The following is a 57,671-nucleotide window of genomic DNA, read 5'->3' on the forward strand; positions in this document are numbered from 1 at the left end:
TACTTCCATGTATTCAGCAGTAACACAGCATCGCCAACAAGCCAAGTTCAAGCTTATTACAGCTGGTAAGGATGAAAAAGTCGTCGGTTTACATGGAATTGGCTACGGTGTGGACGAAATGATTCAAGGCTTCGCCGTTGCCATCAAGATGGGGGCAACCAAGTCTGACTTTGATGCCACTGTTGCTATTCATCCTACTGGATCTGAAGAGTTTGTAACAATGCGCTAATACACGATAAACAGCTAAAGAGGTTGGAATCTCCAACCTCTTTTTGTCTTTTCTGACTAAAGATCTAATCCTTTCATAACCTTACTTTTTACATCTGATTAACAGAATAGTTAACGAGCATAAACCTTTTGATTTAAACATAATCTTACTCTACCAATCGTAATAATCTAATAAACTATCTATACTTAACCTTTATAACATACAATTCATAAATAGAAATTAAATGTTTAACCACTCTCTTGACTTTTTTCATTACTATCTACTTCTTTTACTTCGTAGAAATAAGCTTCGTTTTCTCACATTGCCCTCTTTTCGTTAGTATGCCCTCTCCTTGGGTCTATGCAAATTCACAAGAATCTGCTATTATAGAAAAAACTAACAAAAGAAAGAAAAATCAATGAGCAAAACAAAGAAGTTGATAGCTGCACTTAGTATTGTTTTCTTTAATATTTTTGGACTAATTGCTTTTATTTTTCTTTTTATCAAAAGCAAAAAGAAAAACTAATCAATTAAGTGTCTAGTCCGATAAAAATCGCTTGACTTTTTTATGACTTCAATTTAAAATAGTTACCACAAAACATAAAAGAGGTTTACTATTATGAATCATAAAAAAGTGTTTCTATTTATTCTTCCAGCAATTGGAGCAGCCATTTTGGCAGTGCTTTCTCAACTAAGCTTTGCTTTTGGGACAGTACCTGTTACACTACAAACTTTTGCTATCGGTCTGATCGCAACTATATTTAAACCTCGCGAGGCTTTTTTGGCAACTGTCCTCTATTTGCTTCTTGGCGCCATCGGGCTCCCTGTCTTTGCAGGTGGTCATGGAGGATTGCAAGCATTATTAGGACCAACAGGCGGTTATCTCCTAGCTAGTCCAATTTTTGCACTTATTACCTCCGCACTCACTAGCAAAAATAGCTCCTTCTTGACCACTCTAGTAGCTAATATTCTAGGAGATGTTGTTTTATTTGCCGGAGGGGTACTTGGCTTGCACTTCTTAGGAGGCTTTGAGTTTACAAAAGCTATTACAATCGGTGTGCTTCCTTTCATCCTAGCGGATTTATTAAAAATGCTTTTAGTCGCATTTGTTAGCCAACCTATTTTTTATGGTCTGAAATTCCATTATTATTTTAGAGATAAACAAAAAACGGATAGCAACTATCCGTTTTTAAATGCATCTACAAGAATTTGAAATTCTTCATTGGAAAGGGTGATTCCTTTTCCCATTTTGCTATGATCTGGGCTCCAAGTACGAATGTCGTATTTGGCTGGTGCACCATTAAAGCTGACACGATTTAGTTCTTTCGTCCAGCCTTTATCATTTTCAGACAAGACTAGAAGTTTTTCTTCGATTTCAAATGTAAATTCTGCCATCATTGACTCCTTTTAAATTTAGAAACGTAATTACTCTACGCTTCTATATTTATCTATTCGTAAAAAATTTAGAATTTTACGATAAAATGTTATATAATAGTATTGTATCAAGTTATGGAGAATTTAGCCATGAAAAGATTTCTAAAAATGCTAGCCGATCGAACAAATGAATTTTTAACAGATAAAAAAAATGAACAAATAAGCGAAACTGATACGAGTATTTTATCCATGCTTGAGCTAGCTATTCAAAAAAAATCTGGAATCCATGTTATTTTTCAAAATAAAAGCTTTACTGGAGATATTGTTAAATATGATAAAAATCGCCAGCAGCTAATAGTTAAAAACTTTAACAAGAGCATGTCCATTATTATTAGAATTCCTGAAATCCAAAGAGTACGACTTGTTCCGAAGACTGTACAAGAAGCCCAAAAAATTAATCAAAAGATAAGGTAAAATTCGATAACACAAATGAGAGTGGGACAGAAATCGGTAATTCATTAGAATTCGATTTCGTCGTCCCACCTCCGCACAGTTGAGTAGGGCTGTAAAAGCTGATGAAATCAGCGTAGTAGAGCCCACTCAACCACTGCGTCTTGCTCGACAATCCAAAGACAATTGAGAGGCTAGGACTTTTGTCCCAGCCTCATTTTCTATTTTGTCCTGCACTTCAAAAAAGTAAAAATCTAATATTTGAAGTGTTTTTCTGTACAATCAGCTGATCCAAGTAGACATCAAATGTATAAACTAAACAAGAAAAACAATTTTCGAAAAATCAATAAAATAAAGAACTATTTTCACTATGCTAAATACTGTTCAGCTTTTACAGACTACGAGTTACCTCATCATACCCAAAACGAGTGTCGCGAGGGTATTTTGTTGGTATACCATAGCCGATATTTACCACAAGAATCGGATGTTCATCAGTACCAGAGAAAAATTCTTCATATAAGCCATCAAAATCAGCTCCTAAAGGCCCTACATCTAGACCCAGAGCTCGCGTCGCAATCATAAAGTAGCCAGCCTGTAGATTAGCATTTTGCTGAGCAGCTGAAAGGACGCGATTTTCAGTCGTATAATAGCCTTTTATGGATTCTGTCGCACGAGGATTAAAGACATCTGCTCGCTCCATCCATAATCTATCATATGAAAGTATGGCATTGATTGGAGCTTGGAGCGCCTTTTCACGATTAGATTCAATGAGATGTTTTACAAGACGTTCGCGCGCTTCAATACTTTTTATCCAAGTGATGCGTAAAGGTTGACTATTAAAGGCTGTGGGGCCAAGGTAAGTGAGCTCTTGAATCTGCCGAAGTTGATCATCAGAAACAGATCGATCCTCAAATTTACGCATAGTCCGAGGTTCACGAAAGAGAGCTGTAATCTGACTATCAGTCAAACGCGGCATCTTTCCCTTAAGCGACTGTTCATTTTCTGTTGGACTAAATACCATAATGCCTCCTAATTGAATATTAGCTTTAATGATCCACCACGGTTTACACTAGGTTAAGCCCTTACTGTTACACTGGTTCCATCTTCTTTGTACAGGTTAATAAGCCCTTCTTTTCTACTACGTACCATATCTCCTGGGCAAACTGGTGTTGGCATAGAAATTGTCAAGAGTTCCATTGGTTTTGGTGCACGATCTATCTTATTACCTTCAATATCACGAAGATCACGAATAACCGTCTCAAAATGTCGGAAACCCGGACCATAAAACTCTACTTGATCTCCTTCATTAATAACGTTGCGCTGACGGATAGTAGCTATTTGATTTTCTGCGTCATAGTCAACAACTTCAGCTACGAACTTGTATTCGGGAATTTTTCGGCGGGCACCAAATAACTGTTCATTTTCTGTAGGTGTATTATAGTAGAATCCTGTTGCTAATTCACGTTGGGCTACTTTCCACATTTCATCAATCAAGTCCTGCTTAATAGCTTCAAACTTTTCTGGACTTTCTAGATACGCATCCACAGCAGCTTTATAACAGTTTGACACTGTTGAGACATAGTGTATAGACTTCATCCGGCCTTCGATTTTAAGACTGTCCACACCATTTTCAATCATATCAGGTATGTGGTCAATCATAGACATATCAACCGCTGACATAGAAAATTCTTCTGGGATTTCACCCTTCAAGCTCTTTCTTTCTTGGCCAAACGGCATATCATAAAGGTCGTATTTCCAACGGCAAGACTGCGAGCAACCACCACGGTTCGCATCACGCATACTCATATGGTTTGAAAGTGTACAGCGTCCTGAGTAGGAAATACACATTGCTCCATGAACAAAGGCTTCGATCTCAACATCCGTTCTTTTTCGGATCTCAGCCAATTCTTCCATAGACACTTCGCGTGCTAAAACGACACGGGTTAGGCCTAATTCTTTCCAAAATTCTAAGGTTTCGTAGTTGGTAGCACTAGCTTGGGTAGATAAATGGATTTCTAATCCTGGTGCTTCTGATGCTGCAATAGCAATTAGAGCTGGGTCTGATACAATTACAGCTGCAATTCCAATATCACGGAGCTTGCGGAAAAATTCTCCTGCACCAATTTCGTTACCTTCGTGCATCACCATATTAGCCGCAACATAAACTTTTGCGCCATATTTTGCTGCAAACTGGACTCCTTCTTCCATTTGCTCATAAGTAAAGTTTCCAGCTCGGCTACGAAGCCCGTAAGCTTGACCACCAATAAAGACAGCATCTGCTCCATAACGAACAGCTACTTTAAGTTTTTCCAAAGTACCAGCAGGCGCTAAGACCTCTGGACGTTTCAATGTTTTTGTCATCATTTCTCCTATTTGCAAGATAAGATAGATAATAAGTAATATATAATCCTTTCTATTTTATAGCAAATTTCCAGGAAAAGCAAGGTTTCTCAAATGTTTTTCACAATTCTAATTTTATACTTTATTTTCAGAATTTTTAACCGATAATTGTTAAAAAAGAAGTCAGAAAAATTTCGAACTTCTTTTTAGTATAAAATACTATTTAACCATATCTGGGTCGTATTCGTAAAAACCAGTATCCAAGAAACGATTTTTAGGATGGTAGCGATGCACAGCCTCATCTAAAAGAAATGCTTGGTCATGAGTAAATTTACCAGCTAATATTAAATCACGCGCTTGGATAAATAATTTAGCAATCTCTACAAAATTATGTCCTGGAGTGTAAATTCCTTCTAGCTTCCAGTGAGTAAAGCCATGTTCTACCAACTCTAGCAATTTAGTCATCAAATCCAAGTCATTATTAGCAAAAATATGCGTCCCGTGATTATCCTCAAAGATAGAGTAATGACTAGTCGGATCAGCTGGCTCTGCTAGGAACAAATCACGCTCCCTTGTCTTTTCGTCATCAATATGCGTGAAATTATAGTAATTTTGCAACAAGGGCCGCTTTGAGTGGTGGATAACACTGGCTCCATATACTAGCACTTCGGCTGGAATTTCTAGAATATCTTGCATTGCAAAGAGCTCAGCTGATGGAACTTCTCTAGCTAAAACCGCCTCTGATGCTCCAGCTTTCTGCCCCCAGAAATTGATTTGGCGGCTACTTGTTACCATAGTAGAAGCATCATAAATCGTTTTGAATGGATACTTGTCTCGATTTACCACATAAAAAACACCTGCGTCACCAACTGTGATATAGTCTGTTTTAATCTCAGCTAGGAAATCAAGAAAAGGTTTAATGTTATCCATCATATCTTGGTGCATCAAAGCGTTGACTGCGACAACAATTTCTCTGCCTGCTTCATGGACTAAATCCGCAATCTGTCTAAGCTCATCATAAGAGAAAGTATGTGGCAATCGAAGGCCGTAATGCTTTTCACCAACATAAATCCGATCAACTCCTGCTTCTAGAAGTTCTTTTACTTGTTCAATGCTTTCAGCTGTTGCTGTAATGATTATCTTTTCCATAGGTTTATTATATCATGTCCTCTTCTTTTTAATCTAGTCAAATCAATACAATATTTGACAAATCAATCGCTTTAAGGATTTAAGCATTTCTTCAACAAAGACAATATTAGACAATATTTATCATTTTTTCTCTCATTTTGGGTTATTTTATGGTGCATGTAAATCGATTTTTTCTAACTTATCAATTGTTTCTAATTCCATATTTTGAGTAACATGAGTATAAATAGATAAAGTCATTTTTTCATTTGAATGGCCTACTCTATCCATAATAGCTCTTAAAGGTACACCTAACTCGGACAACAAAGAAATATGCGAATGACGAAAAACATGACTAGTCAATCTAAAATTCTCACCCTTATCAATTTTTGACCTTTCAAAAGTTCTTCTCAAAAAGCAATTAAAAGTAATCAAAGGAATAGGATATTTCTGACGAAATATGAACACCAAACCATCAAGCTCAGCTTCAAGCTGATTATACTCAGATAAAATCTCTATCACTCTATCCGAAACTCTTATTGTACGGACTGAACTAACTGTTTTAGGAGAACTTAAATAATAATTCTTTGAACCAGCCTCTGTTATTAAAGTATGCTGAATAGATATTTCTTTATTTTTTATATTTACATTTTCCCATTTTAGCCCTAATGCCTCACCAACACGAAGCCCAGTCAAATACAAAAATTCTGCTAACAATATAAATCTTTTATCTTCCTTACTATTCTCTAAGTAAGATAAATACTCCCTCATTTCCTCTTTTGATAAATAATGTTCTTTTTTGCGCTGTATGATTTGTACACTATTTTTAACTTTAGGCAAAACAACTCTTTCCATTGGATTATCTTTAATATAACCAACTTTATGGCAATAAGTAAAGAACAAATCCAAAACTGTTTTAAATAATCTACGATAACCATCAGACCAATCATTTGCTAACAAATATTTTTGCAATAGTGTATTAGGTATTTTACTAACTTTTTTTGTTCCAAATTCCTGCAAAAAAGAATCAAATATTACTTTTTGTCTAACATATGTATTTCTTTTTAACTCTGCCTCTCGAATAACCAACCATTCATTAGCTATTTCAGAAACCAACAAATCTTGTGAAACACCAAAAATTGTATCTGTCTTTTCCTCTATTTTAGCTTCTAAAATCTTTCTTGCCTCAGCTTGTGCAGCTCTTGTTTTAGAAGTTAATGTACATGATACTTGTTTCCATTTGCCCTCACTTTCATCATAATATTTTTCATAATAGCGAACTTTCTTGTCCCCTACAACTTTAAAAAACATATAGCCTCCTATTTCTAGCAGGTATATTTCTAGTCAATACCTACAATTATATCACTTATATTTATTTTTCTCTTTATATAACAAAAACAAGTAGAATCCCCTCACATTAATCATGACCTTTCCACCTGTCCCTATCGAAATATCCCTAAACTTCCTAATAGTTTTAGCTTCCTTTAAACGCCGTTCAATCGTTTTAATAGAAATAGCTGAAAACCACTCTTCTTTTAATTGCTCCTTTGAAACAAATTTATCAGGATAATTATTATATAATGCAACAATTTCCATTTTTTCTCCTTTTCACTTACGATGTTATTTAAATCAAAAAAGCCACGACTTCTATCGTGACAACTCTTTCTCTACTTGCATGATGACATATTCTAAATCTTCTCGCAACTTTGGAATATCTTCTATAGCTGTTTCAATTATAATTTTAGCTTTCATGCTCCCATAATCATGATAAGCCCTATTTCTAAAACCTTTAATAGTCTGAAACGGAATTATATCTGAGAATTTCTCCTGCGTTTCTTCGGACAACTTACCACTTCCTAATTGTTCGCCTATTTGACCAATAACCATAGCTAAAGAATTAACTGACATTTCATCCGTTATAGGAATATTATAATGATGAATTTTCCTCAACGTATTTTCAACTTCCTCTATATAGTACATCATCTGTTTAAGATAGGAGTAGTCTCTCTGTAATCGCTCTATTCTCATAAATCACTATCCTCTCTTTCAAAAATTGCACACGTAATTGTTGAGTAATATAGGATTTCCCCGTTAATATTTCTTCAACAGTTAACACATCTACAGGAATATTAAACAACGCTTTTATTTCTTCTTCCATTTCAAAATACATCAATCCTGAAACAATGCTTCCTGTTAAATCTATAGCTAAATCAATATCGCTCATTTCGTCAGCCGTTCCACGTGCATAAGAACCAAAAAGATAAACTTTAGAAATTTGATATTTATATGCAATGACACTCAGTTTAGATTGTATGTCTGAAATTGTATAAATCATTATTCATAGCCTCCTGTCAATTTTAAGCCTACTTCTCCTTTCATTATAACACAAAATAAAGCAAGTAGGGACTTAGTAAAGACACCACTTGCTATTAAATATGTTCAATTTTTCTTTACATTGTAGCGACTCAATCCATAAAAACCTACCCTAACTGAAGCAAGAGCTTGTTAATATTTTTTAGACTTGAATTGAAGTATGCCCGCACCACCTAAACCAAATACACCCAACACTGTTAAAAGGATGCTTGCTGCTTCTCCCGTTGACGGAAGAACTTTGAGTTCCCCTTTATTATCTTTTAAAGCTATCGTACCATCTTTCTGACGAACTGCTCCGATTTCTTCAGGTTTTTCAGTCACGATTGAGCCATCGGGCTGTTTAACAAGCACGTTACTATCTTTAGTGCCAACTACAGTATTTCCCTTATGATCAACAATAGGTTGATTAATCAAGTCATTTTCTGTCACATTAGGAGCAGTTGGTTTATCTGGGTTTACGGGAACATCTGGATTAGCTGGTTGACTAGGTTTGGTGTCAGACTTCTTGTCTTCTTCCTTGCTTGGCTTTGTATCTTCTTTAGACTTTTCTGCTTCGCTTGGTTTGGTTGGCTGACTTGAGTCACTTGGTTTTGGCTCTTCCTTTGGTTTAGATGATTCGCTTGGTTGAGCTGGCTTCTCATCTTCCAAACCTGTTTTATCCTCAGTAGAAGGTTTAGTTGGTTCACTTGGTTTTACATTTTCAGCTGAATTAGATGATTCACTCGGCTTACTGGTTTCTACAATATCTGCACCTGTATCTAAACCAACAGTATTCTCATTCGCAAAAGCTAGATTCGCTCCTGCTAATACAAACGTAGAAACTGCTAACATAGTTATAATTTGTTTTTTATTCATTTTCTATACCTCTTTAAATTTAAAATAATATTACTTGTTACAACACAATAAAATTAACTATTTCAACAGGAGCTCGTATTTTCATTTTTAGCCCCTATTCTTTTTCAAGCTCTTTTAAATTTTCGATTTTGCGATTAACAACCTCAAAACTAAATTGCTTATGAACTTGATAAGCATTCGTAACAACAGGACTTGTCTCAGAATAAACGACATCTGCTAAATACTTATCTTCTTTTTTATAGACATCTAAGCTATCTATTTTTCTTTCGACTAAAACAGCACTGGAACTTGTATTCAACTCTTTTTTGGTCTGAAAATTATCTAACTGTTGCTTAAACGTCTCTAAATCTGCTAAAATCGTTGTTTCTTGCTGTGTTTTCTCACTTAACAAAGACAACAATTTACTTTTTCTACGTTCAATATCAGTCAAATCAAACTTTTGATTCATATATGCAGACATAAATTCTTCAGCTATTAATTGACTATCTTCAGAATTAGAAGAAGTACTTGTTTCACTTGTAGTGGATTTATCGATTTTCATTACTCTATCTTTTTCTTTAGATTCTTGTAAGCTCTTAGAGTTCTCTCCTACACAAGAAGCTAAAGAAAAGCTTGCAAATACCAAAAGCGATAAACACATAATTTTCTTATACATTTTATTTTCCTTTCCGCACAATACTTGATAGCATGCTATCAGAAATCGTAATTTCATGATATTGAACTGTTGATGGATTCTGGTCATAAATCATAACTCTATTTTTAGATAAAACCTGACCTACAACAGCTGTATGACCATATGTCGCATCTACTTTATAGCCAATACCAGCCGAGTAATCTGCACCACGTTTCCAGTTGATAATATCTCCAGACTTAACTTGAGAAGCTTTAGGATTAATAATCGCTGTCCACCCGAAAGAAGCCCAATCATAGTCAGTACCAATATCCGCTGCTGCAATCTTCCCTGATCCTCGCAACATCGGTCCTCCTAATTGCTGAGCATAAAATGCTGGAACCATATAGCATTGACCACCCCACAAAGAAGTATTCAAGGTAGCATCCAAAATCGCTAACTTACCTCCACCTGGCCGTGCAGAAGAACCATAGCCTCTAGGTGGTTTAGGAGTTCCACCATGCTCATCAATATATTTATCTAGCGCTTCCATCACTTTAGCACGAGCCTTACCAGTACCTGAAGTATCAGTATAGTAGACACCTGCTCCAGCTGGTAACGTCCCATTCTTATATTCCTCAGCACGTTTATCCAGTATCTGCAAAGTCGAATTACCTAAACGCTCAATTTGATGCTCTCTAAAATCCTTAAAAGCCCTTTCTGGTGGCCAATTTCTTCCCTGATTCGGATCATTATCCACACAACCATAGCCCCAGATATTGGCTTCTGGATAATCCTTTGCTACTCCAGCCGTACCATAAGAGCTTTCCATTTGAGCAAAAGCAACTAAGACACGTACATCAATACCACTTTGAGCTTGCGCCTTCAAAAAGGCTTCTCCACTTGCTCGACCAACAGGCTCATATCCCTGGCTCTTGATAAAACCATCAATCTGCTTAGCTGTAATACCGTAGCGTTGTGCTAAAAAATGATGAGTGTAAGCATCCTTTCCACTCCAATGCTCCACATACACCACACCATTCACATTAGATTCCGCAGAAGCACTACCAGAAGAGGCTGCCATAGCTAATACCAAAATAAGAATGACTGGAATGAATAAAATAACTGCACATCCAATTCCTATTTTTTTCATACTTCACCTCTCAATTCTGCCAATTTCTTCTTGATAGATTCCTCTCTTTGCATATTAGCTCGTAAACGTTGCTCTTTTCTTCTAGAGCTGTTAAAGCCTCGAACAAAAGCATTTGAACCTTGTCCCTCAAAATATGACTGCTCATTCCGATATACTTCTAATTGTTCCTGTAAACGATCTGCCCTTTTCTCTTGTCGCTTAGTAAGCGGACGAGGTTTCTTTTCTACTATTGATTCTGATTCAAAAGAAGGTTCTTGCTTATACTGAATCTGCTCACCCTCATGAGGCAATTCCTCTTGAATAGGCAAATTCTGATCGAATCTCACCTCTTCTTGAATTGGTGAATACTGTTCAAATTGTACTTCTCCTTCCTGAATCAAAGGCGAGTCAATAGATAAATCATTTTCGTGATAAGGGTCTAACATTAAAGAATCAGCCTCAAAATCTATTTGCGGTTCTTCATAAGAAGAAGGTTCAAACGACTGATAAGTAGGCTTTAAATTCGTTCCACTATCGAAATTTTGCAATTCTTCATTTTTCTTAAATTCTGGAGATTCAAAGTCATAATCAAGGCTTTCTTGATTTTCAAATGATGGCTTCTCTGTCATCACGTCTTGTTTAAAGTTATCTGGTAAATCTTGTGTCACGGCATCTTCTTTCACTAATTCATCTTCCATCGAAAATGTGACATCTTTCATCATAGCCATATCTTTCACGCTATCTACCGCATCATCCCGATAGTCACGTATACCATTTACAAGACCGCCCGAAAGTAAACCTGCTGAATAAAGAGTAAAATCTCCCATACGCTGTGCCATCTCAAAAGCATTTTGACGCATTTCTTCAGACGGCATATTAAATCGATTACCAAAAGTATCAATCGCCATACTAGCTTGATGACCAAAAATCAAATTGATCAATGTAGCTTTAAATTTCCACAAACCAACATAGACCATACAAGACACTGCTACACTTAATAACAAGCTAAAACCTTCAGAAAAACTCTCTAAAAAAGCCATCTTAGATAAAATTGCAACGGCTGGTTCTGCTATAACAATCGAAATCATTCGCTCAATCAAAAATACTGCTAACAACAGAGCCGAAATAGAGGATGGCAAAACAGAGCCTATCATGATCGTTTTAACCAAACCAAAAATCACATGTTGAAAATTTGGCACGAATGATAATAACAAGGCTAACGGCACTAAGAACATCAAGCCTAAAACAACTACTTGAGCTAATAGACTAAGAAGTTGCACAAATAGAATTGGTAAAGCCAAAATAAAGGCCTTGATTATCATAAACAAAATATAAAAGATTCTAGCGGGCACATAATCTAAAACAGCTGAGTTCCAGCGATTTCTTTCTTCTCCAGAATCAGCATTATGTCCATACCATTCTAATTTGTCTGTCCTCACTTTCGACTTAGATGGCTTAAAAGAATCTCCTTCTTTCTTACCTAAAATTTCCGAATCATCATAAGTTTCTAACTTCCCAGACTGACTATTCTTAAATTGACCATCGACTCGACCTGTATTTACAAAGAGATAAGCTCGATAGGAAGTATCTGCCACGTAAGTCTTTGAAAAGTCCTGATCAACCGAAATACTTTGACCATTGACTTCTACTTTGACACTTGAAATCAGCGAAACCGTCTCCTTGGAAAAATCCCGAATACCTTTCAAAACGTAAACACCGCCACCAGTAGACCCCACAACTCCAAAATAAGCAAAAGCAATCGTTACAACTGCTAAGAAATGAAAAAGCTTTTGAGCAAAACGACCAGGTTGCGCTAAATATTGGTAAAGCAAGTAAAGTAGCGAAAGAGTGATTAAAAAGTAAACTACTGAAAATCCGTCTTTACCAGACATGAAGTTAGTCCACATACTTTTTGTAGCTTTATAAACAGAAGATTCATAAGTCCCAACCAAATCAATCGACTCTAAAAGCTGCATTAAGATAGAAAAGAATCCAACAATCATATTCAAAATGAAAAATGGAATGTTGACAAAAATATCATTGATAACAGCATAAATACCATGATCTAAACTACCTGTCGGCTCCATATATGATTTCAAAGAGAAGATATCAACGCCAGAAATTTTACTATACATTTCTTGTAAACTTTTCATATCTCTCCCTCCTATGAAGCGTATTTGTTTTCTAAATTACTTGAAACAGTTGATTTCATTGGTTTAAGTAGAGTATCAATATCTGTATGAACCGTATGAACGCTAATCATATTTAAATTACCATAGACATCTTTATAGAGACACTGACCCGAAATCATATTAGAAAGCCATTCCATATTACCTTCATTAACTTCTAAACCAACATGTCGAAGGATTTCTTCTCGTTCCACTTCGTTATTAAAAGCGAATAAAGTTCCAAAGCCCGTTGCGTCATCTTCACTTTTAGCATCATTTACGGACTGTGTAATCAGTCCTAAGATATTGCTATAGTGACGACCAATACGCTTCATATTCTCGATGATAGCTCGACCCTCAACACTTTCCATCAAGATCCAAGCCTCATCAAACAATTCAATCGTATCTTCATACTGATCTCGCTCCCCAAAACGGGTGCAAAAAGCTCCTAAAGCAAACATAAGAGCAATCGAATTTCTTTGATGATCACTCATCTTGATTTCTTGCTTGTCTTGACTAGATTTTGGCAAAGCCAGGTCTGAAACCTCTAAAATCGTTACACGTTTATCATACGAAAGACCTTGAACATCCCCATCTGAAAATGCAAGCTCTAAAATAGAGTTCTTAATTACCGAAGCTAAATAGCGTCCCAAAGAAGCAATCTCTTTTTCTTCACTATTGACCATAATTTCAATAATCTGATTAAAACCGACAACCTCACCATTCAATCTACGATTGACAACTAAATCAACTGTTTCTCCAATTGCAGTCTCTTGATCTAAAGTCACATCTTTATCATTCAGCAAATAGCTAAGGATATTCTTAGCTGTACTAATAGCATCATTCTTAGCCAAAATCACAATCGGATCTAGTACACCTTTGTTAGATTCATCTGTACTATCCAACGTCACAAAATTAAATTGCTCAATTTGTTTCTTTCGTTTTGGATAACGCTTGGCAAATTCTGGATCATTAATCTTTGCTTCATAGTGCTTGCGAATTGCTCTTTTCGGATCAATATAAAGCAATTTAGTATTTTCCATCGATGTCAATAGAAATATCAACTGACCCAAATAAGATTTCCCTTCACCCGTCGCACCCGTAATGATAAAATGAGGATTCTTTGTCTGTTTGCCCTCAATCTCTTCTTTGTTTCCCACAGTCGCATTAAACAATACGATATTTCGAGACCCTCTAACCGCCTCACCAATCGAATCCCAACGTGTAAATTTATTATCAACACGACCAATATAATGACCAATCCTATTCCCTGAAAAAGTAGTGGTAAACGGCATGAGTTCCGCAAAACCTTTGCCAATCACTAAGTGATTCCACTTCCTGGTCGTGTTATCTAAATCCCTTCCATATAGTAGAGATTGAAAAAGATAAGGAGTATCTTGACTTGCTTCATGAACTTCTACTTTCATATCTCCAAACGTATTCAGAATCATTTGTCTTCGTTGTCTCAACTGAGTTAGACTAGACCCTGCAACTATAAAATACGAACCAAACTCAATCAAATCTTGATTACCACCTACCTGCTTCATCAAATCCTTCAAAGACTGATTCCCAAGAATAATTTCGTTCTGTTGCGTCGTATTGGTTGAATGAGCTTCTTTCATAATATTCAAGTAACGAATATTCGAACGTCCCATCGTACCTTTTATCGAATTACTATCAATAAATTCACACTTAATATTTAATCCCACAGGAAAGTTAAAGCGTTGAGCAATTTCACCCAAATGAAAACTATTGATAATTGTAGGAGTTTTTCCAACTGGTAAGATAGACAAAAAAGAAGAGCCATACGGACTCTCCAATTTCAAAAAACCACCCGCTAAACTACGAATCAATGTATCTGTCACATTGTATTTTGATCGATTAGCAATTACTTCTTCCTTAAAATGAGGAATATAGCGCAAAAATTGCATACGTTGATAATAAAACATAGCTTCATCTGTCAAGCGTTTCCCTCGAAAACTTCTCAACGATTGATAAATCGAAGCCTCTTGTTCTTCATAGGTTTGATACCAATTATCTTTTAAAGCTATTTCATATCCAAAACCATGTGCAACAGACTTTGATACGCTATCTAGCTTATCTAAAACCAACTGCTGCAAACTTCTATTTGCTCCATTCTTACTCAATCTGACACCAATCAACCAATCATATTGATAAGGTATCTCCATCTCATCAGTCAACTTCTCAACAGTCTCATTCAAAGAATCCAGACCAATTTCTAAACTATCTTCTGCTAAAGCCTCGCTAAAATCTCTCATCTTTTCCTCAAGCAAAAAATCTTTCGGAATCAATGCCAATTCAAAATTCTTATTTAAAGATAATTTTTTAATTAATTTCTCCACATTCTGCTTATGTTTAGACTTTGTGTTATCATCCGTTATCGTAATTGGAATAGCTGGAATACGATAAAAAGCCATTACATAACCATCCTTGCGCAACATCAAATTTTCATAAGTTGCTGCAACAGGATATTCTAAAATATTAGCCATCTTTCCCTCTCTTTTTTTTTATTTTTATGGAGCGTTTTACGCTCTATATCATAATAGGCTTTGACACCTATTACAATTTAGTTGGTTCAAAGACCAATTCTTCAAAAGTATCTATCCTAGACTCCTGATAAATAGCTTTTTTATTCAAAACAAAAGCAAAGAAATAACGTATATAATCCGATAGAAATACATTCATTTTTTCCCTTGTGGCTCATACTCAGAATAGAATTTTGCTAACCGTGTTGGTAGATACCAATACAATGTTAAAGAAATTGAACTAATCCGATACAGAAAAGCCATAACTGAAGAAAAAACGGTCATCATCAAGATAAATGTGATAATTCCCACTACAAAATAAGAAAGCTGAATAGGAACTGAAAAACTCCAGATTGTTTTTTCTCCATGCTTTGTTTTGACCCTTATCTCTTGAATCCAGTAAGGAGCATTTAACCCTCTGGCATAATCATAGATAAAATCATTCATGACTATCACCCATTATTAAAGCCAAAGAAACCTAGTACTTTCCATACAACTTCCGTCACAACTCCTTGCTTACCTGTCGCAAAAGCAACAATCAATGTATAGAGAACAAGAATACCTAAAATCTCCATCCATTTACTATCCCGCCACTTTTTCATCAATAGCACAATTCCCATAAATGAAACAACTGTGACAAGGTCACTTCCCATAAATTCTTTTAAACCACTAAACATTTTTTTCCTCCATTAATTCTTATAATATTGATAAAATTCATCTACATACCAACCACTACTTTGTTTTGACAAATACAAGGTAAAGCGCTCAGTATGCACTGCCCCTGTTGAAATATTTTCAAAATCAACTGACACTTGTACAGCAGTCTTACCCTCTGTCTTGTAAAATACGGCTGAACTATCATTTACTGTCTGAACTTTATACTTTCCACCCATAAAAGCTGGTTTCTTCATCAACAATGTCAAATCTTTTTCTTCGCTCAAAGCATACTTTTCAAAGAAAATTGGTAAAAAATCTTTGAGCGATTTAACTGTCTTTTCATCTAATTTTTCTATATCGTTACTATTCAATATTTCAAAAGCTTTAGATTTTCCAAGCAAATCATCTTCCTTCACAAAATAAGGCGTACTGACAATCGCAAGCAAACCATCATTCATTTTAAAAGGTATAGCTAAAACCGATATTTCTGTTACCTTATTTTCTCCTTCTCCAGATTCATATTGCACCTTAACTTTCGCAACTTTATAATCGACATATTCTTCTATTGCAATCAATCCTTGGCTTAACAAAGTTCGTGGTGCTTTCAACTCATCACGATAAGAATTAGTATTAAACGAATAATAATTTTCCAAATCTTTCAATCTAGTAGCTGAACCTTCTGAAGTATAATTGATATACGTACGAATAAAACCAGCCATATATTGTCTAACCTTAGAAACATCTAATGTCTGCTGTTTATTTGGAATATCAACAATTGTACTATCCAACTTTTTGACTTGAGCCTTCAGGCTATCTACTTGTGTTGACATACCAATAGATCTTAAAAGACCAAATAAACCAACCGAAAAGAATACTATCAATAGGCCATAAGCAACAACATTAACCGTGCTAGATTTCACCTGTTTTACTTTCGGTAGTTTCTTTACTTCTTTTTTTCTCGAAAAGCGAGATAAATAACTTTTGATACTTTTAATAATCTTCACCTATTCAATCCTTTCTTTTAAATTTGTCTATTACAATAGACATTTCAAAAATTGGCTGTTCTAATAGACATAATCAACGTCTACATAAAAGCCCCGTGATGTATTCAGCACCACCCCCTTATCAATATAAACTTGTACAAAAGTAACCCAATTAGTAACTTGGTAGAAAAAATCAATAACTAAATCCATTTCCCTACCTCTCATTAACCTTTTCATCAGTTCTTTTTCATCTTTCGTAGAAAAAATATAATGTGATTTCATAATTTCAAGTACTGATTTATGTCTCTCAAGCAAATGCCTGACAACAAAATCATCACCATCATATAGTTCTAATATGACCTTCTTTAAAAGATAAGCTTCTTCCAAAGAAAGAATCGTATCAATTTCCCAATCAGAAAAGCCACAAATAAAAAAGGATTCATCGTTGAACCCTCTTTCACTCATTCGTTGTCTAATCTGATCTTCAGAAAATTTCATCAAATCCAGTTCACATAACAATCTGGATTGACCGTCTTCATACACTCGTATATTTGCAAGCATCTTACTGTGTTCCTACTTCCTTTCATCAATAATCCTCTACTTGCCTATTTAACTGCTCCAGATCCTCTACTGTAAAATAACCAAAGCCAATAAAAGCTGAACCCTGATATTCCACAACTTCAATCTGTTCTTCATACGATCCCTGCAGACCTATTCTAGTTAGTTGACCAAAATAAAGAGGAAGACCAAACCAAGCCTTCCTTCCATTTTCTGGATTTCTAATTAAAACTTTTGAACTACCCATATACTTACTTACCATTTCTTTTCTTCTAAAATATAAAAAACACTTATCACAAAAATGACAAGTGCCTTTTATTGGTTTTCAAACTCTGACAACTCATTTTGGATTCTTTTTAAGATACTCTGAATCTCTTCAGTTTCTCTATATCCTTCAAAATTCGCTAATTGTTGCTCAAACCTATTAATAGCATTATACAACTTAGGTAACTCAGTGTTATCTTTTAACTGCGCCAATTCTTGATTTTTCAATTTTAAATCAGCTAATTCTGAACTCAACTGTGCATTTTGTAAAACAACTTCTTTCATCATATCCATTGTTTCCAAAATCTCTTTAGCACGAGTACTATTTTGATACAATTTCTCACGAGCCATTTTTTCAAACTTCATTTCATCAGAAATATACTCTGTATCTTTCTTGATGGATTGATGTTCATTAGACAACCCACGATGTTCCTTAGATAATGAATCATGCTCTTTCGATAGTGCATCATATTCTTTCGATAATGCGTCATGCTCCTTAGATAATGCGTCATGCTCTTTCGATAACAACTTAAATTCTGATAATAGAATACTATTATCTCTAGACAACTTTACCAAAGTTCTAAGAACCGTTGCAGCAACAGTTACTATTCCCCCCAAAGTAACCCAATCCATAATAGAATATTCTCCTAACATTTTTCTCCTTTCTATATTATCATAAATTCTACTGATTCACTATCAACGATTTCCTAAAATTTCATTATGTAAGGCAATCATGTTTGCGAGACTGGGGCGATAACCATATTTCTTCAGACAATCATAATAGCTCCAGTCAATAATCTCATAGTCACCTGCAGACCATTTTATTCCTAACACCCTCAACGGTTCAGCCTTAAAGGAAGATGTCGGAACTTTAAGACGACTATTCCCGACAGGTAAACGCTGTAAAGCTTGATTCGGTATATTTTCAAATCTATCCATAGTTACCTTCTTTACACAAACACATGCCATTCTTTATCTGCATATCCTAAGAAACTGTAAGAATCATTGATTCGTTCCTCAATTTCTTCTCTATTCGCTTCAATCCACTCTTCCAAACGTTCCTCTTCAAGAAGTTCTTGATACTCCTGGCTGGACAACATGTTAATAGTATCTATCAATAGTTCTTTACTATCATAAGACACATAATGATTGACCCACATATCATCTGGATTCCCATTACCGTATTGTTCCACTTCCCAACCATCAAAATATTCATCTACTGCATCTTGAATAGATTCTGGCAAACTCAAAAATCCTTTACCATACAAATAATCACTACAAATATCCATGTAGCTATTATAACTTACCTTTACTGCCTTTTTTCCTTTCTAAAAGAAAAAGAGTAGCCAAATCCTGACTACTCTACTCTATTTATAATGATCTCTAAAAGAGAGAAAATAAATTTCATCTTCTTTGACCATGTATATTAGACGATGCTCGTCTGTAATCCTACGTGACCAAGCACCTGCATATTGATATTTCAAAGGTTCTGGTTTCCCTATACCTTCAAATGGTTGACGTTTAATCTCCTCTATTAGACGATTGATCCGCTTTAAAATCTTTCTATCTTCTTGCTGCCAAGATAAATAATCTTCCCAGGCTTCATCTGTAAAATTAATCATCTTCCACCTCGATCAAATCGTGAGTAGAGAACAATCCTTTTCTTACCTGTTCCATACCAGACAACACCTTATCAGAAAGATAATCATTACTCATCAAGCGAATAGTTTCCTGAATACTATCCCAGTTATCTTTAGACAATACAACTATATCTTCTTCAGGATTTTTGTTCACAACCATTAAAGGTTCATATTCATCATTGACCTTTTTCATGTATTCTTTTAAGTTATTTCTAAAATTAGAATAAACTACCGCTTCCATAGTATTACCATCCTCTTTTATGTAATATCATAATTATATCACTTTATAAGTTGTTGTACAAGTTTTTGAACAAGTTTTCAACAATAAAACAGACTTTTTTACTAGTTAGCATAATCCGAAAACATTTGACCACGTTTACGTAATACACCTTGATATTTACGCATTTCACCGTTCGCCCACCAATATTTCTTCAACTGCTCTTTAATTCCTTCAATACTAGTTTCTTTAAGCTCTTTGCCAGTTAAATTATCAATTTCTTCACTTTTCAATAGATTATTCAACTTATTTGCTACATCAAACGCCTCTTCAAATTTATTTGCTTGTAACAGTTCACCTAATTCTTGAGAAGTACCTTTTATTTTTTTCACAAATGCTTTTGTTGTTTCAGCCATCTTTATTTCTCCATTTTCTTTGTTATTTTTTATATTTGTAGCTCATTGATATTCAATGGCTATGTCGGCGAACGAATTAATCTCATTTTTCTACCTCAGCGATAAACTCTCAAACGTTTTAGTAAATTGTATTTATAAATCATTAACGAAAGAAAAGCCACCTTTTCTTCGTCTGAAGAAGCCATTAAACTTTTCTTCCACGAAGATCGTTTCTCTGAAACTAACTCTGAAAGCATATCATTATATTCTGAAAGTGACTTATTATAGACAACTTTCACATTTTTATCATTATGATAAGCAAAAGAATACATCTTACTACGCAACGTTATTAATTGTTGACGCTTTTGAAATAGCACTCCCAAATTAATTTCAGGTTGATAAAAATAGTTATCTGGAATTTTTGAAACAACATCATCAATAACATAGTCTAGCTTATCAATATGCTCAACTAGATAAGATTCAATCGCTTTAGCTTTCATCTCTAACAAACCTCCAATTTAAGCAACTCTTCCTCGCTTTTAGTAAAAGCATTAAGTCGCAATGTATCTAGTGTTTTCTTAGCTTTATCACTTAACTCACCAGAATCAATGATCATCTGCAAGTATTGAGTGTTCATCACTTTATCTGCTTCATCTACTAAAGCCAAGCTATCTGCAACCTGGTGCAAAAGCCATTTGATAGTACGACCAATATTATAAGGTTCAGGTTGCACTGAAAGAGTGATCGGATCTACACCACCAAACAACAATTGCCATTTTTTATCTGGAAGAAACGCCCCATAACTATTCTTTTCATCATAGACCTGCATCTCCTTATTAATAATACCCTTTGCTATTTCAGCTAAATCAATGCCACAAACATATTCTTCAATCGCTTTATTAGCCTTTTCTTGTGCAAATCGCAACTCATAACGATTCCAAATGCCAAATATTTCCAAAGCCTCAACTAAACTAATATTCTCTTTCTTAGCTAATTCATAGCGTTTTTCGTAAAAATTAAAATACAAATTGCTTTGACGACTGCCAAAATACAACGAAATGCCCTGACTAGCCTCCTCTTTCTCATGATCGTTTTTAAAATTTAGGCCTCCACCTCCAACATGATTCCAAGTCTTCAATTTATCAAACACGACTTCATTATGATATACCTTAGCAATCATATCCGATAACAGAAAATGTTCATCTTCTTTATCATGACCTCGATACATCTCATCCATAGCTATATCAAGCCTGGTCACTTTCATATCTTTACGCTCAAAGTACATTTTGGATAACAAATCATGCCAGGTCAATCCTCTATTTTCTAAAATCAATTCCATTTGTCGACAGCCTTGACCCGAAAGCTGAACTGTTATCTGGTAATTGTCTGTCAAGTTCTTATCGATGTAATCAAAAATCCAAATATCACCTCTACGCCAGAGATGATTGTAAGCCATCAATTTTGTATCTTCTGAGATAAATTCCTTCAACTCACACAAAAGATAAGTTTCACAAAAATAAGCTAGATCCCGAACATCTTTAAATGTGATACGTAAATAATCAATCATCACTCGCAAAGTATTTTGAGAATCAACCAGATAACCTAATTTTTCTTTTATCTCTCTAAAACATGAGGATGTTAAACCTCTTTGATTATTTTCATACGCACGTAAACTACGAACATTTATATCAACCATTTCTGAAAACTGTTTTTGTGTCAAACCCGTTGTTTTTCGTAGCCTTTTTAAATGGCTACCATCAATTAGTCGTTTTTTTGCCATTTTTACCTTTCTAGTGACACGCTTTTTTTGCCAAAATGACACACTTTTTAAAACTCGAAAACCCTTGAGCCACCTAGTGTTAGGGGAGTTTTATGAGGCGTTTTTCTCATTTCTCACCCCCCTATTAGGTATAGGGGGTTCGCATTTTTGATAACCCTCCTGAAACAGGCATGAATAGTCGGTGTAGACGGGATAGACGGCCTGGGCTACGCCCAGGCCTATCCCTACACCTATCCATGCCTGTTTCAGAAGAGCCACCAAAATGGTTTCTCTACCACTATTACCCGAAATAGTCAGACAATAGTTCTTTCCAAGTTCCAGAATATTCTTCCTTCTTCTCGAATAAACGCTCTATTAATTGCACATCTTCTACAGAAAATAAAATCTCCCCTTCCTCACGGATAAAACTTCGATAGTTATTTTCTTCCAACATAGCTACTAATTTTACAAGTTGAGCAAGGCTCTTCCCTAAATCTTTAGAAAATTCCTTTGCCCCAATCATTTGTTCTTCTTCCATTACTAATTCTTCCATTTCTTCAATATCAATATCCTCAAGATCAACTGTTTGATGTGCAGAGGCATTTTCTGCAAATTGTCTTAACAATTCATTATTTAAAATATCAGTTGAAACATTACTATTTTCTAATGGGTCAAATTGATTGGTATGACGCTCAAGCTTAGAAAACTCATCAAAAAATGAAAATTTCTTGGTCAATAATGGTGAATAAAATTCCCTTGCCACTTCACCATAAACACCAGCATACCCTCGACCATAAACTCTACGTCCACCTAAATATTTTAAGTATTTAAATTCTTTATTGCGATTCTCTGGACCAAATAAAATATCATAGCCCGTCTCATCTAAACGACCAACAGAAATCCTAAAGTTAATATTTGCCTGAAGCTTAGAACCTAAATCTTCACGAGATGGTTTTTGCATCGCCAATATGCCAAAACAGCCTGCTTGACGCCCTAAAAGTAAAAACTGACCTATCGCATTATCCACCCGTTCTCGATCCTTAAAAGAAAGCATCGACATTAACGCATTATATTCGTCAGATACAAAGAAATACGGTTCTAAACCATATTCGTAAAACTTTTTCATATCTTTATGGCCTAAACGCTTCATTTCAGAACGCATAAAGTCATATCTAGCCATCATAATCACTACTGCATTTTCAAAACGAGATACAATATCTGATATTTCAAAAAAAACTCGACCTTCAAAAGCAGTAATATCTAACATCGTGACAAAATCAGCACGCTTCGGATCACAAATATCTACTACCCCTACCTTAGACAGAGCTAAAATAAGAGACTAAAGTAATACTGTTTTACCACCACCAGTTCCACCAGCTACGAGCAAATGTGGGTCACTAATAAAATCCCAATAGAACCCCTTCATCAACTCTACACCTTTTTCTTTATCCCAAGAAACATCTGGTACAGTAATACGATTCAAATAAGCAGAATAAGCCAATTTATAAACCTTATAATTCGGTTCGTCCAAAGTCTCTTTGAAATCCATAAAAAATGTATCTTCTAAAGCACCACCAATCTTCTTAAACTTATCTTGAAACTTATTTCCAGCCATCTTAAAATGAACAGACAATTCATATTTCCCCTGTTGTAAATAAATCTTAGGAAATTTCACAGACTGACCCGAACCGCCTTGTTTTTTCTTCTCATAAACAAATTTATTTTCGTATAAGAAAAAAGACAATCGTCCTAAACGTTCCAATTTTTTAAAAAATGGTGTCGCTTCCTGAAGAAACCAGGTTAAATAAATAGAAGAAACCAACGATAGCAAAAACAAAAAAAGCCCTAAACCTATCGTAAAATAGTCTAAGGCTTGAATTTGTTCTAAATTAACATAAATATATAAAGCAAATCCAACTAAAAATGGAAAAAATAAACAAGAAAATAGAATATAATTCATGAATCGCATATAAGGACGAACCCTTATACCACGATATTGAGGCAATAAACGTACAGAAGCCATTCTATACCTCCTTCATACTATTATCCTTTATGATCTTGTTTTTCTTTGTTTTCATTTGGTTTAGCTGTTACTTGTGGTTGTCCGCCACCTTTCTTCGCAATCTTAGAAGCAAAAATTTTGTAATTATCATTTCCATTAATAGAAGAATAAGCAACCACAACATCTGATAATTCAACCTCATCACGATATTGCAATCCTAAAGCCTCAATATCAGATTGTAACATGTCAATAATGGTTACAAAGACGGTTTGACCTTGCGCAGATGATTTAACACTCACCTCAATACCACGAATTTCCCCAGTTGGAATTTGAGGATATGTCCCATCAGCATTACGTGCTTGACTTGTATCATCTTCATAAATAATATCTTGTCGCTCAATTTTACCAAATTTTAGATTCCCCAAAATAGCCTCTAAATCAAGCGCTTCACTTACAATACGATACTTCTTATCTACAATTTGAAGTTTATCTCCAAACTCTAATCCAACTTTTGCCATTAATTATTTCCTCCTTTAACAACTTTAAGCCCTGTCGCAAAAACATTCAACGCTGGTGCAACACTTCGTCCATTAACTGCATAATCTGGATAAAATACAGGATTTTCAATTTCAACCAATGCATCTTCTGGATATACTTCTGCAGTAGCAGGTGTAATCACATGAAAGACCCCGTGTTTTTGACTACTCAAAATATGACGTTGATAAGTCCCAGGTTTACCCATCACTGTTCTTGGTGCATTCCCTAATGTTTCATAAAATGCTTGCCCAATAAATTCAGGCTTCATTTTTAAAGTTTCAGATTTCATAAAAATACCTCTTTTTTCTATTTTTCATTATAAAAACAGCTCTAAGTTCTCACTCTTTTAGTCTAAGACAAGGAAAGTGCTGTTAAACTTACCTAAAAAACTAATTTTCTTCTTTCTTCAAACCAAATACACCTAAAGCAGAAACTAAAAGAATACCCAAAACAGAAAGTCCTGTTGATTGATTACTTCCTGTTTCTGGAAGTTTTGGTTTCGGTGTTTCTGGTTTTGGTGGTTCATCTTTCCGTGGCTCTTCTGGTTTAGGTGGTGTATTAGTTTCTACTACATTTGATTTAGTGGTCACACCATTGACAATTTCATCAAATTGATTGATGGTTTTACCTGGTGCAATTTGCTTAACATAAGCATAGCCCTCTACGCCAAATTCACCTGCTGGAGAGACTTTCGCCAAGAAAATTTTATCAAAGCTATAAGTCACTGTATGAGTGACTTTATCATAAACAGATTTTACATACTGAGTCAACTCTTCGCCCTTTTTGATAATCGTATTATCAGAAAGTTTGAAATCCACAACCGCAAAGAACTGGAATTTATTTTGATACTCCACTTTTTTGTCAAAATGATCTACATAAACCAAACTATCAAGCACCTTAGATCGATTAGCTGGAAAATGAGTTGATTTCAACTGATAAGTAAATTCTGTATCAAGCGGAATCGTTTGACCATTAATAGACTTCTTAGTTTGTGCCTCCTGGATTGACTTAGCCACATCCTTTTTCGGTTCTGGTTTAAGAATATCATTAATGACTGGCTCGCCATAATAGCCATTGTTATAATCCACTTGGTAAACACTATTAATGTATTGACCCGTTACATCTGTTTTATTTTGCATAGGCAAGTCAAAGACAATATTAGTGCCTGTCTGATTGTATTTAGCTAGGTGTTCCGCAGAATTTTCCGCTACCCACATCAAGAAATTGCCTTTTGGTTTAATGCCTGTTAAGCCTAACACTTTTCTAACAATTTCATCTTGTGCTTGACCCGATAATACATGATACAATTTCAAGCCATTTACCGTCTTACCTTGAGCATCCTTGATAGTAAATTGATCAACCAACGGTGTAACCTTGCTTTCATCATAATCATCAATATAAGCCTGAATTGTTTTCTCAGCTTCTTTTGTGATCATCATATTTCTATAAGGTGTTTTCTTCCAAAGTGATTTATAATGATTGATTTCACCTTGTAAGGTTGTCTTGCCATCAATGATTTCCCCCTTATCATTGTGATTGTGTTTTTCTGGACGTATTCTATCCCGATTTGGATTATTTGGGTCATCTGGTTTCTCAGGATCTTCCTTACCAGGCGTCTTAATCACAACCTTATTTGAAGTCTTTGTGACATTATCTTTCGGGTCTTTACCTGTTAATTCCAGGTTAAAGACATTAATGTAAGTAGCCGCATCATTCTGTGGCGCAAAGTAAATCTTAACAGGTTTAAAATTAAAGGCTTTCATCTTATCTGCATTGAGAGACTTGATAAGATTATCTTTAAAATTGATAACCGTTTTACCTGACTTATCAATCGCAATACTGTAGTCTGTATTAGCCTGATTGGTTCGCTCTACATCGACCTTCAAACCATTTGGTAAATTATCAACCAAACGACCTGCCGTGTATTCTGGCCGATTTGCAGGAAGTGGATTAATGTTCAAATGATAAACATTATTCGAGTTCTTCACCACGTATTGACCATTGACATCAGTTCCATCAGAATTGACCACTGCCTTCGAAATACCTGGTATACGTTTCACCTGAAGGGGATTGACCGTGGTTTTTAGTTTCACATCATGTACGGTAGTTGCCACCTGAAACTTTGGTACAGTAACTTTTTCAGTCGCTGGTTTTGGTAGCTGTGGCAATGTTGGAACAGGTGGAATCTTTGATAATGGCGGTAAAACATCATTGTTATTAGTGAAGCGTATAGCTCCCCAACCATGTGTATCATGAATCCAATCATCATGAATTTTGATGAAATTGATATAACCAGAAGAAGAATGAGGCGCAATTCTACGATGAATATTTAAAGGAACAGTCTTATTAATAGTCTCCGTGAAACTATTAGCCCCATGATGAGGTTTTACATAAATGAGATTGCCTGTTACTTGATCAAAGATTTTAAAGGAAATATCCTGATTAACCGCTTCGTTATCCTTTGTTTTATTATAAACATAAGTATTGAGATACATACTAATCAATTCAACATCGATAGAGCCATCTTCATTAACACTATAACGATAATTGAGTCCACCCGTTAAAGTACCATTCCCAATCACACCAACACCATCAACCAAATCATGTGTAAATGTAAATCGATTACCAGAAATACTTCCACGCATAAATGAATGACCATATTCATCGTTTTGAGTGTCTTGTGTTTTAGTGGCTATATCAACTGCTACACGATTAAAAGCTGATTGACGTTCTCTTTCAACTTGAGCTTTCTTTGCGATCGCTGCATTGTACCTTGATAACGCTTCCTGATATTCACGTTCCTTCTTAGACTTCTCTTTTAAATATGCTGCTTGGGTTGACTGACTCTTTTTAACAACCCCATTCACCTTATTGATCGTAACCTGAATTTTAGCAGAGAGTTCTTCTTTTTTAACTATCTCAGTTGCACCTTGCTCAACCGTTACACCAGCTTTCTTAGCTTCATTTGATGCAATATTTACTTGTTGATTAGCCTTATCTTGTTCAGACTTAGCTTGGTTGACTTGGTTCTTTTGAGCATCCAGGTCTTTTTTGGCTTCTTCCAGATTTGCGTATTCTTTGGTGCCTGATTTAGTCACTTTTAGCCCCGCTTTTTCAGCAGTAGCCATCGTTTCAGCAACACTAGCTTTAACGTCGTTTTGCACCTTGGTTGTTTGTTCAACCTTAGCTTTCTGATCCAAAAACTTGTTTTCTGCTTCCTTATCACTTAAGACTGTTTCCATAGCCCCTTGTTCAACCGTTACGCCCGCTTTTTTAGCCTCTTCAACAGCCTTGTTTAAGTTCGTATCAGAAACAGGTGTCGTCATGTTACCAATACTTTTATTTTCATTAGCAATAGCCTGCTTTTGATCTTCTGTCGCTTCAGCTTGTGCACCTGGTAAATTAGTTGCTGGATTCGGTGTTGTATTCTCAACAGCTACTGGAGCTGAGGAGGTCGTCTTTTCATCTGCGCTAGCTACTTGAGAGCCTAATACAATCAGAGCCGTACCTAGCACTGCTCCACAAAGTGTTTTAAAAGCTTTAGATTTTCTAAAGCCATATCTTATTTCTTTTTTCAATCTTTTTACTCCATTCTATGTAAACTTCACTATGTATGTTATATTGTATTTTCCTAAAGAGTGAGTGAGCACTCTTAGGAATAAAAAAAGAAGGCGCTCTAGCCTTCTGTAAATATAAAATCATCTATACTAATACTCCTTATTTCTCATGTTTTTTATTTGAAAAAGTAAACTAAACGCTCCCACAATCATGCCATAAATAGCAAAGAGGCTCATGCTTTGGCCTGTTTTTGGCAAAGCTTTTGCGACTGGTTTAACAACCAACGGTGTAGCTTTCTTCCCATCCACATAACCAGTGATTTCTCCTTTAGCATTCACAACTGGCACTGGCTCACCACCTGCTTGTTTGATAGCTTGGTATTGTTTGGCAAGCTCCGCCTGACGCTCTGCTTCCAGGTATTCCTGGTAAGCTTTTACAACCTTAGCATTTTGAAAAGCTACTTCTTTTTGAGTGGCTTTTAATTCATCTAATTTTTTAATTTCTGCCTTCAAGATTGCTGTCTTTTCAGCCAAAACTTTTTCAGCTTCAGCTAAAATTTTTGGTGCATTCTTCAAATCAACTACTCGTTTTTCAGATGAAGTTAAAATGTTTTGTGCTTGTGTCAAATCCGCTTGAGCTACCTGTACGCCTTTTTGAGCCGCTACAACTTCCGATTCCTTAGCAGTTAATACCTCTTGTTCTGCTTTCAGAGTTGTATTTAGCGTAGCCAATTCTGCCTCTTTAGTCTTCAATACGGCTTGAGCGTCAGCTAGATTGGCTTGTTTAGCTTTAATATCCGCATTCAGTTCTTTGACCGCTTTGTTTGCTTTGGCAAGAGTTGATTCATCAAGCGCTAATTTATCTTGAACAGATTTTAAATTTGCTTGAGCCGTCGGTGTTTGTAAAGCTTGATTTTTAATACTATCACGTTTAGTCGTTGCTTGAGTAAGGTTAGCGGATACTGTATTAAAGGCTGTTTGAGCATTAGTTTTAGCCGCTTGAGCTGTATCATTGCTTGCGATTGCTGTATCATAATTGCTTTGAGCGACTTGTTGCTTAGTTAAGAGCCATTCACTGTTATAAGGATTCTCAATAGCGGTTTTAGAAAAGTTAGTAGATTGTGCAGTCAGTTGAGAGGTTTTCACATTCAGAAGATGTAATCCTGAATGACCATTGACATAACTGAAAGCTAATCCCATATAGGAAGCACTATCATCTTTCGTACCTAACACATCATTTGCATGATCCCATTCTAGGTATTCGTCTCCTGCTGGGAAAAGAAAGCGTAAGAGTGATTGATAGACTTGCTCTTTTAATTGAGCCTTAGTAGAGCTATTCCCATGAATCCCAGACCAATCTTCGTAGAAGTTGCCTTCAGTATCAGAATCTTTTAAGTGATATTCTTTGGCGACTTTGGTCAAGCCTTTTTCATTGTGACCACCTTTCGTCCAAGCGTCCCAGTTGTCTGCGACGGTTTGCTTCACAACATTTTCCGCAAACTCAATACTTGATTTAGTCACACTAGTTAACGGTGTTCCTACTTGCTTACGAGCTTGATTAATCAAGTCTGATGCAAATTGGGATAGATCTTCTAAGACATCTGATGGTACTTCATTTAAAGTATAAGTCTTTGTATTGTCATCACTTGGATTAGACTTGTATTGATGAGCTTTACGTAACTTTTCACTTTCTTTTGCAAGTGTTGCCTGGTCATTCTTTTTAAGTGCCTCAATATAAGCAGGAGATAAAGTCAGCTGGTTAAGATATTTCACGGCATTGTCTGCTTGTGTTTTTGCTTCAGTCGCTGTCTTTAAAGTTGCTTCTGTTTGAACTGAAACTTTCATCTTTTCAGCAAGAATCGCTTCTTTTTCTGTCTGCTCATTTTTAAGAGATACAACTTCTTTTTCTGCACTTGCTAAAGCAAGTTCTCGTTCCCGATCAGCTTTTTTGGCTACTTCCAAAGAGGCTTGTGCCATAGCAACCATCTTCTTATCTTCTTCTACAGTATCTTTTGCATTCTTTTGATTATCCAAAACTTGTTTAGCGCCTGTACCGTTTAAAATTGCTTCTTTTTCAGCAACAGTCTTTTTAGCTTCCGCAACTTCTACATCTTTTGCTTGAACTACTGCTTTAGCTTTGTCTGTTTTCCTAGTTTGTTCAGCTTGATCAGCTTTTGCCTTCGCTTCAACAGCTTGTTTTTCTTTCAACGTCGCTTCTGCTTTAGCTTGTGCTGTTTGGTTAGCTACCACCTTTTCTTCCGCATTTTTAATCGCTTCAGGAGTTGCCTCTTGGACTAATTTATCGGCAACAGCTTTAGTGTCTTGAGCCTTGTTAGCATCAACTGTGGCTTGTCCAACCACTTTGTTTTGTGATTCTACAGCTTGATTAGCTTGAGCTAATTCAGCGTTTGAGCGATCAAAATCTTCTTTAGTCACCGTTTTTGTAACGGATAACTGATTCTCGTAAGTCTGACTAGAGACCTGCACTTCGTCCGCTTGAACTTGATTTACCAAAGTTACACTAGCTGTTACAGCCGCTGTTGCAAGTAATGTTTTTTCATAAATAATACTCCTCATTTCATTATTTCTTTTTAAAATTTAACTCTTCCATTCTCGACACCTTAGAAGAAAGACGTATCAAAGAATAAATAACAAACATTGTCATTAAAACAATAACAATAAAAAATAAATAAAATATCATATACTCCTTAACCTTTTTTATAAATAAAGATCTCTATCTGCTTAATCTATAATTTCTTATATATATCCATTATCCTTTTAGTGTAACTTCTACGATAACCCGAACAAGAAACACCATACAACTTTAAATAATTACGATAAAGATATTCAATCCTTTCTATTGATTCAATACATAGCTGTTTTAAATATTTCCGATCACTACGATAAATCAAAAAAGAAAACTGAAAATTATTCCAAGTTCTCTTAAACTCATATTCAAAAAAATCATCTTTTTGTGTCATATCAATTAAATCACCTATACTCTCTCCTTCTAAAAAACAATTCCAATAAAATTCAATATTCTATTACTAAATCACATTTCATTCTGTCCAAGTAATAACTCGATTCCAGCGACCACTACCACTTATTATATAATGATAAATAGCATTCTGAACCTGACCTTCAGCAATTAAAAACGAACCATCTTGAAAACGATATCATCAACAAATTTAAATCCTTGACAAGAAATGTCTCCGTCGTTTTTGCAACTGAGTTTTTTTATTGGTTTACTGAATGGATTTTGTCTTACTCTAAACCGTCTGCACATAGTTTGCTTGAATGCAGTAAACCTCAACAACCTTATTCAAATTATTGAGCCTAATTGTTATGGAATACTAAAAGTCTTAATCTAAAATATCATACACCTTGAGAAAATTATCATAGGATACTGGATAAAACTCACCCCTAACTCCTCTTACTACAACCTCTCCAGAGAATAAACGCTCAATACCTTCTAAGGTGTTTATTTCAAGAAACCCTTGTTTTTTTATAGATTCTACTAATTCGTCCCTCTGTAGTTCCTCTAAAGGAGTAGTAACAAAATACCCCAAAAAATCAAGCACTTCAATAATACTTTTAGTATTATCTATATCCATCTTAATAAAGTCGACCTCGTATACCCTTTTTTCAAAGGTATTTACAGTCCCTTTTACACGATTGTACGTTTGCAAAAAAATATCAGAGTCTATTGACCAAAAACAACCATCTGTATTATCCTCACGAATAACCCAATTACCTTTAGGTAAGGAAATTTCTCCTCTTTGTTTTGCAATGTAGATTGTCCCATCAGACTCATCATACCTAACAGGTTCTTTTTCATTAGTTCTTAAAAGTTTTAAGAACTCTTCCAAAATAATATTATCGTTATACTGTACAGCGAAAACTTCGATTGGTTTTTTTCGTGCTTTCATTTTAATTACCTTTCTAACATACCTCTAAGCAAATTTTCTACATCTGTTTTTAAAACATACTTCACCTTGTCATTATCAGAAACCTGGATTCTATCTTCATAAGATTGACGATCATAAATCTCTTTAATAATTCCATGAGCAAGCTTGTTATTATAACCAAGAGAAACTAAATCTTGATAATCATATACCAAAGATCTATCTGTATAGTGTTTTTCTTGTTTTACTAAATCAACTCCAGCCAAATAATCCAACGTACATCCAAAATATTCTGCTAGTTGAATCAACTTTTCTAAATCTGGGATTCTCTCTCCAGACTCGTAACGAGCGTAAGCCCTTGGCTGAATATCCAAAAAACTTGCTATTTCTTCTTTTGTTTTTTATTTTCTTCTCTCAATACAATTAAGCGTTTAGCTAACTTATTCATACCTTCTTTTCCTTTTTTATTTATTATTAGCTTCTATAAAACAACCTATTGTTAGCTTCTATTCTCTTATAGAAACTAATAATAAGAGTTGCTTATAGACAAGGACGAAACCTCATGTGTCTACGACAACTTCATTATCAATTTCATGTAAACAAAAAAGCTATTCAAATAAAAAATTGAATAGCTCAGTTATTATTTTCTTATGTATGCTCGTATCTTCGCATACTGGCTTTTCGTTACACTTCACAGCGTTACTACTCGCCTCGGATAAGTCACGGAATTCCCCTTCGGTCAAGAAACTTCCTCCCTCACCTTATCCATTAGCTAGATTGAAAATCAATCTAACACACCGCCCACAGCGCCACGTCTTTCAACGTGCTGTCTCCACCCGCTAGGTTATTCACCATCATAGCTTCATAGGTAGCAGTTCTAGTTTTTGGCTCTACACAGGTTAACTAGCATAAACCTTAGTACTTCATATATAGATTTATTGTAATCTAAGATTGTAACTCAATACAATTTTTGATACAATATCATTGATAAATTTGTTTTCCATAACCTCCTTAAAAAGTAACCTGAAAGCAACTTTGAATAGTTTTGACTTTTCAGAGTTATCTTTAACAAGGAGGCGCAATTATGGATAAACATTTTATCAATAAAGTCAAAGAGTTTCTTTTAGAAGCTTTACGACTTTTTGCTAAAGCAGTTATCAATCAAATAGTGAAAACTATTTTTGAAAATCTGTTTTAAAAACAGAAGCGCAACTGTTAAAATTGGGTTTCGTCCTGAACAGGTGAGCTTTTTTATTTTGCTTCTAAAAAGATGATGTCTTAGACTTCAATAAATCTATATACTTCTGAATCAGTTATTCTACTGAAACAGCACCTATTATCTTCTAACTTTCTACCGAGGCGAAACTCATTTGACAAAAGTTAAAAGATAATATATAATTAAAGTTGCTACACTTTGGGTGCGTTTACAGTCTGAATTTTTTAGATTGCAGACGTACTTTTTATTTAGTTGTCAAGGTACAGAAACCATAAAAAGAAAGGCAATTAAATAAATTGAAAATTTTCGAAATCGTCTTAACAGCTATCATTACTCATCTTATTAAATTGGGTATTGACGCTATTATAAAGAAAATATCCAAAAATTAATCATCATTCTTTTTTTAAAACTGATAAAGCTTTTTTCTCTTTATCAATAGATATATTAAAACATCTTTAATATATCTAGTCATAAGGAGAAAGGGATATTATATGAATCAACAAGAACTTGAAAAATATATCAGAGATAATATTGATACCATTAGTATTGAACCAGAAGAACTCTTACAGAAAGGTTTTTCTTTAAGAAAACTCCAGTTAACTGAAGAGCCTCTAAAACTTTTCTATGAAAATGTTAAACGTTTTATGCTAAACGAATTAATTGATGAAGAAATCATTTATAAAGACTATCTCCCAATTTTCAATTCTATTAGTAAAGAAATAAGAGGTTCTCTCCAGGATCAAGAAGAAGCTACATTTAATAGAAAGTTCACTGCCTTAAAAGAAGAAACAATTGATTTCGTTTTAAATGTTTTGTAAATCTTCTACTTTTAAATCTTCACCAAATGCATCTTTTAGAATATCTCTACTGAGATCATCTAATTGCTTCATATGTTCTTTTACAAGTGCATTGTATCGCTCTTGATATTCTGCTGGAAATCCTGATACAAAGGAATCAAAATCAACGTTTAACATGCCGCGTTCTACCATATCACGAAAACCAGGAGTCAAGTCCTTACGTTTGACTAAGAAGAAAACCAACTGAATAGCTTTTAATTTATCCATTTTTCTGTCCTGCCCCTTCCTTTTTCTTATTTATTACAATCATTTAATCCAAAAAAACAATCAACTGATTACATTTAATATTATACAATCAATTGATTACTTTGTCAATACTTTTTTAAAATTTTTAAAATATTTTTTGAAAGGCTTAACTACAATGTTTACAGAACGCCTCAAATCACTACGTAAAGAAGCTGGTCTTACACAGAAAGATATTGCACTTCATTTCAAAACTAGTCCTCAAAGCTATGCTCAATGGGAAAAAGGACTTAGAAGTCCTTCTAAAGAAAGCCTAGAAAAATTAGCTAATTTTTTCAATGTTTCAACCGACTATCTTTTAGGAAATTCTGACATCAAGAACCCAGAGGACGAATTATCAAATGTTGAGATCCTTTTTCGTAAGACCTCAAAAAATATGACTTCTGAACAAAAAGAAGTCTTTCAGAGAGAACTACTGGAGTTTATGGAAATCAGAAGGAAAGCTTTTGAGGAAGACAAAAAGTGACCAATACCTATTTCAAAGTTTGGGAAATCGTTAGAAAAGAACTCTACCACTTTATCAAACTCCACAACATTTCAAAAGTGAACTATACTTTTGAACCGTATTTCAATTACATTACCAAGAAATACAAGATAAAAATATTGCCTCATCATTTTTCAGACGAGGCAATTTTAGGTCTGACTTTAATTGACAGATTAGGAATCTCTTTCTCTTATGAAATTACCAGCATTCCTGCTAGGCAGAATTTTACTAAATGCCATGAATTAGGTCATCTAGTTTTACAACATTCAGGAACAGTCTTTTCAGAAAATAAAAACAATAAAGATTGGCAAGAAATAGAATCAAACTATTTTGCTTCTTTCATTCTAATGCCAGATATTGTCTTACTATCCAAAATCGTCTATCAAAAAAGATCTTTTCAGGACTTAACAAAAGAACTGAAGGTATCTACACTAGCCCTAGAAAGACGACTAGTAGAATTATTATATTTTCAAGGTAATCTCTCTAAAATCCAAGCACACGAGATAACAAAATCCTATATTACTCAAAAACCAAAAGCACTAATTGAAACTATAATAAACCTAAAAGAAAAAATTATCTATGATTACGAATCTATAAAAGTTGATGATATTGATAAACTTAAAGAATATATCAAAGAAAAGCATTTCATTACTCAACTAGATATTCCGTCTCTAATTGATATAGAATTTCAAAAAACTATCAGAAAACTTCCTGACATCGAAATCAATACTTATTACAATCAAAGTTGCTTAGTGATTTATGTTTGGAATCCTCAAAAACTAACACCAGAAGAGAGCCTACGAAAAGCAAAAATTATTCATTACGAATTAAAACAAAAAAGGACTAGCTAGTCCTTTTTATCATGTCCATACTTTTTCAAAGCTTCTTTGTAAGCCTTAGAGCCTTCTTTATAATAAGTATAACTATAAGAAGCTTTAAAATTCAATTCTCCATCTTCACTCAAAGTATAATTGACGGTATGTTTATCTCCCCAATTTCCTTGATAAGTAAATTGTTTCTTCTCCGTATCAACTTCTGTAATAGTAAGGCCACTATCTGCTTTCCATTCTCCCGCTCCGTTTTCTACAGTCATCATCAATTCATTGGTATAATCATTTATCCAATAATACTTACCATCAAGGCTATTTTTATTACCACAAGCGGCTAAGAGAAACAAACCAAAAATTGCTATTACTAGCGACAAAAATTTCTTTTTCATAAAATACCTCACTACTGTTCTGTATGAATATTGTAACACAAATAGCATAAAAAATAAATTATTCTCGCAATCCAAGAAGATAATCTACACTAACATTAAGTATAGCACTAACCTTCTCATCATTATTTTACAAAATAAAATATATCAAATCATATTTGATATACTTTACTTTATAAAAATTGTGAACAAACTCGTAATAAAATATACTAAAACAATTTTTAATCTACTTTATTTTTAATACTCCAAGGACGCTTTAACTTAAATTCCTCTTGAGTTAATATTTCTCCACCTAAAGATTTAAAATAATCCTTATTCTCCTCTTTAGTATGACAATCTTTTTGGAATAATTTACATGCATGTTCTAACATTTCATGCAAAGTTAAAAACCAACATCTGTACAAAATACGTCTTCTTTATCTAATATGACTTCTGCAAATCTCTTATCAATGTCCAAAGGTTGTGTAGGAAAATTAGTTCCCGCTTTCACTACACCATGATCCGTTTGTACAATCCATCCAGCACCAACTTCATGCATCACTCCTGGACTAGCGCAAGAATTATCAGAATAAATATAAACAACAAAAATAGGCTTTTTAGAATATGTTTGAATAAAAAAATCTCTTAAATAATCATAAATGCCAACACCATAAGGAACAGAAGAAGCTACATCACCACTATTTGTATAAATAATTTCTTTAGGCTCAAAACCATTAAATTGTAATAAAGAGTATATTATATCATTTAACTTTGCATCATCTTGTGTATGGCTCAACAAAATTTTCTTACTATCTTTATCAACCGAAATTTTCTTTATACCCATATCAGTCAGAACTTCATTAATTACTCTATGAAGATCTCCTTTCTGCTCCACTACAGTACTAATGGCTGTTATTCCTTTTTCTACAGATTCCTCTAAAGCTCTTTCCTCTTTCTTTCTCCTCTCTTTCTTGCTTTTTTCCTGTCCTTCTTTTTTTAATGTAAGAGCTTTCTGTTTTAATTGTAAAACATCACTCAACGACTTCCTTGCTATTTCTAAAAAAGTAGTATAACGAATATCATCAACTTTATACCCTTGCCTGTTGCTAAGTGCCATATCAGGTAAACTTGTCTCCTCAAATTCATCTACATAAAATTGACCTACAACATACACCTCGTACAATCGATTAGCACCAATCTGCTGTAAAATATTGAATTGGCCTAATTTCTCATGTGAATATATTGCCAAAAAATTATCTGGAAAATCAAAATTTTTATCTGCTTTTAATCCTCTCGTACTACTATAAGTTCCAATCCAGCCTTTAACTTGTAATTCTCTTTTCTCTTCTTCACCATTCTTATTTTTTATAATATATTTTTTAGTTTGAACTTCTTTCTTTTTATAATTTTTCTTTGCATATTTACTTGAATTCTTTCTAAAATAATCCTCTATATTAGAAAAATCTTTTCCATAAATAATTAATGAATCCAAAGTTTGTCCCATCGATGAAACAAAATTATCAATCTCTACTTTTTCATCTTCTCTCCATACATGAATAACAAAATCTTTTCCTACATTCGGAAAAAATTTTACAATATTTCTTTTAAAAGTGGCCAACTGCTTAGGTAATTCAAATTCTGGAGATAACATTTCAACTCTCGTACCACCATCTTTAATATGTTTAAATGTAATTTGATTATCCAATAATGGGACTAACTTATCATTTTTCGGTACCGTCCTTGATAAAATAAAACCTGACACATCATTATCTAATTTTGATTTTGTCATTACGTTTACTCTATCTGAAATAGCTAACGCAGCCAATTTACCAATTCCTTTACGTCCCATTTTAGGACGTTTCAATTGCTTACTTGTAGAATCATCATCAGTATTACGAGTAGATTTAGCAACAGATAAGTATACATTTATATCTCCTTCATCATAAGACATCCCATTTCCATCATCCTCTACACTAATACTATTGTCTGTAATATCAATCCAAACATTTTGAGCATCCGCATCATAACTATTAGCAATTAACTCTGCTAAAACATAATAAATATTTGAATACAAACTTGGGCCCAATAATTCTAAAATCTCTGGACTTATTTTAATTGGATATTCTTTACGCTCTTTGGTCATAATTTAAACCTTTCAAATGATTCTGAATACTCTCACCAATAACTTCACCTAACTTAGGCGGAACTGCATTTCCAATTTGTAACGCCACTTGGTTAAGAGAATAGTTACTACCTAATTCAGGATTCGAAAATTGATAATCCATCGGAAACGTTTGTAATAGAGCTCCTTCACGTAAACTCAATGCTCTATTCTGTTCTGGATGTCCAAAACGTCCATTTCCAATACCTGGAAATTGTGTGGTGATTGTACTAGAAGGTTTATCCCACTCTAATCGACCATAAACAGAACTATAGCTTTTACCTGTATCTTTCTTATACGCTTCTAATAACAATTCTTCATCCCAATCTTTCCAAGTTCCTCCTGGTTTTGACTGTTTAATCCGTTTCATATTTAATGGAGATAATTTTCTACTTCGATGAAGAGGATCCTTCAAATTCGTTTCACCTGCAGATAATTCAGGTAATTTACCAATAGCTTGACGCAATGTGGGATAATGATCTTTATCGTATTTTGCTTTCTCTAATTTAATTTTTCCAAGCTTTGAAGCTAGTAACAATAAACGTTTTCTATTTTGCGGAACACCATAGTCTGGAGCATACACAATTTTATAATCAACTTCGTAATGATTTTTTTTTAGAATTTCTAAAAATTTTTCAAAAACTGGCTCTTTAGTCATTTGAGGAACATTTTCCATAGATACTATATCTGGTTGAACAAACTCAATTTGCCGCCCAAAATAATCTAGCAAATCCATCTTATTTAATCTATTTTCACTATTCTTATATCGATGACTGTAAGCAGAAAATGGTTGACATGGAGCGCAACCCATCAAAACTTTTACATCAGTATCTTTTGGATATAACTGAGTAATCTCATACTCTCCTATAGCTCTAACATCTTTTAAAATAAATTTGGCTTTATTATTATATTCGTACGCGAATTGACTTTTCTCATCAATGTCATAACCAGCAACAACATTAATTCCTGCACGTTGAATACCACAAGTTAAACCGCCAACCCCACAAAACAAGTCAATTGCCTGTATATTCAAAGTCATTTATTACATCCTTTCTTATACTAATGAAACTTTTCCCAAACATAATGTAAAAATACCTCACCATATTATACAATATTTCAATCTATTTGTTGATTATATTTTTATATATACAAAATAAAATATACCAAATCATATTTGATATACTTTACTTTATAAACATTGACTAAAAATATGACATGCTTGGTTATTTTTTGGTTAATTTTTTAAAATTTTATAATTTACAGTCCATAGATAGCTATAGATTAATAACAACATTTTTATTATTGTATAGGTTTATTATAACATACTTTTAACTTTCTTTAATATTTATTTAAAAGAAACTTTATCTGCTGAAATTCTATACTTTATTTTCATATTGAAAAGTATTTTTATTGTTTTTGTAATCTTTTTGTAATAAAGGCCTTGATAAATCGTGATACAATATTTAAGTACTACTAGGAGAGAGAATATGGCACTTAGAGATTATCAACGATATCAAGAGGATTATGTCTATCAGGAGCTCCCTGACGAACAGCTCCCTCTTTATCAAGAATACATTCCAGAATCTGATGTTGCTCCAAAATTGAGCGAGCTACTTTTCTTTTTCAATATCGCAACATTTTGCGTATTGACTGCTATTTTCAGTTTTGTATTTCTATCATTTAAATTGAATACCTTTATCGCCATTGCACTGGCGCTTACCTTAAGTTTTGCTACTATTCAGCTCTACCGCTTTATCAGTAAGAAAAAATCAAAATAAACGACAGACTTGCTTCTATACTTGAGCAAGTTTTTTTATTGCTATCTTTAAGAATTGATAATAAAAGCAACAGATTTTTACTCCTCTCCAAACTATATTTTAGAGTATGATTTGACTATCTCCAAAAATAAAAAGAGCTGAATTGTACTGTCCCCCAAAAGTTAGACAGAAAAATCTAACTTTTTGAGGTCAGTACAAATTTAAACAGCTCTTTTAGTTTTCTTTCAATTCGATCACGATGTCCTCTGAATGAGGTTTTTCATTCGTCAAAGCATACGATTTTTCTTTAATAGAAGAAACCAAATCTGAAGTAGTCAAGTTTTCTTCTTGAAGTTTTTCTTTGATAGCCTGAAATTTATCCTGCGAGTAGTCAATCACTTCTTTTGTTGTTTCTTTTACAGAAGTTAAGATGGTTTCTCTTGTGATTTCACCATTATTGACTTTGTCTCGTACTTGTGACACCGTTTCTACCGCTTGGTCTTTCAAGTCTACTGCAGAATGGATGACTTGTTCTTTAAATTCCTCTGGATTTTCCTGTACTTCTTTGATAAAATCATTGACTCTAGCAGTCACTTCTTTTCCTTTTTTACTGCTAAGGAAAACTGCTGCTGCAGCTCCAGACACCACTCCCAATACAATCGATGAAAATTTCCCCATAAGAGACCTTCTTTCTAATAATTATTTGTTGAATAATTTTGTAAATAGACGTAAAGCAGATAATCCTGCGCCTGCAGTCACTGTGCTTTTTCCTGCTGCTGCAGCTTTTTTACTAAAACTTCGAGCAGAATCATTCAGATCTGAAACAGACACTGATAAATCAGCTACTGCTGTAAAGAGCGGATCAATCGTTTCCATCTTGCCATTGATATCGTCTGCTAAAACATTGACCTTAGCTAGTAGCTCGTTGGTTTGGTACAAGGTGACATTGACATCGGTAGTGAGCACTTTGATCGTCTTTTCAGTTTCATCTACTACATTGCTAATTTTTCTCACCAATAAAATAGAATATACAATCAGTGCAATCAGAGCAACTGCCACTAAACTAAATGAAATTTCAAGCATGTTTTTCCTCCGTTTTTATAGTGTGATAATAAGGGGTCCCATTTTTTCTGTGCTGATAAATCACTAAGGCAATACCAAGGATAATCAAGATAGCTGATAACCATTGAGAAACTCTCAATCCCATAAAGTATAAGCTATCTGTCCGCATCCCTTCAATAATCATACGACCACAGCCATACCATATAAGGTAAAATGCTGTAATGTCTCCTCGTCTGAGGAAGTTGGGTCTTCTTCTCAAAAATAAAATCAGAATGAAACCAAGTAAATTCCAAGAAGACTCATACAAGAAAGTAGGCTGGCGATAAGCACCATCAATGTACATTTGCTGTCGAATAAAATCCGGCAAATAATTCAGACTTTTGACAGTTGCGCCATATGCTTCTTGGTTGATAAAATTTCCCCAGCGTCCAATACTTTGCGCAATCATAACGCCAGGCGCAGCAATGTCCAAAAAATCTAAGGTATTGATCAGCTTTCTCTTTGAAAAGAAATAAAGAACAAGGGCACCTGTAATCAGTCCTCCATAGATGGCTAAACCACCATGCCAAACAGTGAATATTTCAACCAAAGGTTGCTTTGAATAATAAGACCACTCAAATATGACATAATAGAAACGTGCTCCAATAATGGCAAGCGGAAAAGCAATCAGGATGAAGTCAATAATATCATCGGGAATGATTTTCTTTCGAGGCGCTTCTTTCATTGCTAAATAAACTGCTAGTACCAGACCTGATAAAATAAAGATAGCGTACCATCGAATACTGAATGGCCCAATTTGAAAGGCGATTGGATTAATCATGCTTCACCTCATTTTGACTGATTAGATTTGTTAAGCGCTCTTGAAAAATCTTAGTTGCATCAAATCCCATTTCCTTGGCACGATAGTTCATAGCAGCTGCTTCAATGACAACAGAGATGTTACGCCCTGTTTTAACAGGAATACGAATTCGTGGGATCCGTACACCAGCCAGTTCTAGCTCATCTGAAGCATTTCCAAGGCGATCAAAGGTTTTATTAACATCATAATTTTCTAAATAAACCGCAATTTGTACTTGCGATGAGTCTTTCACAGCACTTGCGCCGTAAAGGCTCATCACATCAATAATCCCGACACCACGGATCTCAAGCAAGTGGCGTAAAATCTCAGCTGGCTCCCCCCAGAGAGTCATTTCATCTTTAGCAAAAATATCCACACGGTCATCTGCGACCAGACGATGGCCACGTTTTACTAGCTCAAGACCTGTTTCGCTTTTACCAATACCGCTATCTCCTTGAATGAGAACACCCATGCCATAGATGTCCATCAGAACGCCATGGACACTGGTTCGCTCTGCCAATCGTGAATCTAAGTAACTAGAAATTTCCCCTGATAATCTACTTGTCGCTGTATGGCTACGAAGAAGGGCAATCTTTTTTTCTTCTGCAGCTTGCAACATTTCGTCAGGAATCTCCAAATCTCTTGCAATGATAACGACTGGTGTTTCTGGCTGAAACATTTTCCGCAATACTTGATAGCGATTGTGGCTTGTCATCTTCATCAAGTAAGACCATTCTTTCATTCCAATTAACTGGATACGCTCTGGTGTGTAATAATCAAAATAACCTGTCATCTCTAATCCAGGACGTGAAATGTCAGATGTAGTAATGTCTTTATCTAGTAGATCTTCACTACCGTAAATCAGTTGCAATCTTACTTTTTGCAAGAGATCTTTGACCTTGACAGACATAAGCTTCCCCCTTTTGAATATTTCTTTTTCTATTATAGCAAATTTTTCCTTCAATAGAGAGATTCACCGTTCTTTTTGAAAAAGAAAAGATAACAGTTTGACCGATTTGGTTTTACCTGTTATCCATTCTTTTTCAGTAATTTGATTAAACATTTCTTTTGATGGTTAAAAAGCGGGTGCTCCTCACAAAAATTGCTTAAATCTGCTGGGGTGACCCACATATGGGCATCCGTCTCACCCGCTTGATAGGTGATTGATTCCTTATCACCTATCACTTGCGCTTCATAGTAATCAAATAGACATTGATCTTCATATGAAATATTTTGTTCCACTAGTTGTATGTGATTAGGAATTAATCCTGTTTCCTCATGTAGTTCACGAAGGGCTGCATTGAGGCTGTTTTCACCAGCCAAGACACTTCCTCCTGCTCCAAATTCAAAGTAGTTGGGATAGAGTTCTTTTTGACTACTTCGCTTCATAACAAGAATGTCTCCATCTTCGTGTCGTACAAATACATGCACACATAGATGATATTGTCCCGATGGAATCACTTGCCCCCTAATCAAATGGTGGCCTAATTGTTCTCTTTTTTCATTGTAAGCATCCCAGAGTTCCATCATATCATCGTATTCCTCTCTATCATCACCAGAAAAGGTCAGACTTTTCGTCAATCGGCTCAGCATCTTTGCGTTTTCTTGGCCCCATGCCATACATCTCTGCTTCTAGATCTTCTTTGTAAGGAAGCAACACTGACAGAGCTATATAAATAAGAATCCCTAAACCAAAAGCTGCAATGGTAAAAAGGATATATAAAAAACGAATCAGGCTTAGATCAAATTTGAATCTATCAGCTAAACCCGCTAGAACGCCTGTTAATAGCCGATTCCTTTTCGTTTTATAAAAAGTCACTTTCATATATCTGCCTCGCTTTCTTTAGATAATATTATTTTAACATTTCCAAAGAAAAATACATCAGCCTAAAGGCCGATTCCATGTAATGTTCCTAAATGCTTCGTTTTTGAGATACTTTTACAACTTCAACAAACTCATTTCGTAAAACAACTAAAATAATATTGCATTTAGACGATCTAGCTGTTTTGCAATTTCTTATTTTGCTAGCAAGATAAATGGAGAAAATTATCAACATTTTCGTATTTTTAACAGCATACGAAGAATGGAATAAAAAATTTTCATGATTCCCCTTAATGACTTACTACTCCAATCTTCAGTCAAATATCTTACTGGAGGTATTTGAATCAGTAGATCCAAGCATAGATGAAGATTTTCCAATGACTAAGCAGAAAGTCCTACTGCAATCCTTGTCTCGTTTCAAGTTTCAGTAGGAAGGCTTTCTTGTCAAGACCGCCAGCATAACCGGTCAGTTTGCCGTCGCTTCCGACAATCCGATGACAAGGAATCAGAAGGGAAATAGGATTATGACCAATGGCACCACCGACTGCTCTAGCCGAGCCAATCTTACCGTACTCGGCTTGTAATTCTCGTAGAATGTCTGAATAGGTAGCCGTTTGCCCATAGGGAATCTTCTGCAGTACTGTCAGAACCTTACTTCTAAACTCAGTCACTTGAGGTGCAAGCGGTATCTCATCTATAGCGGGATTTTCTCCCTTAAAATAAGCATCTAGCCAAGTAGAGACGCGTCGGCTAACTGCTGTCTCCCCCTCCTGCGCTTGCTCCAAATCATAGCCTGCCCCATAATATTTCTGTCCTTCCAGCCACAGCCCCAGCAGGGCAGTTGTATCTGTCAAGATGAGAATCCGTCCGATTGGGGATATATAATAAGTCTTGTACATATTTTTTCTTTCTTCTAGCTTATTGATATACCTTATTATACCACTCTTGTCTTAACTTTTGTCACAATCCCATCTGGGTCTGTAACTTCTAGCTCTTGGGAGCTAATCCATCGGACTGGTGCCTGCAAGTCCATAGCATTTTCATAAATAGCTACTAGGTCTTCTTTTCCTTCCACTTGCGCCTCAAAATAGGCTAGTCCCAGTTGCTTGGGTTGGCGATGATTCAAGTGAGAACCTCCCCATTCATTAACCGCTAAATGATGATGATAGTTTCCGGATGCCAGCCAGCTAGCAGAAGGTACAGAAAATTTGTCCTCCAAGCCTAGAAGCTTTTGGTAAAAATGACTGGCAGCTCTGCTATTTTTCACAGACAGATGGACATGGCCCATACGAGCGCCTTCAGCAATACTAAATGGTTGGACTTCCTGACCCAGTTCATAGATTTCTTGAGCCGCGAGCGCTTCTGTCACTCCGATAATACGGACATCTTCTCGAATATCCCAATCATCCTGAGGTTTATCCCGATAAAGCTCAATGCCATTGCCTTCTGGATCCTCCAGATAAATGGCTTCACTATAACCGTGGTCCGCCCCTCCAATCATAGGAACTTTATTTTCAGATAAATGCTTCAGGATATCTGCCAAGGCTTGACGGCTTGGAAGCAAAAGTGCCAGATGATAAAGACCGTAAGCCGACTTAACGGACTGTCGGTCACTGGTCGCTAAGAGCCTCACCAGCACTTGTCCGTCCCTGCTCTTCTAAAAGTTCCAGTCCTAAAACGCGCTGATAAAAATCCTTTTGTCTTGCTAGGTCAGCTACATAAAGTGCCACCTCTCCTAGATAAATCTTGCTTTCATATTCAAAAGTCATGTTTTTTCTCCTCTCTTTAAATCCAATCGAAGATACAGCAGTCCGCCTGCTCAATCTTTCTTTTTATTTCCTCAAAGATGAAATACGTTCCTTGATATGGTTTTCCACATCTCCATTTGTTCCGAAGAATTATTCGAGTTGTAATTGTTTTAATTACACCTATTAGTATAGCACATCTTAATGTAACGTCAATCATTACATCTCGAAATATTATTAACCAAAAAAACAATCTGCTCACTGGGAGACAGATTGTTCTTTAATTTCTTTTTCGGTTGCTGCGACAACTTCGTCAAGGCTGGTCTGAGCCAATTCAGCTTCCATAGCTGCCTGAATAGCTGCCAAGCGGTCGTCTAAGACATTGTGAATGTTCTTGCCGATAGGACAGTCTGGATTGGGCTTGTCATGAAAGCTAAAGAGCTGGCCGCTCTTGCCCAGACACTCAACCGCGCTATAGACATCCAACAGGCTAATGTCTTTCAAATCTTTGGCAATATCTGCTCCTCCAGTCCCACGAGCAACGGTAATCATCCCGGCATTCTTGAGCTGGGACAGGGTCTTGCGAATAATAACTGGGTTGACGCCAACACTGCCGGCAAGAATATCACTTGTCAGTTTTTGTTTTTCCCCTCCAAAGCCAGTACAATCAGCATATGAGTGGCAATGGTAAAACGGCTAGAAATCTGCATTTTTCTCCTCCCTCATCATTTTCTCTCACTATTATATCTCAAAAATGGTGTAACTTCAAGAGTTACAACTGGACTTTAAGAAAGCTGCAATCTCATCTGCATAGCCTTCCCGCTCACTGATTTCTCGCAGCAGGTCGTGGTTATGGGTATGGTGGATACCATTGACCAAGCTCTCCCGATAAATCTCATAGTAAGGCAAGTGGAGCTCCCGAGCCAATCTCAGCTCCTGCTCCACATCATAGGCCACGCGCCGAAGGTCAACATCAGCCAGACCTGTCTCATCAATCTCTAAAATGGCATACTGGGCTCGCAAGTCCTGACGCAAAGCCGAATCTAGAAAGAATGGCTGACCAATAGAGCCGGGATTGATAATCAGCTGGCCCTTAGTCCCGTAGCGGAGAAACTGCTGGTGAATATGACCATAAACAGCGACAGCACAGTCATTCCCTTCAAAAAGACGGTCAAAATCGCTCTGCTCGCCAATATGAATCAGCTCCCGCCCCCAATTCTTATCTGGTAAATGGTGGCTAACCGCAATCTTCAATCCCTCTACTTCTGTCAAGATTTGCAAAGGAAGTTCCTGCATACGGTCAATCTCTTCAGGACGGATTTCCTCTAGGACAAAATGGCAGAGCCGGGTCAGATAGAGATGACTAGGACGAGCCAAATCCAGCTTTTGGTGCAGGGCGTGCCAGAGACTGTCTTCCCAATTCCCCCTGACCTGGAGGCTGACGGGCAGCTGCTCCATTCTATCTAAAATATTTCTGCGACCGGTTCCTGGCAGGAGCAAGTCTCCCAAAAACCAATAGTCTGTCACCTGCTGGCTTTCCGCATCCGCCAGTACTGCTTCCAAGGCTGTGCTATTCCCATGCACATCAGATAATAAGGCAATTTTTCGTGTCATCGTGTGTCTTTCTCTTTCTTTACAAGGAATATTATATCAAAGTTCAAAAAAACTTCCACCCATCAAGTGAGTGAAAGTTTTGAAGGCTTTTTTATCAATCAACGGACTTGAGTGCTTCCAGCATATCCACCCGTCTGAGGCGGTAGTTGACAAAGAAGCCAAGTAAGGTCAGAATAAGAGTCACTGCTGTTAGAGGAAACAGATAGACGGAGAGACTTACTTGAGGGTTTAAGCTGACAATGCTAGGCGCAACCTTCTCAATCAAAAAACGATGCAGGAAGAAACCGCCTAGAAGCCCAACTGCCATCCCAATTACTGACAGAATAATGGTCTCTCGATAGATATAGAGGGTCACTTCCTTATTATGGAAGCCCAGAACCTTGATGGTGGAGAGCTCGCGAATCCGCTCCGCTACATTGATATTGGTTAGATTATAGAGAATGACGACTGCTAGAAGAACGGAGATCACCACCAAAATAAGCATCGTAGTATTGAGAGAATCCGCTAAAATATTGAACTGCACAACCATGCTGGCATTTTGAGAAACACTCTTGACAGTCTTGAGGCTCATAAATTCATTGGCCTTGTCCACAATATTTTTACTAGAAGAGTCCTTGAGCCGCACTAGATAAGTATTTTTATCGGGCTTTTCCCCGTAAATCTTCTGGTAGTCAGCCTCCTTCATAAAGGCAAAATGCCCAAAGTAATTCTCATTGACTGCTGCAAGCTTGACAGACTTGCCACCCAACTCTATACTACCACCGGGGCTAACTCCAGCTATACGGGCAAATTTATCAGAAACAACCACACCATCCTTGAGAGTCAGCTTTTGCTGGTTATCAGGGGCTTCCATATAAATAAAAGGTTCAAAATTTTCCTTGTCCGTAACCATTAAAGTGACTGTTTCTGTTTCTTTTCTTCCTTTGTATTTCTCTGTTAGGGTTTCACTGTGGATTTCCTGATAGGCAGCAATCGAGCCATCTGCCAGCATCTTTTTCAGCTTGTCTTGCTCAGCTTGATTCTCCCTAGGATTGACAGCGACAATCAAGTCGTAGCGCAGAATCTCCTCAAACTGGCGTTTGGGAATACCACCAACAGAAGATTGGAGTCCTAGACCAGCAAAGAGCAGGGCAACAGAACCCGCCACACCAAAGATGGTCATGAGCATTCGCTGCTTATAGCGAAAAATATTGCGAGCTGTGACTTTCTGAGTAAAGCTAAGACGTCGCCAGATAAGGGACAATCTTTCCAAAAAGATCTTGGAGCCCTTGACCGGTGGCTTGGGCAAAAGCAAGTGGGCTGCTTCTTCCGTCAGCTCCCGTCTCGCCACCAAATAGGCAGGGAGAACACTGGATAGAAGGGAAAGTCCCAGGGCCAGTAAACTATAGGAAACATAAAAATATGCATGAGGGGCAGAAAGCACCATCCTTCTGGTAATAATAGAAGAAATCACACCTGACAAGAAATAATGTCCCAACAGAATTCCTATGAGGGTACCTAGACTCCCCGCCACCAAACCGTAAAGCGCAAACTTGCGAATGATATCTCGGCTATGATAGCCTAGAGCCTTAAAGACACCTGCATTTGTTCGCTCTTCATCGACAAAGCGAGTCATGGTGGTAAAGGTCACCATCGCTGCCACCAGATAGAGCACCACCGGGAAGATATCACCAATCGACGCAATACTATTCATGGAGTTTGTATACATCTGATAGCCATTCCCACCTGGCAGGGACTTGCGGTCATAGCTATGATAAGTTGGCTCTTTCAAACGAATCATGTCTGCCTTAGCCTCGGCTAGCTTGTCCTTGCTAGCTGATAAGTCTTTTTCTGCCTGTGCGAGGTCTGCTTTTTTCTGATTAAGCTGGGACTCAGCTTCCTGAATCTGCTGCCTGCTCTGATTGAGTTGATCGGGAGCTAGGATAGAAGTGGCTTGAGCTACTTCTAGCTGGCTTTTTTGCTGGTCTAGCTGACTCTGAGCTTGCTCTAATTGTTTTTTCCCTTGGCTTAACCCACTCTCAGCTTGACCAATCTTATCTTCACCCTCTTGAATCGAGCTTTTAACGTCTGCCTCTAATCGCTTAAACCGGGCAGCTCCATTATCCGCTAGGCTCTTGTCCAAAGCTGTCTGGTGTTGCTCCAAACGCTCCTGATAGCTTGCTGAAAAAGGAGCCAGCTTTTCTAAATCATAATAGCGCAGGCGGGCAATACTGTAAACATCTGTATCAAAGGCCTTGGGGCTGACTACAGCATAGGCTGATAAAGCACCGCTTCCACTAGTCGCATTGCCCAAATTTCTATCAGACCAGAGCTCTGCCGAGTTGACAAAGCCCACGACCTTATAGGTCTTGTTTTTCAGAACTGACCGACTGCCTTCCTTCTCGGTCAGATCAATCTCCTGACCAAGCTTGTATTTTTTAGACCAAAAGCTAGCTAAGGCAATTTCTTGCTCATTCTTGGGAAGACGGCCTGAGGTCACTTGAAAGTTTGAAATATCCTTGGTATCCGAGAATACTCGGAGAGCCTCTTCGTCCACGGTGACATCTGTCAGATAGCCAAACTCGACATCGGCTCCCTTTATAGCTTCCAGCTCTTTCTGATCTTCCGAATCCAAACCATAATCCGCCATAACAGCCAAGTCCATGGTTCGCTGCTCTTTCAGATAATCTGCTGCTGTTCTGCGCATATTGGATGGAGCTACTTTAAGCCCCACAAGAGCTAAAGAACCCAGCATCATCAAGGTCATAATGGACAGGAAACGTCCTTTAGAACTAGTGAAAGAGCGCAGAATATCCTTCCAATAAATCTTTCTCTTCATATCAATACTCCAATGTACTTATATCCTGAGGCTCTTCATTGACCGTAACACTTTTGACTCTCGCATCGTGCATGCGGATAACCCGGTCAGCAATGGGAGCCAAGGCAGCATTGTGGGTCACGATAATCACCGTCGCCCCTTGATTGCGGGACATGTCCTGTAAGATTTGCAGCACTTGCTTACCGGTATTGTAGTCCAGAGCTCCCGTCGGTTCATCGCAGAGCAAAATCTTGGGATTCTTTGCCACCGCCCGAGCGATGGACACCCGCTGCTGTTCTCCTCCTGATAGCTGAGCAGGAAAGTTATTGAGGCGCTTTTCTAGACCAACAGCGGTCAGAGCGTCCACTGGATCTTGAGCGTCCTTGACAATTTCAGAAGCTAATTCCACATTTTCCTTGGCCGTCAGGTTGGGCACCAGATTGTAAAACTGAAAGACAAAGCCCACGTCATTGCGGCGATAGTCCGTCAGCTGGTGGGAATTGTAGTCAGCAATATTCTGGCCGTCTATCAGGATGTCTCCTTCATCATTGGTATCCATACCGCCAAGGATATTGAGCACTGTAGACTTACCGGCACCAGAAGCACCCAGGGTAATGACTAGTTCCCCCTTTTCAATCTCAAAAGAAATATCGTGATTGGCGATTATTTCCGTATCCCCCATCTGATAACGTTTAAAGCTATGTTTCATTTCAATATAAGCCATATCGCTTCTCTCCTTTTCAAACCTCATCTCCTTAAATCGACAAGGTGTTGATTCTAAATCACAGATATTATATAATGAGCTTAGATAAAAAGCAATAATCAAAAATCAACAAAGTGTTGATTTAATCAAAAAGGGAAGAAAAAATGATCCAGAAACGAAAAACTAGCACTAAGGAAGATATCAAGGAAGCCTTGATTCAGCTGCTTTCAGAAGAAAAATTCGAGAACATCTCCATCAGCAAGCTCTGCAAGCGGGCTGGAATCAACCGAGGCACCTTCTATCTCCACTACGAAGACAAGTTCCAGATGATTAACAGCATCAAAAGAGATATTGTTTCCCAACTTAATAGTTTTTTTTTGAAGAGGAAAGAGAATCTCCCCAAAAGTTAATGACAGCAAAATTTCATATACTGCGCGCTAATGAACGTCTGATCAACGCCCTGACCAAAAGCCATTATATTGACTTTCGGGAGGCTATCCGGGAGTACATAACCAGTATCATCCTGAGTGATAAGCAAAAGGCTGCTACTCAGCATTTTTTGGAGGAGAACTTTCACATTCCTCAGAAATACGCTTTGGAAATCTTCCTATCCAGCATCGAGGGAGTTATTTCCCTCTGGATAGCTGGAGGTGCAAAGGAAGAGCCCGAAGAAATCACTGATATGATTTTAAGAACTTACAACCATGACTATTGGAAGAAGTAAATGCTCTAAGAATAAGAAAAGCCAAGGAATTATTGAGTTTCACTCTTCCTTGGTTTTTTCTTATTTTTTCCGAGCGAGCATCGTCGAAAATTGAAGTTCAATACGATGACCATTTTCATCGACCTTATGAAGCTTACCGAGATTCTCATTATATTTAATGAGCTCCCAGTCTTTATAATAGTTGCGCAATTCTCCTTCTTTAAACGTAAAAGAGAAAGGCATAGAACACGGATGGCTCTCCGTATCCATCGCACAAACTATAAGGTTGTAACCACCTTGATTCGTCTGTTCCTGCATATTTTGAATGATAGCAGGCACCTGCTCACGATTTAAAAACATAAAAACGACAGTCGATACGATAAAATCATATGTTTGAGTCAGGTTGGCAGAGTTAATGTCATAACTACCAGACAAGATATTTAAATCTTCAGCTTCTATGATGGAAGCTAGAGTCTCTAAAGATAAAGGATTGATGTCCACCGCCGTCACATCAAAGCCTAACTGATCTAAAAAGAGAGCATTTCGTCCTTGACCACATCCCAAATCAAGAGCTTTTCCTGGCTTTACAATGTCTGAAGCTTCCAATACTTCTGAATGTACGGGGGTTAATCCATATTTTTTCGCATAGTAATCCTTAGGCTGGCAATAAAATTCTAAATACCATTCAAGGTCATCCGTTAAGGCTTCAACACGATGCCAAGCTTGTGGCTGCGCAAAAGGATTATCCTGACCAGCTTTAAAAATATGCTCAGCTACTTCTTCTCCATCTTCAGTCATTTCGATAAACTTCAGTTCCCCTGTCAGAACCGTAATCTTCCCCCAAGTACCCACTTTTGTGTTGTGCTTTCTCTGAACAGCCTCTGGCATCGTATCAACCGTCCAGATGGGCATGCGTTTATACATGACTAAATCTTGTTTCATGAATTTCTCCTCTAGTAATCGAATTGTCACTTTTATCATATCGAAAAATACATTTCTTGACAAGGAAAAATTTATATAGTCTATGAACTAAATATCTATTTATAAAATTATAAAAGAAAAGAGGCTGGGACAAAAGTCCTAGCCTCTCAATTGTCTTTGGATCGTCGAGCAAGACGCAGTGGTTGAGTGGGCTCTACTACGCTGATTTCATCAGCTTTTACAGCCCTACTCAACTGTGCGGAGGTGGGACGGCGAAATCGAATTCTAATGAATTACCGATTTCTGTCCCACTCTCTTCTTGGCGGCTAAACCATGTTATTCTTCACCCTTAGGACGAACTTGTTTAAAGCCAAGATAGATCAACACTAATACAACAATTCCTCCTACAAGATACCATACGGTTTGATTAGAGTTTGCTTTCTTTGCTTCAGTATTTTCTTTCTTGGTTTCTTTGCTATCCTTGTTTTCTGAATTTTTCTTTTCTGCATCTGCTAAGAGATTAGCTTTATTATAACCAGTGTAAACAAGGTCAGCATCTTCGCCTTTTTCTTTCTTAATCTTTTCTTCCATCTCAGCTTCGATTGCTTTGATTTCTTTGAAAACTTTTTCTGAACGTTCCAAGGCTTCTTTTGTTACTTCTGGACCAGCAGCTTTAGCTTGTTCATCTGTGTAGCCTGCATATTTTGCATCACGCTCTACCTGTTCTTTATCCCATTCGGCTTCTTTTGCTTTCCATTTTTCTTGGATACTGTTTCCAAAGATTTCTGGATATTTCATAACCATTTGGTCAATATGCCATACTGACCAGTACCAAGATTTACCGTCGTATTTAGTTGAACGATTTTGGAAGGCTTCATAAGTATTTTCTACATTACCGTAAAACGGCACATATGGAGTATTGCGGCTTTGAGCCAGACCAAGCCACATGACACCACCAAAGGCAGTTGGTAAGTTCGGCTTGATTTGATACACATGGGCATCAATAACGTTTTCGTTACCTAAAGCGTATTTATAAACCTTTTCGTCTTTCTTCTTACCAACTTCAACTAAGTCATCTGCTTTGTATTCTGGCAAGTGTTCAAAGCGATTTCTTTGTTCACCGATGACATCATGAACAGTGTATTTCTTATTAGGATCAGTCGGTTCACGCAGGAGATCAAAAGATTCATCATCATAATTCACCTTAGCTTGCGGATCCATCCATTTGATACCAGCATATGTCCGTGAACGATTACGTTCCATATATTTATCTGGTCCATAAGATTTAGCAATCAAGAAGTTGCCATCTTTATCAGTCTTATAGTTATCAGCTTTCTTAGCAACAGATTCCACGTCTTTAGAAGCGATAACATTTTCTTTGTCATTCAGATTTACATGACCAAGATAGTAAGTATTTGCAAAGACAGCATATTTATTACTTGGGAATTTGATGGCTACATATTGATGACCAGACAAGATTTCCATGTACCACAGTTCGTTCTTATCAGCAGCAACGATGATATTTCCTTCAGCAGAACCTTTTTCGTCTAAGACTTTGGCAACTGTTTCGATAACTTCGCGCGCTGTTTTTGCCCGAGGTAAAGCAAGGTCAACTAATGACGCTTCTGGAAGGCCATCTTTTACAAGTGGGTCTGCTTTTAAGACTTTATCATTTGGCGTTGCTGATACGGTTGCTGTCATGGATACGCCAACTTCGTTAAAGCCATGTGCAGCGAAGTTACCATTACTTCCATTACCACGATCAGAGTCATAAACAGCAGTATATTTCATTTCGTTCGCCAAATGCGGATAAGTAAAGCCATTTGACTCATCTTCTATCTTATCACCATCTTTATAAGTCTTTGCTGGCACAACAACATAGTTTTGATTGTGCCGGCCACCATCAGGAGCATAAGGATAGTCTTCTGTCCGACCGAATAATGTCGATCCATCTGCTGTTAAATCCTTACCAACAATAAAAGCAGAACAAGCTTGTGCCACATGAACGGGCAAAAGAGCAACTAACATCACAAGAAACATTAGTTTGAGCAATATTTTTTTCATAGTCTATCTCCTTTTGACTATATACGGGGCTGGAATCAACTCCCAGTCTAAGTAGTATAAACTGTAATACCAAAACATTCCACCTTAAGTATACTACTTTAAAATATATTTGCAAGCGGTTACAAAGCTTTGGGTGCAAATGTTTGTTTTTTCTACCTTATTTTGATTTAAAAGTTAAATTATGTGTGATTTAGCTAAAGCAAATAAAGAAAAGAGAGTGGGACAGAAATCGGTAATTCGTTAGAATTCGATTTCGTCGTCCCACCTCCGCACAGTTGAGTAGGGCTGTAAAAGCTGATGAAATCAGCGTAGTAGAGCCCACTCAACCACTGCGTCTTGCTCGACAATCCAAAGACAATTGAGAGGCTAGGACTTTTGTCCCAGCCTCTTCATCTTGTATTAAAGTTCTTCATCTGTCTTGCAATGTCACGGTTTTGCTCGCGGCGTTTGATGGACTCGCGTTTGTCATAGTCGTGCTTTCCTTTGGCTAAGCCCAGGAGGAGCTTGGCATAGCCATCCTTGAGATAGACCTTGAGAGGCACCAGCGTCATACCAGTTCCCTTGGTCTCCTGCTCCAGCTTTTGGATCTGCTTCTTATGTAGCAAGAGCTTTCTGCGTCGCTCAGGCTCTTGGTTCCAGATATTGCCCTCTTCATAAGGCGCGATATGGACATTGCTGAGCCAGGCCTCGCCGTTCTTAATCTGAGCAAAGCCGTCTTTGAGATTGATGCGAGCAGCACGGACGCTCTTGATTTCCGTCCCTGTCAGCACCATGCCAGCCTCAATGGTATCTACGATGGTATAGTCGTGTCTGGCCTTCTTATTTTGCGCGACGACTTTTCCTTCTCCCTTTGCCATGCTTGGCTCCTTTCTTGACTAGTTCCTTGTAAAATGCCTTCTGGCTCTTTTCTTTCTTGGACTTCTTATCTTTCTTATCTCTGTAGCCTTTTTCTTTGGAAGAATGGCTGCGCTTGTCATCTTCACGGCATCTCTTTCTGTCTGACTTACCTCTGCCATTCTTGCTAGCCTTTTCTATCAGGTCAAATTCACTAGGCAGATATTCAAATTCAATCTCGCCCGTAGCCTTATCCGCTCGGACCAGCTTGATGCGAATTTGCTGACCGACCTTAAAGACCACGCCGGACTTTTCTCCTTGCAGAGTCATCGTCCGCTCATTGTAGCTGTAAAACTCTGGCAGGTTGGTGACATGAATCAAGCCTTCGACCGTATTGGGCAGCTCGACAAAGAGTCCAAACTTTACCACGCTTGAGACCACGCCGTTAAACTCTTCTCCAACAAATTCTTCCATGTACTCAGCCTTCTTCATGGCTTCGACTTCACGCTCTGCCTCGATAGCCCGACGCTCTCGGCTGGAAGACTGACTGGCAATCTCTGGAATCACTTGCTCAAAATGCTCTGCTATTTCTTTAGATTTGCCATAGTCCCTCACCATCCGGTGAACCAGAAGGTCCGGATAGCGGCGAATCGGACTGGTGAAATGCGTATAAAACTCCGCTGCCAGACCATAGTGGCCGTGATTGTGCTCAGAGTAGCGAGCCTGTTGCATGGAGCGCAGAAGCATCATGGATAGAACATCCTCATAAGGCTGATCCTTGACCGCCTCCATAATCTCCTGTAAAGCCTGCTGACTCATAGAGCTAGCCGTCCCGTATATCCGAATCCCAAAGCTAGAGGCGTAGTCGATAAACTTCTGCACCTTCTCCGCCTTAGGCTCCTCGTGGATCCGATAGATGAAGGGCAGATTTAGCTTAGCAAAATGCTCAGCCACCGTCTCATTGGCCACCAACATAAAGGACTCAATCATGCGCTCGGCAATCCCACGCTGACGCAAAACAATATCCACTGGGCGTCCTTCCTTGTTGACCATGATTTTGGCTTCATTGGTGTCAAAGTTAAGCGCTCCTCGTTTAAAGCGCATGCTTTCCAGTATCTCGTGAAGTCTAACCATGCTGTCAATGCTAGGTACAATAGCCTTGAACTGCTCAGCTTTTTCCTGATCTCCTGCGATGATGTCGTTGACATCACTATAAGTCATGCGAAAGGTCGTCTTGATAACTGTCTGGGTAATGCTATGCTTGACCACACGCCCCTTGGCATCTATCTCCATGATCGCCGACTGGGTCAGCCGATCTACATTGGGATTGAGAGAGCAGATACCGTTTGACAGACGCTCTGGCAGCATAGGCACCACACGGTCGGTCACATAGACTGAAGTCGCTCGATTGAGGGCTTCCTTGTCCAGCTCAGAGCCTTCTTTGACATAGTAGGACACATCTGCGATATGGACGCCTAGCTCAAAGTTCCCATTTTTCAGGCGCTTGATATGGACGGCATCGTCCAAGTCCTTTGCATCCGCCCCATCGATGGTGAAAGTAATTTCCTCCCGCAGATCCAAACGCCCTGCCAAATCACGCTCAGTCGGTGCATCTGGAACTCGCTCGGCTTCTTCCAAGACCTTTTCTGGAAAGTCGGAGACAATATCCATCGACTCCAGCACTTCCAGTACATCAATACCTGGATCGTTGACATGACCGACCACATCGACCAGACTCGCCACGAAGAAATCGTGCTTCTTGGTAGGATATTTGTCAATCGCAACCTTGAGTACCTCTGTACCATCCAGAACTAAGGCTGGTTTTTTAACATAAATAGGCTGGCTGATTTTCTGGTTTTTCGAGCGGATATAGCCCGCGTACTTAGGCTTTTCCTCGTCCAGAACCAATTGGCCAACTGCTGACGTCAGGCTGTGCTCCAAAATATCGATAATCTTAGCCTCAGCTGATGTTCCCTTTATACGGTCTGCCACCTTGGTAATGACTACTTCCACTGTATCTCCATCAATGGCATGATTGACATCATTGCGGCCGACAAAGAGGTCATCCTCTTCCTCATTAAGAGTGACAAAGCCAAAGCCATTCTTGTGGGCATGAAAAATCCCCTTGAGCGTCAAACGCTCCTGCTTTTTCTTCTCATAAAGCTCAATCCGCCCCTTGTCATCAAAGCGAATCTGATGCTTTCTTTCCATCTGGGAGATGGTCTTAACCAAGCTACTAAAGTCCTTGGAGGACTCTTTTCCAAAAGCAACCGCCAGCTCATCAACGCTAGCCTGTTCTTTTTCTTTTAAATAATTAATAATTTCTGTTTTCATATTCCATTTCTTTTGTTATTAATTTTATGAATAATCTATTTTTAATTTTAAAAAATAGGCCGAGACAATGTCAGAGCCCATTTTATCTACTAGATAAGATTGTCAAAGCTAAGGCAATCGCTAACCAGAAAAAGATGAGAACACCCGTCAAATTCTGCATAACAGCCTCAAAACCACGCGCCTTAGATCGTTCAAACAAATCCCCGGCACTACTATCAAACACATTACTTGATTGGTTTTTAGTTGGTTGCATAAAAATAGCAATGACAATAATGACTGACAAAATTAATAGAACTGTTAATAATAGATTATACATAAATACAAACTCCTTAAAATCCTATCTATTTTACCATAAAATCTACTTAGATTCAAGGTGTAGAGTTACTTTTCTTTCCTTAGGGCAGTATTTCAACACTTCAATTTTTTCTGGATGATTTTTACTGTTCTTGCTAGTAAGATAGTTCTGGCTTCCACAAGAAGAGCATTTGAGATTTACTTTAACGCGCACTGATTTCTTTCACTCCTAAATATTTTCTAAAACAAATGAACATAACAAAAAAATCTAATAAAACCATAGCTGCAGTTGTATAGAAAACCCAATGATACCCCAGACTAACTGCAATGGTAGACCCCATCAACGGTCCTACAACCCCACCGATATAAAAG

At 36.8% G+C, this 57,671-nt stretch carries 59 protein-coding genes and 5 pseudogenes (2 of these 64 only partly in view); 8 read left to right on the top strand and 56 right to left on the bottom strand.

Annotation, left to right across the window (positions count from 1 at the left end):
- Both gorA and HMPREF9182_RS02565 read left to right on the top strand, forming a co-directional pair.
- Nucleotides 1-229 carry the 3' end of a glutathione-disulfide reductase gene (gorA, locus tag HMPREF9182_RS02560; RefSeq protein WP_009443834.1) on the top strand. The gene continues 1,121 nt to the left of window position 1, outside the view, so only the last 229 of its 1,350 coding nucleotides appear in the window; the start codon falls outside the window, past its left edge; it ends in the stop codon at nucleotides 227-229.
- Nucleotides 230-827: 598 nt separating this feature from the next.
- Nucleotides 828-1,421, top strand: coding sequence for a biotin transporter BioY (locus HMPREF9182_RS02565; protein ID WP_009443056.1), 594 nt, complete (start codon nucleotides 828-830; stop codon nucleotides 1,419-1,421).
- Here HMPREF9182_RS02565 and HMPREF9182_RS02570 read toward each other — a convergent pair.
- Nucleotides 1,388-1,603, bottom strand: a complete 216-nt coding sequence (locus HMPREF9182_RS02570; protein WP_009754350.1) for a YdbC family protein — start codon at nucleotides 1,601-1,603, stop codon at nucleotides 1,388-1,390. The two genes, HMPREF9182_RS02565 and HMPREF9182_RS02570, sit on opposite strands and share 34 nt — an antisense overlap.
- A 129-nt stretch (nucleotides 1,604-1,732) precedes the next feature.
- Here HMPREF9182_RS02570 and HMPREF9182_RS02575 point away from each other — a divergent pair, with 129 nt between their 5' ends.
- A complete protein-coding gene (locus tag HMPREF9182_RS02575; RefSeq protein WP_009443048.1) occupies nucleotides 1,733-2,056 on the top strand; it encodes a hypothetical protein in 324 nt (107 codons plus the stop codon).
- A gap of 367 nt (nucleotides 2,057-2,423) precedes the next feature.
- Here HMPREF9182_RS02575 and HMPREF9182_RS02580 read toward each other — a convergent pair whose 3' ends face one another.
- The 32 genes and pseudogenes from HMPREF9182_RS02580 to HMPREF9182_RS02740 all read right to left on the bottom strand — a co-directional run bounded on the left by HMPREF9182_RS02580 (nucleotide 2,424) and on the right by HMPREF9182_RS02740 (nucleotide 32,041).
- Nucleotides 2,424-3,053 carry a malonic semialdehyde reductase gene (locus HMPREF9182_RS02580; protein WP_009754269.1) on the bottom strand — a complete coding sequence of 210 codons (630 nt, stop codon included), beginning with the start codon at nucleotides 3,051-3,053 and terminating at the stop codon, nucleotides 2,424-2,426.
- 53 nt (nucleotides 3,054-3,106) lie between these two features.
- On the bottom strand, nucleotides 3,107-4,393 hold the full coding sequence (locus tag HMPREF9182_RS02585) for a peptidase U32 family protein (RefSeq protein ID WP_009443165.1): 1,287 nt from the start codon (nucleotides 4,391-4,393) through the stop codon (nucleotides 3,107-3,109).
- A 198-nt stretch (nucleotides 4,394-4,591) separates the two neighbouring features.
- The gene (locus tag HMPREF9182_RS02590) at nucleotides 4,592-5,521 is read right to left on the bottom strand and encodes a peptidase U32 family protein (protein WP_009443817.1); all 930 of its coding nucleotides are present in this window, start codon (nucleotides 5,519-5,521) and stop codon (nucleotides 4,592-4,594) included.
- A 147-nt stretch (nucleotides 5,522-5,668) separates the two neighbouring features.
- On the bottom strand, nucleotides 5,669-6,808 hold the full coding sequence (locus HMPREF9182_RS02595) for a tyrosine-type recombinase/integrase (protein WP_009755041.1): 1,140 nt from the start codon (nucleotides 6,806-6,808) through the stop codon (nucleotides 5,669-5,671).
- A gap of 51 nt (nucleotides 6,809-6,859) precedes the next feature.
- Entirely contained in the window at nucleotides 6,860-7,093 is a 234-nt protein-coding gene (locus HMPREF9182_RS02600) for a hypothetical protein (protein ID WP_009754849.1), read from the bottom strand.
- 51 nt (nucleotides 7,094-7,144) lie between these two features.
- Nucleotides 7,145-7,525 (bottom strand): HepT-like ribonuclease domain-containing protein, encoded by a 381-nt coding sequence (locus HMPREF9182_RS02605; RefSeq protein ID WP_009443523.1) that lies wholly within the window; start codon nucleotides 7,523-7,525, stop codon nucleotides 7,145-7,147.
- Nucleotides 7,485-7,832, bottom strand: coding sequence for a nucleotidyltransferase family protein (locus HMPREF9182_RS02610; RefSeq protein WP_009754943.1), 348 nt, complete (start codon nucleotides 7,830-7,832; stop codon nucleotides 7,485-7,487). The genes HMPREF9182_RS02605 and HMPREF9182_RS02610 overlap by 41 nt, the downstream gene beginning before the upstream one ends.
- 170 nt (nucleotides 7,833-8,002) lie before the next feature.
- The gene (locus HMPREF9182_RS02615; protein ID WP_009443705.1) at nucleotides 8,003-8,725 is read right to left on the bottom strand and encodes an LPXTG cell wall anchor domain-containing protein; all 723 of its coding nucleotides are present in this window, start codon (nucleotides 8,723-8,725) and stop codon (nucleotides 8,003-8,005) included.
- A 94-nt stretch (nucleotides 8,726-8,819) separates the two neighbouring features.
- Nucleotides 8,820-9,380 (bottom strand): hypothetical protein, encoded by a 561-nt coding sequence (locus tag HMPREF9182_RS02620; RefSeq protein ID WP_009443238.1) that lies wholly within the window; start codon nucleotides 9,378-9,380, stop codon nucleotides 8,820-8,822.
- A gap of 1 nt (nucleotide 9,381) precedes the next feature.
- On the bottom strand, nucleotides 9,382-10,488 hold the full coding sequence (locus tag HMPREF9182_RS02625) for a CHAP domain-containing protein (protein WP_009754766.1): 1,107 nt from the start codon (nucleotides 10,486-10,488) through the stop codon (nucleotides 9,382-9,384).
- The gene (locus HMPREF9182_RS09570; RefSeq protein WP_009754308.1) at nucleotides 10,485-12,620 is read right to left on the bottom strand and encodes a putative membrane protein; all 2,136 of its coding nucleotides are present in this window, start codon (nucleotides 12,618-12,620) and stop codon (nucleotides 10,485-10,487) included. Before HMPREF9182_RS09570 ends, HMPREF9182_RS02625 begins: the two co-directional genes overlap by 4 nt.
- An 11-nt stretch (nucleotides 12,621-12,631) precedes the next feature.
- Entirely contained in the window at nucleotides 12,632-15,145 is a 2,514-nt protein-coding gene (locus tag HMPREF9182_RS02635; RefSeq protein WP_037602597.1) for an ATP-binding protein, read from the bottom strand.
- A 70-nt stretch (nucleotides 15,146-15,215) separates the two neighbouring features.
- Nucleotides 15,216-15,628 (bottom strand): annotated as a pseudogene (locus tag HMPREF9182_RS02640) (conjugal transfer protein).
- Nucleotides 15,629-15,633: 5 nt separating this feature from the next.
- The gene (locus HMPREF9182_RS02645) at nucleotides 15,634-15,858 is read right to left on the bottom strand and encodes a hypothetical protein (protein ID WP_009443445.1); all 225 of its coding nucleotides are present in this window, start codon (nucleotides 15,856-15,858) and stop codon (nucleotides 15,634-15,636) included.
- Nucleotides 15,859-15,870: 12 nt separating this feature from the next.
- Nucleotides 15,871-16,842: a conjugal transfer protein gene (locus HMPREF9182_RS02650; protein ID WP_009443580.1), complete on the bottom strand. Its 972-nt coding sequence runs from the start codon at nucleotides 16,840-16,842 to the stop codon at nucleotides 15,871-15,873.
- Nucleotides 16,843-16,902: 60 nt separating this feature from the next.
- On the bottom strand, nucleotides 16,903-17,382 hold the full coding sequence (locus HMPREF9182_RS02655; protein ID WP_037602600.1) for a hypothetical protein: 480 nt from the start codon (nucleotides 17,380-17,382) through the stop codon (nucleotides 16,903-16,905).
- A 25-nt stretch (nucleotides 17,383-17,407) separates the two neighbouring features.
- Nucleotides 17,408-17,641: a hypothetical protein gene (locus tag HMPREF9182_RS02660; protein WP_009443787.1), complete on the bottom strand. Its 234-nt coding sequence runs from the start codon at nucleotides 17,639-17,641 to the stop codon at nucleotides 17,408-17,410.
- A 53-nt stretch (nucleotides 17,642-17,694) separates the two neighbouring features.
- Nucleotides 17,695-18,297, bottom strand: coding sequence for a hypothetical protein (locus tag HMPREF9182_RS02665; protein WP_009444014.1), 603 nt, complete (start codon nucleotides 18,295-18,297; stop codon nucleotides 17,695-17,697).
- 42 nt (nucleotides 18,298-18,339) lie between these two features.
- Entirely contained in the window at nucleotides 18,340-18,582 is a 243-nt protein-coding gene (locus HMPREF9182_RS02670) for a hypothetical protein (protein ID WP_009754816.1), read from the bottom strand.
- Nucleotides 18,583-18,593: 11 nt separating this feature from the next.
- Entirely contained in the window at nucleotides 18,594-18,932 is a 339-nt protein-coding gene (locus HMPREF9182_RS02675) for a hypothetical protein (RefSeq protein WP_009443293.1), read from the bottom strand.
- Nucleotides 18,933-19,010: 78 nt separating this feature from the next.
- Nucleotides 19,011-19,265, bottom strand: coding sequence for a Txe/YoeB family addiction module toxin (locus tag HMPREF9182_RS02680; RefSeq protein ID WP_009443657.1), 255 nt, complete (start codon nucleotides 19,263-19,265; stop codon nucleotides 19,011-19,013).
- Nucleotides 19,258-19,524 carry a type II toxin-antitoxin system Phd/YefM family antitoxin gene (locus tag HMPREF9182_RS02685; RefSeq protein WP_009754888.1) on the bottom strand — a complete coding sequence of 89 codons (267 nt, stop codon included), beginning with the start codon at nucleotides 19,522-19,524 and terminating at the stop codon, nucleotides 19,258-19,260. The genes HMPREF9182_RS02680 and HMPREF9182_RS02685 overlap by 8 nt, the downstream gene beginning before the upstream one ends.
- A 101-nt stretch (nucleotides 19,525-19,625) precedes the next feature.
- Entirely contained in the window at nucleotides 19,626-19,916 is a 291-nt protein-coding gene (locus HMPREF9182_RS02690; RefSeq protein ID WP_009443896.1) for a hypothetical protein, read from the bottom strand.
- Between the two features lie 95 nt (nucleotides 19,917-20,011).
- On the bottom strand, nucleotides 20,012-20,395 hold the full coding sequence (locus tag HMPREF9182_RS02695; RefSeq protein WP_009443899.1) for a hypothetical protein: 384 nt from the start codon (nucleotides 20,393-20,395) through the stop codon (nucleotides 20,012-20,014).
- 2 nt (nucleotides 20,396-20,397) lie between these two features.
- Nucleotides 20,398-21,675 (bottom strand): replication initiation factor domain-containing protein, encoded by a 1,278-nt coding sequence (locus HMPREF9182_RS02700; protein WP_009755097.1) that lies wholly within the window; start codon nucleotides 21,673-21,675, stop codon nucleotides 20,398-20,400.
- Between the two features lie 280 nt (nucleotides 21,676-21,955).
- Nucleotides 21,956-23,677: pseudogene (locus HMPREF9182_RS02705) on the bottom strand (FtsK/SpoIIIE domain-containing protein).
- 20 nt (nucleotides 23,678-23,697) lie between these two features.
- Nucleotides 23,698-24,174 (bottom strand): hypothetical protein, encoded by a 477-nt coding sequence (locus HMPREF9182_RS02710; RefSeq protein ID WP_009754488.1) that lies wholly within the window; start codon nucleotides 24,172-24,174, stop codon nucleotides 23,698-23,700.
- The gene (locus HMPREF9182_RS02715; RefSeq protein ID WP_009443583.1) at nucleotides 24,174-24,482 is read right to left on the bottom strand and encodes a hypothetical protein; all 309 of its coding nucleotides are present in this window, start codon (nucleotides 24,480-24,482) and stop codon (nucleotides 24,174-24,176) included. The genes HMPREF9182_RS02710 and HMPREF9182_RS02715 overlap by 1 nt, the downstream gene beginning before the upstream one ends.
- Before the next feature lie 100 nt (nucleotides 24,483-24,582).
- On the bottom strand, nucleotides 24,583-27,771 hold the full coding sequence (locus tag HMPREF9182_RS09575) for an SspB-related isopeptide-forming adhesin (RefSeq protein ID WP_009754230.1): 3,189 nt from the start codon (nucleotides 27,769-27,771) through the stop codon (nucleotides 24,583-24,585).
- 129 nt (nucleotides 27,772-27,900) lie between these two features.
- Nucleotides 27,901-30,327, bottom strand: a complete 2,427-nt coding sequence (locus tag HMPREF9182_RS02725; RefSeq protein ID WP_009443250.1) for an SEC10/PgrA surface exclusion domain-containing protein — start codon at nucleotides 30,325-30,327, stop codon at nucleotides 27,901-27,903.
- A 785-nt stretch (nucleotides 30,328-31,112) separates the two neighbouring features.
- Entirely contained in the window at nucleotides 31,113-31,679 is a 567-nt protein-coding gene (locus HMPREF9182_RS02735) for a hypothetical protein (RefSeq protein ID WP_009754966.1), read from the bottom strand.
- Between the two features lie 5 nt (nucleotides 31,680-31,684).
- Nucleotides 31,685-32,041 carry a helix-turn-helix domain-containing protein gene (locus tag HMPREF9182_RS02740; protein ID WP_083819038.1) on the bottom strand — a complete coding sequence of 119 codons (357 nt, stop codon included), beginning with the start codon at nucleotides 32,039-32,041 and terminating at the stop codon, nucleotides 31,685-31,687.
- 1,321 nt (nucleotides 32,042-33,362) lie between these two features.
- On the opposite strand from HMPREF9182_RS02740, the gene HMPREF9182_RS02745 reads away from it, so the two are divergent.
- Nucleotides 33,363-33,689, top strand: a complete 327-nt coding sequence (locus HMPREF9182_RS02745; protein WP_009754480.1) for a hypothetical protein — start codon at nucleotides 33,363-33,365, stop codon at nucleotides 33,687-33,689.
- On the opposite strand, the gene HMPREF9182_RS02750 is transcribed toward HMPREF9182_RS02745, so the two are convergent.
- A complete protein-coding gene (locus tag HMPREF9182_RS02750) occupies nucleotides 33,675-33,935 on the bottom strand; it encodes a hypothetical protein (protein ID WP_009754748.1) in 261 nt (86 codons plus the stop codon). The two genes, HMPREF9182_RS02745 and HMPREF9182_RS02750, sit on opposite strands and share 15 nt — an antisense overlap.
- A gap of 154 nt (nucleotides 33,936-34,089) precedes the next feature.
- Between HMPREF9182_RS02750 and HMPREF9182_RS02755 the strand changes: the two genes are divergently transcribed.
- Complete coding sequence (locus HMPREF9182_RS02755; RefSeq protein WP_009443447.1) at nucleotides 34,090-34,437, top strand: helix-turn-helix domain-containing protein; 348 nt, start codon at nucleotides 34,090-34,092, stop codon at nucleotides 34,435-34,437.
- On the top strand, nucleotides 34,434-35,306 hold the full coding sequence (locus HMPREF9182_RS02760; RefSeq protein ID WP_009443335.1) for an ImmA/IrrE family metallo-endopeptidase: 873 nt from the start codon (nucleotides 34,434-34,436) through the stop codon (nucleotides 35,304-35,306). Before HMPREF9182_RS02755 ends, HMPREF9182_RS02760 begins: the two co-directional genes overlap by 4 nt.
- On the opposite strand, the gene HMPREF9182_RS02765 is transcribed toward HMPREF9182_RS02760, so the two are convergent.
- The 3 genes from HMPREF9182_RS02765 to HMPREF9182_RS02775 all read right to left on the bottom strand — a co-directional run bounded on the left by HMPREF9182_RS02765 (nucleotide 35,303) and on the right by HMPREF9182_RS02775 (nucleotide 38,844).
- Complete coding sequence (locus HMPREF9182_RS02765; RefSeq protein WP_009754981.1) at nucleotides 35,303-35,674, bottom strand: LptM family lipoprotein; 372 nt, start codon at nucleotides 35,672-35,674, stop codon at nucleotides 35,303-35,305. The genes HMPREF9182_RS02760 and HMPREF9182_RS02765 overlap by 4 nt on opposite strands.
- A 379-nt stretch (nucleotides 35,675-36,053) precedes the next feature.
- Nucleotides 36,054-37,793 (bottom strand): ATP-binding protein, encoded by a 1,740-nt coding sequence (locus HMPREF9182_RS02770; RefSeq protein ID WP_009443200.1) that lies wholly within the window; start codon nucleotides 37,791-37,793, stop codon nucleotides 36,054-36,056.
- Nucleotides 37,777-38,844 (bottom strand): DNA cytosine methyltransferase, encoded by a 1,068-nt coding sequence (locus HMPREF9182_RS02775; RefSeq protein ID WP_037602952.1) that lies wholly within the window; start codon nucleotides 38,842-38,844, stop codon nucleotides 37,777-37,779. Before HMPREF9182_RS02775 ends, HMPREF9182_RS02770 begins: the two co-directional genes overlap by 17 nt.
- Before the next feature lie 454 nt (nucleotides 38,845-39,298).
- On the opposite strand from HMPREF9182_RS02775, the gene HMPREF9182_RS02780 reads away from it, so the two are divergent.
- Nucleotides 39,299-39,589 (top strand): DUF3270 family protein, encoded by a 291-nt coding sequence (locus HMPREF9182_RS02780; protein ID WP_009443522.1) that lies wholly within the window; start codon nucleotides 39,299-39,301, stop codon nucleotides 39,587-39,589.
- 213 nt (nucleotides 39,590-39,802) lie between these two features.
- On the opposite strand, the gene HMPREF9182_RS02785 is transcribed toward HMPREF9182_RS02780, so the two are convergent.
- The 12 genes and pseudogenes from HMPREF9182_RS02785 to HMPREF9182_RS02840 form a co-directional block, all read right to left on the bottom strand.
- On the bottom strand, nucleotides 39,803-40,246 hold the full coding sequence (locus tag HMPREF9182_RS02785) for a YtxH domain-containing protein (protein WP_009754715.1): 444 nt from the start codon (nucleotides 40,244-40,246) through the stop codon (nucleotides 39,803-39,805).
- Nucleotides 40,247-40,267: 21 nt separating this feature from the next.
- A complete protein-coding gene (locus tag HMPREF9182_RS02790; RefSeq protein ID WP_009754543.1) occupies nucleotides 40,268-40,651 on the bottom strand; it encodes a DUF948 domain-containing protein in 384 nt (127 codons plus the stop codon).
- Entirely contained in the window at nucleotides 40,644-41,450 is an 807-nt protein-coding gene (gene lgt, locus HMPREF9182_RS02795; protein WP_009754947.1) for a prolipoprotein diacylglyceryl transferase, read from the bottom strand. Before lgt ends, HMPREF9182_RS02790 begins: the two co-directional genes overlap by 8 nt.
- Nucleotides 41,443-42,378 carry an HPr(Ser) kinase/phosphatase gene (gene hprK, locus HMPREF9182_RS02800; RefSeq protein WP_009443945.1) on the bottom strand — a complete coding sequence of 312 codons (936 nt, stop codon included), beginning with the start codon at nucleotides 42,376-42,378 and terminating at the stop codon, nucleotides 41,443-41,445. Before hprK ends, lgt begins: the two co-directional genes overlap by 8 nt.
- Before the next feature lie 119 nt (nucleotides 42,379-42,497).
- On the bottom strand, nucleotides 42,498-42,998 hold the full coding sequence (locus HMPREF9182_RS02805; protein ID WP_037602609.1) for an NUDIX hydrolase: 501 nt from the start codon (nucleotides 42,996-42,998) through the stop codon (nucleotides 42,498-42,500).
- A gap of 22 nt (nucleotides 42,999-43,020) precedes the next feature.
- A complete protein-coding gene (locus HMPREF9182_RS02810; RefSeq protein ID WP_009443091.1) occupies nucleotides 43,021-43,293 on the bottom strand; it encodes a PspC domain-containing protein in 273 nt (90 codons plus the stop codon).
- A 392-nt stretch (nucleotides 43,294-43,685) separates the two neighbouring features.
- Nucleotides 43,686-44,189, bottom strand: coding sequence for a methylated-DNA--[protein]-cysteine S-methyltransferase (locus HMPREF9182_RS02815; protein WP_009754992.1), 504 nt, complete (start codon nucleotides 44,187-44,189; stop codon nucleotides 43,686-43,688).
- 35 nt (nucleotides 44,190-44,224) lie between these two features.
- Nucleotides 44,225-45,059: pseudogene (locus tag HMPREF9182_RS02820) on the bottom strand (VOC family protein).
- Between the two features lie 234 nt (nucleotides 45,060-45,293).
- A pseudogene (locus HMPREF9182_RS02825) lies at nucleotides 45,294-45,745 on the bottom strand (Rrf2 family transcriptional regulator).
- A 55-nt stretch (nucleotides 45,746-45,800) separates the two neighbouring features.
- Nucleotides 45,801-46,649 (bottom strand): metallophosphoesterase family protein, encoded by an 849-nt coding sequence (locus HMPREF9182_RS02830; RefSeq protein ID WP_009754340.1) that lies wholly within the window; start codon nucleotides 46,647-46,649, stop codon nucleotides 45,801-45,803.
- Nucleotides 46,650-46,743: 94 nt separating this feature from the next.
- Entirely contained in the window at nucleotides 46,744-49,467 is a 2,724-nt protein-coding gene (locus tag HMPREF9182_RS02835) for an FtsX-like permease family protein (RefSeq protein ID WP_009443258.1), read from the bottom strand.
- Nucleotide 49,468: 1 nt separating this feature from the next.
- Nucleotides 49,469-50,170: an ABC transporter ATP-binding protein gene (locus HMPREF9182_RS02840; protein WP_009754968.1), complete on the bottom strand. Its 702-nt coding sequence runs from the start codon at nucleotides 50,168-50,170 to the stop codon at nucleotides 49,469-49,471.
- A 143-nt stretch (nucleotides 50,171-50,313) separates the two neighbouring features.
- On the opposite strand from HMPREF9182_RS02840, the pseudogene HMPREF9182_RS02845 reads away from it, so the two are divergent.
- Nucleotides 50,314-50,873: pseudogene (locus tag HMPREF9182_RS02845) on the top strand (TetR/AcrR family transcriptional regulator).
- Nucleotides 50,874-50,933: 60 nt separating this feature from the next.
- Here the strand turns inward: HMPREF9182_RS02845 and tehB are convergent.
- The 7 genes from tehB to HMPREF9182_RS02875 all read right to left on the bottom strand — a co-directional run.
- On the bottom strand, nucleotides 50,934-51,794 hold the full coding sequence (tehB, locus tag HMPREF9182_RS02850; protein WP_009443209.1) for an SAM-dependent methyltransferase TehB: 861 nt from the start codon (nucleotides 51,792-51,794) through the stop codon (nucleotides 50,934-50,936).
- Between the two features lie 315 nt (nucleotides 51,795-52,109).
- Nucleotides 52,110-53,837 (bottom strand): C69 family dipeptidase, encoded by a 1,728-nt coding sequence (locus HMPREF9182_RS02855; RefSeq protein ID WP_009754221.1) that lies wholly within the window; start codon nucleotides 53,835-53,837, stop codon nucleotides 52,110-52,112.
- A 389-nt stretch (nucleotides 53,838-54,226) separates the two neighbouring features.
- Nucleotides 54,227-54,694: an SsrA-binding protein SmpB gene (smpB, locus tag HMPREF9182_RS02860; protein ID WP_002894882.1), complete on the bottom strand. Its 468-nt coding sequence runs from the start codon at nucleotides 54,692-54,694 to the stop codon at nucleotides 54,227-54,229.
- Nucleotides 54,657-57,005 (bottom strand): ribonuclease R, encoded by a 2,349-nt coding sequence (gene rnr, locus HMPREF9182_RS02865; RefSeq protein WP_009754454.1) that lies wholly within the window; start codon nucleotides 57,003-57,005, stop codon nucleotides 54,657-54,659. The genes smpB and rnr overlap by 38 nt, the downstream gene beginning before the upstream one ends.
- An 82-nt stretch (nucleotides 57,006-57,087) precedes the next feature.
- Nucleotides 57,088-57,321: a preprotein translocase subunit SecG gene (gene secG, locus HMPREF9182_RS02870; RefSeq protein ID WP_009443503.1), complete on the bottom strand. Its 234-nt coding sequence runs from the start codon at nucleotides 57,319-57,321 to the stop codon at nucleotides 57,088-57,090.
- A gap of 42 nt (nucleotides 57,322-57,363) precedes the next feature.
- A complete protein-coding gene (gene rpmG, locus HMPREF9182_RS09845; protein WP_008809064.1) occupies nucleotides 57,364-57,513 on the bottom strand; it encodes a 50S ribosomal protein L33 in 150 nt (49 codons plus the stop codon).
- Nucleotides 57,503-57,671, bottom strand: the end of a protein-coding gene (locus HMPREF9182_RS02875; protein WP_176605755.1) for a multidrug efflux MFS transporter. Its footprint extends 1,031 nt past the window's final position; the window shows 169 of its 1,200 coding nt (coding positions 1,032-1,200); its start codon lies beyond the right edge, outside the window; its stop codon occupies nucleotides 57,503-57,505. Before HMPREF9182_RS02875 ends, rpmG begins: the two co-directional genes overlap by 11 nt.

It is taken from the genome of Streptococcus sp. oral taxon 056 str. F0418 (assembly GCF_000220065.1).
Lineage (GTDB): Bacteria > Bacillota > Bacilli > Lactobacillales > Streptococcaceae > Streptococcus.

Coding starts and splice junctions, on each gene's coding strand:
- hprK (WP_009443945.1), bottom strand. CDS start 42,378: ATGTCTGTCAAGGTCAAAGATCTCTTGCAAAAAGTAAGATTGCAACTG.
- HMPREF9182_RS02765 (WP_009754981.1), bottom strand. CDS start 35,674: ATGAAAAAGAAATTTTTGTCGCTAGTAATAGCAATTTTTGGTTTGTTT.
- HMPREF9182_RS02580 (WP_009754269.1), bottom strand. CDS start 3,053: ATGGTATTTAGTCCAACAGAAAATGAACAGTCGCTTAAGGGAAAGATG.
- HMPREF9182_RS02745 (WP_009754480.1), top strand. CDS start 33,363: ATGAATCAACAAGAACTTGAAAAATATATCAGAGATAATATTGATACC.
- HMPREF9182_RS02605 (WP_009443523.1), bottom strand. CDS start 7,525: ATGAGAATAGAGCGATTACAGAGAGACTACTCCTATCTTAAACAGATG.
- HMPREF9182_RS02840 (WP_009754968.1), bottom strand. CDS start 50,170: ATGGCTTATATTGAAATGAAACATAGCTTTAAACGTTATCAGATGGGG.
- HMPREF9182_RS02855 (WP_009754221.1), bottom strand. CDS start 53,837: ATGAAAAAAATATTGCTCAAACTAATGTTTCTTGTGATGTTAGTTGCT.
- HMPREF9182_RS02770 (WP_009443200.1), bottom strand. CDS start 37,793: ATGACCAAAGAGCGTAAAGAATATCCAATTAAAATAAGTCCAGAGATT.
- rnr (WP_009754454.1), bottom strand. CDS start 57,005: ATGAAAACAGAAATTATTAATTATTTAAAAGAAAAAGAACAGGCTAGC.
- HMPREF9182_RS02680 (WP_009443657.1), bottom strand. CDS start 19,265: ATGATTAATTTTACAGATGAAGCCTGGGAAGATTATTTATCTTGGCAG.
- HMPREF9182_RS02710 (WP_009754488.1), bottom strand. CDS start 24,174: ATGGCAAAAGTTGGATTAGAGTTTGGAGATAAACTTCAAATTGTAGAT.
- HMPREF9182_RS02815 (WP_009754992.1), bottom strand. CDS start 44,189: ATGTACAAGACTTATTATATATCCCCAATCGGACGGATTCTCATCTTG.
- HMPREF9182_RS02695 (WP_009443899.1), bottom strand. CDS start 20,395: ATGAAAGCTAAAGCGATTGAATCTTATCTAGTTGAGCATATTGATAAG.
- HMPREF9182_RS02700 (WP_009755097.1), bottom strand. CDS start 21,675: ATGGCAAAAAAACGACTAATTGATGGTAGCCATTTAAAAAGGCTACGA.
- HMPREF9182_RS02725 (WP_009443250.1), bottom strand. CDS start 30,327: ATGAGGAGTATTATTTATGAAAAAACATTACTTGCAACAGCGGCTGTA.
- secG (WP_009443503.1), bottom strand. CDS start 57,321: ATGTATAATCTATTATTAACAGTTCTATTAATTTTGTCAGTCATTATT.
- HMPREF9182_RS02830 (WP_009754340.1), bottom strand. CDS start 46,649: ATGACACGAAAAATTGCCTTATTATCTGATGTGCATGGGAATAGCACA.
- HMPREF9182_RS02780 (WP_009443522.1), top strand. CDS start 39,299: ATGGCACTTAGAGATTATCAACGATATCAAGAGGATTATGTCTATCAG.
- HMPREF9182_RS02750 (WP_009754748.1), bottom strand. CDS start 33,935: ATGGATAAATTAAAAGCTATTCAGTTGGTTTTCTTCTTAGTCAAACGT.
- HMPREF9182_RS02835 (WP_009443258.1), bottom strand. CDS start 49,467: ATGAAGAGAAAGATTTATTGGAAGGATATTCTGCGCTCTTTCACTAGT.
- HMPREF9182_RS02570 (WP_009754350.1), bottom strand. CDS start 1,603: ATGGCAGAATTTACATTTGAAATCGAAGAAAAACTTCTAGTCTTGTCT.
- HMPREF9182_RS02805 (WP_037602609.1), bottom strand. CDS start 42,998: ATGATGGAACTCTGGGATGCTTACAATGAAAAAAGAGAACAATTAGGC.
- smpB (WP_002894882.1), bottom strand. CDS start 54,694: ATGGCAAAGGGAGAAGGAAAAGTCGTCGCGCAAAATAAGAAGGCCAGA.
- HMPREF9182_RS02590 (WP_009443817.1), bottom strand. CDS start 5,521: ATGGAAAAGATAATCATTACAGCAACAGCTGAAAGCATTGAACAAGTA.
- HMPREF9182_RS02675 (WP_009443293.1), bottom strand. CDS start 18,932: ATGGATATTTGTAGTGATTATTTGTATGGTAAAGGATTTTTGAGTTTG.
- HMPREF9182_RS02655 (WP_037602600.1), bottom strand. CDS start 17,382: ATGCTTGCAAATATACGAGTGTATGAAGACGGTCAATCCAGATTGTTA.
- tehB (WP_009443209.1), bottom strand. CDS start 51,794: ATGAAACAAGATTTAGTCATGTATAAACGCATGCCCATCTGGACGGTT.
- HMPREF9182_RS02755 (WP_009443447.1), top strand. CDS start 34,090: ATGTTTACAGAACGCCTCAAATCACTACGTAAAGAAGCTGGTCTTACA.
- HMPREF9182_RS02810 (WP_009443091.1), bottom strand. CDS start 43,293: ATGAAAGTGACTTTTTATAAAACGAAAAGGAATCGGCTATTAACAGGC.
- HMPREF9182_RS02600 (WP_009754849.1), bottom strand. CDS start 7,093: ATGGAAATTGTTGCATTATATAATAATTATCCTGATAAATTTGTTTCA.
- HMPREF9182_RS02690 (WP_009443896.1), bottom strand. CDS start 19,916: ATGGCTGAAACAACAAAAGCATTTGTGAAAAAAATAAAAGGTACTTCT.
- lgt (WP_009754947.1), bottom strand. CDS start 41,450: ATGATTAATCCAATCGCCTTTCAAATTGGGCCATTCAGTATTCGATGG.
- HMPREF9182_RS02715 (WP_009443583.1), bottom strand. CDS start 24,482: ATGAAATCTGAAACTTTAAAAATGAAGCCTGAATTTATTGGGCAAGCA.
- HMPREF9182_RS02625 (WP_009754766.1), bottom strand. CDS start 10,488: ATGAAAAAAATAGGAATTGGATGTGCAGTTATTTTATTCATTCCAGTC.
- HMPREF9182_RS02790 (WP_009754543.1), bottom strand. CDS start 40,651: ATGCTTGAAATTTCATTTAGTTTAGTGGCAGTTGCTCTGATTGCACTG.
- HMPREF9182_RS02595 (WP_009755041.1), bottom strand. CDS start 6,808: ATGTTTTTTAAAGTTGTAGGGGACAAGAAAGTTCGCTATTATGAAAAA.
- HMPREF9182_RS02785 (WP_009754715.1), bottom strand. CDS start 40,246: ATGGGGAAATTTTCATCGATTGTATTGGGAGTGGTGTCTGGAGCTGCA.
- HMPREF9182_RS02565 (WP_009443056.1), top strand. CDS start 828: ATGAATCATAAAAAAGTGTTTCTATTTATTCTTCCAGCAATTGGAGCA.
- HMPREF9182_RS02575 (WP_009443048.1), top strand. CDS start 1,733: ATGAAAAGATTTCTAAAAATGCTAGCCGATCGAACAAATGAATTTTTA.
- HMPREF9182_RS02615 (WP_009443705.1), bottom strand. CDS start 8,725: ATGAATAAAAAACAAATTATAACTATGTTAGCAGTTTCTACGTTTGTA.
- HMPREF9182_RS02620 (WP_009443238.1), bottom strand. CDS start 9,380: ATGTATAAGAAAATTATGTGTTTATCGCTTTTGGTATTTGCAAGCTTT.
- HMPREF9182_RS02635 (WP_037602597.1), bottom strand. CDS start 15,145: ATGGCTAATATTTTAGAATATCCTGTTGCAGCAACTTATGAAAATTTG.
- HMPREF9182_RS02735 (WP_009754966.1), bottom strand. CDS start 31,679: ATGAAAGCACGAAAAAAACCAATCGAAGTTTTCGCTGTACAGTATAAC.
- HMPREF9182_RS02660 (WP_009443787.1), bottom strand. CDS start 17,641: ATGGTAAGTAAGTATATGGGTAGTTCAAAAGTTTTAATTAGAAATCCA.
- HMPREF9182_RS02610 (WP_009754943.1), bottom strand. CDS start 7,832: ATGATTTATACAATTTCAGACATACAATCTAAACTGAGTGTCATTGCA.
- HMPREF9182_RS02670 (WP_009754816.1), bottom strand. CDS start 18,582: ATGGATAGATTTGAAAATATACCGAATCAAGCTTTACAGCGTTTACCT.
- HMPREF9182_RS09570 (WP_009754308.1), bottom strand. CDS start 12,620: ATGAAAAGTTTACAAGAAATGTATAGTAAAATTTCTGGCGTTGATATC.
- HMPREF9182_RS02585 (WP_009443165.1), bottom strand. CDS start 4,393: ATGACAAAAACATTGAAACGTCCAGAGGTCTTAGCGCCTGCTGGTACT.
- HMPREF9182_RS02665 (WP_009444014.1), bottom strand. CDS start 18,297: ATGTTAGGAGAATATTCTATTATGGATTGGGTTACTTTGGGGGGAATA.
- HMPREF9182_RS02685 (WP_009754888.1), bottom strand. CDS start 19,524: ATGGAAGCGGTAGTTTATTCTAATTTTAGAAATAACTTAAAAGAATAC.
- HMPREF9182_RS02645 (WP_009443445.1), bottom strand. CDS start 15,858: ATGTTTAGTGGTTTAAAAGAATTTATGGGAAGTGACCTTGTCACAGTT.